This window comes from Pseudomonas sp. NBRC 111124, from assembly GCF_001320245.1.
Taxonomy (GTDB): domain Bacteria; phylum Pseudomonadota; class Gammaproteobacteria; order Pseudomonadales; family Pseudomonadaceae; genus Aquipseudomonas.
This window is the reverse complement of the sequence record NZ_BCBA01000027.1, coordinates 170,794-227,154: the sequence shown is the minus strand read 5'-3', so window position 1 is coordinate 227,154 and position 56,361 is coordinate 170,794. Positions and strand designations below refer to the sequence as shown.

Here is a 56,361-nt window from a genome sequence, read left to right as displayed (position 1 = left end):
TGGCGGCGTCCAGCCCGAGCAGCGCCGGGTAGGTCGGTTTGTCACGGGCGATGTCGGCGCCCTGGCGCTTGCCCAGGGTGGCGGTGTCGCTTTCCACGTCGAGGATATCGTCCTGCACCTGGAACGCCAGGCCGATGGCCTGTGCATAAGTCTGCAGGGCATCCAGCTGCGCCTGCTCGGCGCGAGCACTGGCCAGGGCGCCGAGGCGCACGCTGGCTTCGATCAGCGCACCGGTCTTGTGCCGGTGCATGAATTCCAGAGCGTGCTGGTCCAGCTTCAGGCCGACCGAACCGAGGTCGATGGCCTGGCCACCGACCATGCCCGCTGGGCCTGCAGCCTTGGCCAGGGCCTGGACCATGGCCAGGCGGATGCTGTCGGCCTGCGGGCTCAGGCGCGGATCGAGCAAGGCGCTGAACGCCAGGCTCTGCAAGCCGTCACCGGCGAGTATTGCGCAGGCTTCGTCGAAGGCTTTGTGGGTGGTTGGCTGGCCACGGCGCAAATCGTCGTCGTCCATGGCCGGCAGGTCGTCATGCACCAGCGAATAGGCGTGGATCAGCTCCACCGCACAGGCGGCACCGTTGGCGTGCTCGGCGGGCGCGCCAAGGGCTTCGCAAGCGGCATAGGCGAGCAGCGGGCGCACGCGTTTGCCACCGTTCATCACGCTGTAGCGCATGGCCGCATAAAGGCGTTCCAGCTCTTTGGTCGGGGCGACGAACAAGGGCTCAAGAGCAGCATCGACACGGGCCTGACAGCCGGCCTGGTAACCAGTGATCATGCCTCTGGCTCCGCGTCGAACGGCTGCGCGGCGAGCTCGCCGTCACGCTCCAGCAGGATCTGCACTTTCTGCTCGGCCTGGGCCAGGGCGCCCTGGCAATCGCGGGTCAGGGCGATACCTTGCTCGAACGCGGCCAGCGAGTCTTCCAGCGACAGTTCGCCGTTCTCCAGGCGCTCGACCAGGGCTTGCAGGTCGGCGAGGGATTGTTCGAAATCGATGGAGGCTTTTTTGCGGGCCATGGCGACAGTCTCGGTGGCAAGTCAGAACCGCGCGACGTTAGCAGAGCGGGGCTAGGGGAGCAAACTTCGGCTGGATTTGCCGGCCCATTCGCGAGCTTGCCCGCTCCCACAGGTGCAGCGCATGGTTTGGAACTGTGGGAGCGGGCAAGCCCGCGAATGGGCCGCAAAGCGACCCCGTGCGGTCTATCAGGCAGGCTCGGCTTCCAGCTCCAGCATGGCCTCACGGCACCGCGCCAGTTCCTCGATGGTCAGCACCGGCAAGTTGTACTGCCGCGCATACACCGCCACCTGTTCACCCCGCGCCATGCTGCCATCGGGGTTCATCAGCTCGCACAGCACCGCCGCCGGGCGCAAGCCTGCCAGGCGTGCCAGGTCGACCGAGCCTTCTGTGTGGCCACGGCGGGTCAGCACGCCACCCTCACGCGCACGCAGCGGGAACACATGGCCCGGGCTGACGATGTGGCGTTGTTCGGCGGTCGAACGCAGCGCCGCTTCGATGGTGGTGATGCGGTCCTGCGCGGAAACGCCAGTGCTCACGCCCTCGGCCGCTTCGATGGTGACGGTGAAGCCGGTGCCATGGCGGGCCTGGTTGTTCGGCACCATTGGCGCCAGCTGCAGGGCATCGACCGTGGCTTCGTCCAGGCACAGGCAGACGATGCCGCTGCAGTCGCGGATCATCATGGCCATGGTCTGCAGCGACAGGTTTTCGGCAGCGGCGACGATATCGGCTTCGTCCTCGCGGTCGTCATCGTCGAGCAGCAGCACAGGGCGCCCGGCCTGGAAGGCGGCGATGGCGGCGGACACATTGGGGAATTGTTTTTGCAGCAAAGGGGACATGAAACGCTCCTCGTGATTGATCGATGAACGTCTCGGGGCGAACAAAATGCGCGCGCAGGGGCGCCCGAATGGCCCCTGCCTGACGCCTTCTTTCATCCGGACTATGACCGTCGGCTCTGGAGTCGCACCAGATCTGCTGACCCCCGGCATGGCCGGGGCGCTCGCGGGCTCATCTTTCGATTTACCGCCGGTGGGGACTTTCACCCCGCCCTGAAGACCGGTCAAGCATACCGCAGTGTGCCACCGTGCTGGCAAGCCGCTGTTCTACGACCTTCGGCGAGGTGCTATGTGCAGGTCTGGGGATGTTTGGCGCCTGTGAGATCGAGCGTCGCCCGCGCGGCGCGTCGCGGATAACTCCGCTCCTACAGATCCGAGAAAAATCCTATCGCGACATTTCTTCAATGACCTTAGCCAGCGAAGCCGGCAACATCGGCCCATGACCCAGCCCTTCGAACCGCTCATAACGCACCTGCAGTCCCTGCGCCTTGGCTAGATCCGTTACCAACTGCCGCACCGGCCGCTCCACATTGCCCTTTACCGCCATGCGCGGATTCGCTGGCTCCTCACTCCCGCGCATCAACAACAACCGCGGCCGACTATCGCCAAGCCGCTGCTGCAACCCCTGCGCCTCGCGCACGATCGCCCCGCCGTGCCACCACAGCGAGGGGCTGGCCGCGGCATAATCACTGAACGCCCAAGGCCGGGTGAACAGCGCATGCAGCACCGCCAAGCCGCCGTAGGAATGCCCCCATAACGTCTGCTGCTGCAGGTCGATTGGCGCCACGCCTGCCACCTGCGCTCGCATTTGCTGGGTCAGCAGATCAAGAAATGCATCCACCCCACCGCTGGGCTCGCCCGTCAGTGGATCACGCTGCTCGGCTTGCCCGGGCACTGCCGGGGTGTAATCGAAAGTCCGCCCGGTCCGCTCGATGCGCTGGTCAGTCTGGTAGCCCACGGCCACCAGCAGCGGCGCCTGGCCGGCTGCGAGCTGGCTCAGTTGCTGACTGTTCAGTGCGCCTAGCGCGGCATTGCCGTCGAGCATCCACAGCACCGGATAACCGGCGGCAGGCGCGGGTCGATCCGGCTTGCCGATCCACAAGCGGTAGTGGCGCTGACCATCGGCCGAATCCAGGTCGAACTGGCTGAAACGGTAGGCCAGGTCTTGGCGCTGCAGCAGCGAGGTGTCCATCTTCTGCTCACGCGCTGGCTGCGCCACGGCAACAGGCGCGGCCAGTGCCAGTGCGATGATCAGGGGCAGGGTGATCTTGCTCATCAGGCGTCTCGTCGGGGCCTTGCAAGGCGCAAGGCGGGTATGGCCAGATGATAATCAGTGCTGTTTGGCCGTAAAGCGCATTAACTTTCTAAACAATCCTGGCCGGCCGGCAGCACCACATGCAGGCACAAGCCAGGGTGGCCATTGCTGGCCCACAGCCGGCCGCCTTGCAGTTCGATGGCGCGGCGGGCGATGGCCAGCCCCAGGCCGAAGCCCGCGCCGCTGTCGGGCAAGCGTTGATAGGGCATGAAGATGCGTTCGAGGTCAGCTTGTGGCACGCCGGGGCCCTGGTCGCTCAGGCGCAGGTGCCAGCAGTCGCCCTCACGCCAGCCATCCAGGCTGACCCGGCCGCCGTCGGGCGAATGGCGGATGGCATTGCGCAGCAGGTTTTCCAGCGCCTGGGCCAGGCTGTCCGGATGGACTTGCACCCGGCAATCGGTGCCCAGCGAGCAGGGCAGGCGCGAGGGGGGCCAGCCACTCTCAAAGCAGATGTCCTGGCACAGCGCTTCCCACACGGAAAGCATCAGCACCGGCTCGGTGGGCAATTGCGGCTGTTCGGTGTCCATCCAGGCAAGGTCCAGGGTGTCTTCGAGCAGCTTCTGCATGTCGTTGACCTCGCGCTCCAGGCGCTCGCGCAGTTTTGCTGGCGGCAAGTCGCTGTCATGGGCAATGCGCAGCCGCGCCAGCGGTGTGCGCAATTCGTGGGACAGCGTGCGCAGCAGCAGGCGCTGTTGCTCCAGGCTTTGCCGTAGGCGCCCGGCCATGTGCTCGAAGGCCTGCGCCAGTTCGCCCAGTTCATCGCGGCGTTCTTGCAGGGGCAGGCCCGGGCTGTCCAGGTCGTCCGCGCGCAGGGCGTCGGCACGGTCGCGCAGGCGGTTGAGCGGTACGACCAACTGACGGTAGATCGCCAGGCCCAGCAGCAAGGCGAGTAGCGTGGGCGCGACGCCGTGGGTGAAGACATGGGTCCAGGGCGTCAGGCCCGTCGGCAGCAGACGCTCTGGCAGTTGCATCACCAGGCGGCCGTTCTCGGGGTGCTGCGGGAACTCGATGCTGACGTAGGGCAATTCATCCTGCAGGCGCCGGCTCATCGGCCAGTCGAGCTTGCGCATGAAGGTCAGGTGGCTGGCCTCTTCGGCGTCCAGCGGAGTGCTGCCAAGGCTTTGCAGGTGCGGCCCGAGCAGTACCGCCCAGGTGTCTTCGGCGTGCTCGAGCTGGCGCCGGAAGGCCTCGGCGCCAACCGCACCTGCTTGCTGCCAGGCCTGTTCGGCCTGCTGTGCGTAGCGCGCGAGATAGTCCTGGTCAGCCTGGGAGAGAAAATAGGTGCTGCGCTCCACCGACAGGCCCCAGGTCCAGATCAGCCAGGTCAGCAGCAGGCAGAAGCTGACCTGCAAGGCTGCCAGTTTCCACAGCAAGGGATGGCGGCGCATCAGGCGTTGTCCGTGTCGACCAGGATGTAGCCCTGGCCGCGTACAGCCTGGATCTGCAGGTGCTGGGCGTCGATATCGGCCAGCTTGCGGCGCAGGTTGCACACGTGCACATCCAGGCCGCGGTCGAGGCGGGTGTAGGCCCGGTGCAGCACGGTCTGGTACAGGAACGGCTTGCTCAGGGCTTCGCCGGGGTGGGCGTTCAAGGTGGCCAGCAAGCGGAATTCGGAAGCAGTCAGGCCGGCCGCCTTGCCATGGTGGAGTACATCCTGCAGGTACTGGTCGAAAACCAGCGGGCCGGCCTCGCTGTGCAGCAGCGTGCTGCGGCCGAAGGCCACTCGCCGCAGCAGGGCATCCACCCGTGCGTCCAGCTCCGCGAGGCTGAACGGCTTGGGCAGGTAATCGTCCGCGCCACGGGTAAAGCCGCTGATGCGGTCCTGCTCGGCGCCCAGTGCCGACATCAGCATTACCGGCACTGCCTGCTGGCGGCGCAGCTCGTCGAGCAGGCTGAGGCCGTCGATGCCCGGCAGCATGATGTCCAGCAGCACCAGGTCGAAACGGCCATGCTGCACGGCGCTCAACGCCTGGGTGCCGGTGGCGCAGGCGTTGACCAGGAAACCGCGGTTGAGAAAGTGGCGCTGCAGGTCCTCACGCAGACGTGCGTCATCTTCGGCGAGGAGGAGTGAGGTGGGCATCGTTTGTCTTTAATGAGAATTCATATCAGTTAGCAATCATCCCACTGCCGGCAGGGCAAGGGCAATCGTTGTGTGCTGACGGCGTGTGTTAAGAAGGTTAATCCTGCTGCACCCAGGGTTTTCGTCCGGTATCTTTCGCAAAAAGCAATTTGTTTCATTTGCGACTAGATATCAATTGGGCGAAGGGTGTGTCATGAGCGGTTTCAAAGGTGCGGGGAGCCCGAAACGGGTGCGGGGATGGCTGGTGCTGGGGCTGCTGGCGCCGTTTTCGTTGTCGGCACTGGCTGAAACAGTGGCAGGCCAGGCGGCTGCGGACGATACGTCGCTCGACCTGCCGGCCCTGACCATCGAAGGCAACCGCCTCTACGACATGCTGCCCTCGGAGCAGACCGGTGGCTACAGCGTCGATGCTGCCACGGTAGGCACCAAGACCCCGGCTGCACTCAAGGACATCCCGCAATCGATCACCGTGTATACCCAGGACTACGTCAAGGACCGCCAGTTCGTACACCTGGATGACCTGGCCAAGTACACCGCAGGCCTGCGCACCCTGACCAACGACAGCGGTCGCTCGTCGATCTACGCCCGTGGCTACGAATACAGCGAATTCAACATCGACGGCCTGCCGGCCCCGATGGCCAGCATCTTTGGCACCGTGCCGTCGCTGGCAGCTTTCGACCGGGTCGAGATCATGCGCGGCCCGGCCGGTCTGTTCAGCAGCTCCAGTGAGCTGGGCGGCATCGTCAACATGGTGCGCAAGCGCCCGACCGCTGAGTTCCAGGGCCATGTCGAAGGCAGCTATGGCACCTGGGATACCAACCATGAAGAAATCGACCTGAGCGGGCCGCTGGATGATGCCGGCCGGGTGCGCGGGCGTTTCATCGCCTCGCGCGACGACACCAATGGCGAAGTCGACTACAACGCCAACACCAGCAACAGCTACTACGGTGCGCTGGACATCGACCTGGACGACGACACCCAGCTGTCGTTCGGCCTGATCCACGAGGTGAAGAACATCACCCCGCACAACGGTTACCCGGCGACGTTGTCCGGTGAAGTACCGGACTTCAGCCACTCGCGCTTCCTCGGCGCCGACTGGAACTACTTCGATGGCAAGACCACCGACCTGGTCGCCGAGCTGACCCATCGCTTCGACAACGGTGGCTATGGCCGCGTCGCTGCCCGTGGCTCGCACCGCGACACCAACTACCTGTATGCCTTCACCGCGACCAATGCCACCACCGGGGCCAACTCCGAACGTGCCAGCGCCCGTGACTTCACCCAGGACACTTACTCGCTGGACGCCAGCTACAGCCAGCCGTTCGAAACCTTCGGCCAGGTCAGCGAGTTTGTGGTCGGCACCGACTACAAGAACTACGACACCGAGTACCTCAACGGCACCACCAACCTGGGCAGCATCAACGTCAACACCTACACGCCGACGCGCTTCGCCAAGCCGTCGCCGAACTACAGCACCGAGACCGGCATGCAGGAAGAGGAATACGGCCTGTACTCCAAGGTCACCTTCCGCCCTGTCGAGCGCCTGGCGCTGATTGCCGGTGGACGCTTCAGCTGGTATCGCGGTGATTTCTACACCACCACCCTGAGCAGTGGCTCGACGGTCGACGACAACAAGCGCGTCGATGGCCGCTTCACGCCGTATGGCGGCCTGGTCTACGACCTGACCGAAAACCACGCGCTGTATGCCAGCTACTCGCAGGTGTTCAAGCCGCAGTCGGACACCGACGGCAATGGCCGGGTGCTCAAGCCGCGCCAAGGCGAGCAGTATGAATTCGGCCTCAAGAGCAGCTACTTCGGTGGCGACCTCAACACCCGTTTCTCGGTGTTCCGCCTGACCGACAAGAACCGCGCCAGCACCGAATACGATGCCGATGGCGTGGACACCGGCTTCTCGGTCGCCTCCGGCAAGACTCGGGTCAAGGGTGCGGAAGTGGAAGTCAGCGGCAAGCTCACGCCGAACTGGGAGCTGCTGGCGGGCTACACCTGGATGCAAACCGACACCGTCAAGGGCGATGCCGAAACCACCTTCTTCATCATGCCGCGCAACCAGGCGTCGCTGTGGAGCAAGTACACCATCAGCCAGGGCCCGCTGAACGGGCTGGCCATTGGTGGCGGCGTGTCGGCGATGAGCAACTTCTACGCCGAGAACGGCGGCGTGCGCATCGATGCGCCGGGCTATGCCACAGTGGATGCGATGCTGTCGTACCCGGTGACCTCGAAGCTGACGGCGACCTTCAACGTCAACAACCTGTTCGACCGGGATTACCTGTCGCGGGTGGGCTCGACCTCGACGTTCAACTTCTATGGGCCATCGCGGAGCATGATGGTCGGGGCGCGGTACGACTTCTAAGTTCAGAAAATTCCCGTTGTTTGTAGTCCATTTCTGAATTAGCTTCCTACCGCCCTTGGGCCATTGCGGTGGTGTTTCTGGCGGAATAGTGTGGCCCAGTCGTTGCGAGTGCAGCGACCGGGCCTGCAAGCCCGTACAGACATCAGTACCGCTTTCCGAGTTGCTGCTTGCCAGCAAGTTCGGTCAATGGTGGCTGCGTGCGGGAGATCTTCGGATCTGCCGGTTCTCGTCTGTCCGGTCTTGCAGACCCGCACGTAGCCGCCACCCATCAAATGCAAGTGATGACGTGGTGGTCCCTTCGTATACAGACGAGGTTACACCATGCTTAAGATCGTTCCCGATCCACCCCACGATAGTCATTCCCTCGAAGATACCCTGATCCAGGCCACCGACTACGCGCTGTGCGCGACGACTGTGGTGCATCAGGCGTTGCTGCTGCAGCCCAAGTCACCGGCGTCAATCTTGATGATGGCCTCGATGCATGAGCTGGAGGCGCTGCGGGTTTTGCTCGAATCCGCGTTGATCCAGGTGCAGATGCCCACTGGGCCTCGGACTTTGCACTAAGGCTTGAGTGATGTGCTGGCTGGTTTGGCCCTTTCGCGGGACAAGCCCGCTCCTACAAGTACAGCGATGGCCTCAGGCTTTGTGCTGACCTGTAGGAGCGGGCTTGCCCCGCGAAAGGGCCCGACAGGCAATAGAGATTTCAGGGGAGACTGACCAATGACCACAGACAACACCCAATGCACCGTCGGCAAGACCACCTTCTTCCAAGGTGAAAACCAGACCCATCCACTGTTCCGCATCGAACCCGGCATTCCTTGCCAGGATGCCCGCGAACAGGCCTCTGAATTGATGGGCTATGTGCGCGAACTGACCATCCTCGGTCTGATGGACGAGAAACCGATGATGATCTGGGCCTCGCACTACCTGAGTGCGATGGCCAAGGCGCTGATGGAGGATGCCGAACTGGGCATGACACATTGAGGCTGCGCTGCAGGTTAGAAAGAGGGTTTGATTAATTGGTCTAGACTTTCCAGACCCTCTTATCACATTCGGTTAATAGCCTTATGCCAGCCTCTCTGCATCGGCATACCCCCGCGTTGGACGTGACTGATTCGCGTGGCTTAGTTGTGCGCAACGTTACCTGTCATCGTGGTGGCACTGGAAACAGTGCCGCCCTCGACATACGCATTGATCAACAAGTATTCGACGCCCGTGGTCATCTTGGTCAGCAGTGCGATCCGCGTTTTTTTGAGGCCCGAAAGAACGATCCGCAACAGCTACCTAATCAAGTCATGCATTACGGACTTTCCGGGCAGGTGCTGAAGAGCGAAAGTATCGACGCTGGCGTTCGTACTGTTTTCAGTGACATGGCCGGTCAAGTACTTGATCACTGGGATGGTCGCGGTACTCATCAACAGATTGAGTACGACCAGTCTATGCGCCCCACGGCGCTTTTTGAGCAAGTGTCTGGCGAGATGGATCGGCGCTGCACTGATCGCTTCACTTATGCAGGCGGCGATGCCGAGGAGGCCAGGCGTAACCGTTGCGGCCAGATGATTCGTCACGATGACCCTGCAGGGACTCAGTGGCATGAGCGGTTCAACCTGCAGGGTCAGCCAAGTCAAGAGACACGTCAATTTCTGCAGGCACTGACGCCGCCCGATTGGCCTGAATCGGTGGATGCTTGCGATAAATTACTGGAAAAAAACAAAGCCCAGAATATTGATGTGCGTTACAACACCGGTTGGAAGCACGACGCCTTGGGCGCAATGATCGAAACCCTGGATGCTATGGGTAACGTGCAGCGTTTCGAGATGGACATTGCAGGTCGCTCCAGTCGATCGTTCCTGAATGATCAGGGGCTACTCGAAAAGGTCGAGTACAACGCCTCGGGGCAGGTGACGATGGAACTGGCGGGCAACCATGTCACTACCACGACCCGCTATTCGACAGTGAATGGCCGGCTTGTCGACTTCCAGGCCAGCAAGGCCGATGGCAAGCGGTTGCTGCATCTGCAGTACACGTACGACCCCGTGGGCAATATCAATCGTATCGAAGACTTGGCTCAGCCAGTGAAGTGGGGAGCGGGACGGGTAGCGGCTGTCAGCAACTATACCTACGACACCCTTTATCAACTGATCAGCGCCAGCGGGCGCGAAAACGCAAGCCAGACCATCGGCCCTGCGCTGCCTGGGGTCGAGATCTTCGGCAAGGTAGATGACAGCCGCTGGCGCAACTACACGCAGGACTTCAGCTATGACCGGGGCGGTAATCTGACCGATCTGCTGCACAAGGTGAATGGCGCTGTGGTGAGCCACCGCGTCATGTCTGTCGACCCCGGGAGCAACCGCAGTTTGTTCAAGGAGAGCGAGGGTTCACCGATCGATTTTGGCAAAGGCTTTGATGCCAATGGCAATCAACAGGCCCTGGCGCCGGGGCAGGCCATGCAATGGGATGCGCGAAATCAACTGGGCCTGGTGACCCAAGTCGTCCGTGAAGAGCCCGATGGCCGGGACGACGATGTGGAAGCCTATGTGTACGACGGCAATGGACAACGGGTGCGCAAGGTCCGTAGAACGAAAACCCTGAGGGGCGCGCAAGTCAGTGAAGTGCGCTATTTGCCGGGACTGGAGATCCGCACGCTAGCGTCAGGTGAACAGTTGCAGGTAGTCACCACTCAAGCCGGGCGTAGTGGTGTGCGGCTACTGCATTGGGAGGCCGGCAAGCCAGGTGGGATCGACAACGACCAACTGCGCTACAGCGTAAGCGATCACTTGGGCAGCAGCATGCTGGAACTGGCGCAAAACGCCGAACTGATCAGTCAGGAAAGTTATTACGCCTACGGCGGTACCGCCTGGTGGGCAGCGCGCAGCGCTGTCGAAGCGAAATACAAGACGGTGCGGTATTCGGGTAAGGAGCGCGATGCAACAGGGTTGTATTACTACGGTTACAGGTATTACGCACCGTGGTTGCAGCGCTGGATCAATCCGGACCCGGCGGGGGATGTGGATGGGTTGAATGTGTATCGGATGACGCGGAACAATCCGGTCGTGTTTCACGATCAAGATGGAAGGATGTCAACCGAAGAGCAGCTTGGTTTATACATCGCGGCAGCCGTGCTTTTGATTAGTGTAATTGCGCTTGCTCCCCTGCTGCATCGACGTGTTTTGGACCGCATGGCGATTGAAGAAAGGTTGACTCATGAAGCTGCTGAGCGCGAAACAATTAAAATTATTGAAAGGATGGCCAAAAATGCCGGTAGTAAACATGATCTTCCGGAGCGTGTTGTGAAAAGGCTTAAAGATTTCATGATGCATGAGTTCTCTGAAAAATATAAATACTTGGGTGAAGAGTTTAAGTTTCATCTTTATGAGGAGGATGACGCGCTGCATGCCTACTCTTATTTGGCCAAAGATGAGCGAAGTGTTAGAAGGTTCCTGAGCAAGCGCCATAACGTGGGGCAAAATTTGCAAGCCATCGGCGCGGGTCATGTTGTACTCATGAAGCTAGGTTCGCACACTGACCAGGTTGATAATACACAAAAAGCGGAAACTATTTTTGAGCAACAATCTCATATGCTCGCCAGAGGAAAAAGGACCGAAAATATTGCTGCTGAATCGGCTGAGGATCACACTTCGGGTAGCTCAAATAGCGCTAAAAATTATTTTATATTCACCGTGGAAAATCCTCAGCACTTTGCCGAGCAAGGCATGTCGAGCCAGGACTCAAAAATACTGCATCGAGCCATAGATGGCCTGAGTAACCGGAAGGTCGGTTATAAGTTGATTGGAACCAACGAGTACGTGGTAGACCTTGCTGGGTTTGGAGGGCAGAAACGCAGGGGCGCCTATCGGCTGGCTTTTACGCAAGAAGGTACAAAAAGACGGTTGACCAGGATTGTCAATCCGCACCTCTGAGAACACCTTGCTAGATGAGATCTCAAGAAGCTACTTGAATGAGGCAGGATTATCTTGAGGCATTAAAAAGCCGGCTTGTGGCCGGCTTCTCGGGGACGGTTCCGACTAATTTATGGTAAGTCGCAACCGCCTTAACTGTGTGGCCAGCAAGGGCCTGAAAGAGATGGCAAACGATCGTGTGGAACGTCGCCGAGCCCTCTGGAACGCGGCTTGCGCCGGCCGGGGCTGAATGTGCGGCGTAGCATACAAGGGCCGGCGCAGTATGCCCAGCAAAAAATGGCACAGCGTGTGTCAGCCGGGGCGGCGCTGGCGGTAATGCGACCAATGAAACACCCAGCCCAATACTTCTAGCTTCTGCACTGCGCATTGCAAGGTCGTGTAGCGTTCGACAACCTCACGCCGGTTATGGCTATGCAGGCACAAGGTGCCCCGGTGGCCGAGGCTCAGGCTGTTCACCCTGAGCCTGCCGTTGTGCAACAGAGCATAGATTTCGCCATCAACCACCTGGGTATAGCTGAGGTCGATCGCCAGGATCGCATCGCGTGGAATCCACGGCGCCATATTGTCGGCCGGCATGGTCATGCAGATGGCTTTGCCCACCGGCACAGCCAATGCCTCCAGCGCGGTGGCCGGCATCGCCAGGTGATGACCGTCGAGTGCGATGAGCTCGCCATTGCGCAGCTCGTTGAAAGGCACCTGCACCAAAGAAGCAGGCTGTTGCGATGGCGTTAGCATCGGCGACGCCTGGGGCGCGTACATGCGCAGGAACGAATGCGGGTGCTTGGGGCCTTCGCCGGTCTGCAGCCAGCGGCGCTGCACGCAAAACAATTCAGCCATCTCATCGAGGCGGGCAATCGGGATGCCGCGGGTGAACCAGTTGTTGATGTGCTGCGACGTAACGCGGCGCTGGGCAGCGAAGTCTGAGGGAGTCAGGCCACATTCCCGAAGGAGTGCCTTGAGACGGTCACCGGATCTTTTCATGAGTCCGAGTGTAGCGGCCGGAGGCCAGTAGTGAAATGAACGTGATGTTGACATGAACGCCGTGAAAAAAGCTGGGATGTAGGGCGAAGGTGTAGGGCGGCGTAGGATTTTTTACCGGCCTTTGCCATCACCCATAAAAAAACCCCGCCGAGGCGGGGTTTTTCTGCAAAGCGGTATCAGCCCTTGTAGGCAGCGACCGACTTGGTGATCGCGGCGCGGGCGGCGTCGGCGCCTTCCCAGCCTTCGATCTTGACCCACTTGCCCTTCTCGAGATCCTTGTAGTTCGCGAAGAAGTGCTCGATCTGCTGGATCAGCAGGGCTGGCAGGTCGGTGTATTCCTTTACGTCGACGTACAGCTGGCTCAGCTTGTCGTGAGGAACGGCGATGACCTTGGCGTCGCCGCCGCCGTCGTCGGTCATGTTCAGCACGCCGACTGGACGAGCACGGATGACCGAGCCTGGAGCAACCGGGTACGGCGTCACGACCAGCACATCCAGCGGATCACCGTCGTCGGCCAGGGTGTTCGGGATGAAACCGTAGTTGGCCGGGTAGAACATCGGGGTGGCCATGAAACGGTCGACAAACAGTGTGTCGCTGTCCTTGTCAATTTCGTACTTGATCGGCGCGTGGTTGGCCGGGATCTCGATAGCGACGTAGATGTCGTTCGGCAGGTCTTTGCCAGCCGGAATCTTGCTGTAGCTCATTGGGCGGTGCCCCCGTGTTTGATCAAAAAAGTGGCGGCGATTATAGGCACATTCCACCAGCCCATGCCACGCCTGGCCTGATGTGTGGACAGATGCGCGGCCGCATCAGGCGTGGCTTTCGCGGTATTCCGGGTGCTCGGCTTGCAGCTTCAGCAGGCGTTCGAGAGGGTTCTGCCGGTAAAACATCGACAGCTGCTGGTACACCTGTGGATAAGCTTGCTGCAGCAGGTCGGGGGCGCTGAAGAAGTATTCGCTGGTGACGGCAAAGAACTCCGCCGGGTTTTCCGCAGCGTAAGGGTCGATGGCGGTTTCGGCGTCGGGGTCGGCGTCGAGCTGGCGATTGAGGTCGTCGTAGGCCTGCTGCATGGCCGTGGCCCAGTCTTCCACGCGCATGCCCGGGTGCAGCGGCGGCAGGCCGTTGGCGTCGCCATTGAGCATGTCCAGCTTGTGCGCGAGCTCGTGGATCACCAGGTTGTAGGCCTCCCAGCCGCCACTGGCCAGCACCCCGGCCCAGGCCAGGATGATCGGCCCCTGCTGCCAGGCTTCGCCGCTGTGCTCGGCATCCCACACGTGCTCCACGCCGCTGGCATCACGGTGGCGCTGCGGGCTCTTGAAGTCGTCGGGGTAGAGGATGATCTCGTGGAAGCCTTGGTACCAGTTCAACTCCCCCAGGTGCATCAGCGGCAGTTGCGCCTGGGCGGCGAGAAACAGGCGCTGCTCGTCGTCCAGCTCGACGCCGGGAAGGGTGGTCAGGTGCTTGTCGAGCAGGAACAGGATACTGGCGTCGCGCAGCCACTGGTCTTCGGCATCAGTGATGCCATCAAGCATCGGCAGGCGATCACGGATCGCCTGCCATTGCCGTGGTTCGATCGGGTAGCGCGCGAGGGTGCGCTTGCGCCGCCAGGCGCTCAAGGACCACATGCCTGCTGTCAGTGGGCCTTGGCGGTGCGGCCCAGGCGGCTGCGCAGCAGGCCGAGGATCATCGGTACCAGCGACAACACGATGATGGCGACCACCATCAGCGACAGGTGCTGCTTGATGAACGGTACGTTGCCGAAGAAGTAGCCCAAGGTCACCAGGCCGCCAACCCACAGCAGCGAACCCGCCACGCTGAAACTGAGGAAGCGCGGGTAGTGCATGTGGGCGATACCGGCGACGAACGGCGCGAAGGTGCGCAGGATCGGCAGGAAGCGCGCCATGGTCACGGTCTTGCCGCCATGGCGTTCATAGAACTCGTGGGTGCGCTGCAGGTAGTCGCGGCGGAAGATCTTCGAATTGGGGTTGCTGAACAGTTTTTCGCCCGTCGTGCGGCCAATGATGTAGTTGGTGCTGTCGCCCAGGATGGCCGCAGCCATCAGCAGGCCTGCCAGCAGGACCGGGTCCATGCCGCCACCGGCAGCCACGGCACCGGCGATGAACAACAGCGAATCGCCCGGCAGGAATGGCATCACCACCAGACCGGTTTCGCAGAAGATCACAGCGAACAGGATCGCGTAGATCCAGGGGCCGTAGTTGTTAACCAGCAGATCGAGGTAGGTATCGAGATGCAGAATTAAGTCCAGCGGGTTGAATTCCATGTACAGCACCTGTGTTCTTGACCCGCCTATACGGGCACGCGATGACGGGCTATGCCCTGGTTGTCGGCATCATTTCCTGACAGTGGGTAACTTTTCACACACGACAGAGGGGCATTATACGGCGAAGTGGGAAACCTGCCCGGGGAGTTTGTAGCGGGGGATTACCGCGTCTACAGCCGCACCGCTGCTCCTACAGGCGTTATGCAATCACAGGGACTGTGAAAAACCTGTAGGAGCGGCGTGCAGGTCAGTCCTGGCTGATCGGCAGGATGTAGTTTTCGAACTCGGTGTCCTTGCGAAAGCCGATCGACTCATAAGTCTTGCGCGCTACCTCATTGTTGGCACTGGTCGATACCCGCATGCGCACGGCCTGGGTGTCCTTGGCCATTTTCTTGGCTTCGCGCATCAGATGGTCGGCCACCAGCATACGCCGCGAGTCCTCGGCGACGAAGATGTCGTTGAGGATCCATACGCGTTTCAGCGAGAGCGACGAAAAGCTTGGGTACAGCTGGCAAAAACCGAGCAACTTGCCGTCATCATCATCCGCCAAGGCCAGGTAGATAACCGACTCGTCGCGCTTGAGTCGCTTTTGCAGAAAGGCCCGGGAGCTGTCCGGGTACGGGAGCTGCCCATAGAACTCGCGGTATCTGACGAACAGCGGGGTAAGCAGATCGAGGTGTTCCAGGGTTGCCTTGATGATGCGCATGTGCGGCCCTCAGAGTCCATTTGGGGAAATAGCGAAATGCCTGCAGCGTTCATGGGCATGCTGCCCCAATGCTAGCTACAAGTGCAATCCGCCTTCCGTGACATGTTCTTTAACTGTCGCCGAGCAGGAAATTGCCTCGCTGGTTGTGGGCATTTTCGCTGTCGATGCTATGGACCTCGGCTTCATCCTTCAGATTCACTCCGGAAAGCTGCCGGCGGCAGGCTTCGCGCATCAGGTACAGCAGGCGATGGGCAGCCATGCCATAACTCAGCCCTTCCAGGCGGACGTTGGAGATGCAGTTGCGGTAGGCATCGGTCAGTCCGACCTTGGGCGCATAGGTGAAATACAGGCCCAGGCTGTCGGGCGAGCTCAACCCTGGCCGTTCGCCGATCAGCATCACGGTCATGCGTGCACCGAGCAACTGGCCGACTTCGTCCGCCACTGCCACCCGGCCTTGCTCCACCAGCACCACCGGGGCGCTGGTCCAGCCATCGGCGGCGGCCTGTTCCTCGAAACGGGCCAGGAAAGGCAAGGTATGGCGGTGCACCGCCAGGGCCGAGAGGCCGTCGGCGACCACGATGGCCAGGTCGACGCCATCGGGGTTGGCTTGGGCATGCTGGCGCAAGCGCTCGGCCGAGTCGTCGTTCAGCCGCCGGCCCAGGTCAGGGCGTTGCAGGTACTGGTGGCGGTCGCTGGCCGCGCTGTGCAGTACCAGGCTGTCGCGGCCACGGTCCTTGAGCTGTTCACTCAAGGCGGCGTGGTCGAAGGCCAGATGCACGGCGTCGCGGGCCTGGGCGTGGGCGAACTGGAAATCCAGTTGCGCGCCGGTGGGCAGGCTGGTGCCGCTACGGCCCAGGGCGATGCGCGCCGGGGTCAGGTTGCGCAGGGCCAGCCATGGGCTTTCCTGGGTAGAGAGCGGGGGTGGGGATCGGTCTGCCATATTCACCTCTAAGCCAGCTGTGCCAAGGCCTGGCGGAATGCCGGCGGCAGGTTGTCACCAAAACGCACGCGGCCATCGGCCTGGGTGAAGATGCCGGTGCGTTGCAGCCACGCTTCGAACTCCGGCCCGGGCTTCAGGCCCAGGGTCTGGCGCGCATACAGCGCGTCGTGGAAGGACGTGGTCTGGTAGTTGAGCATGATGTCGTCGGAACCGGGGATGCCCATGATGAAGTTGATCCCGGCCACGCCTAGCAGGGTCAGCAGGGTGTCCATGTCGTCCTGGTCGGCTTCGGCGTGGTTGGTGTAACAGATGTCGCAGCCCATCGGCACGCCGAGCAGCTTGCCGCAGAAGTGGTCTTCGAGGCCGGCGCGGATGATTTGCTTGCCGTTGTACAGGTATTCGGGGCCGATGAAACCGACCACGGTGTTGACCAGAAACGGCTTGAAGTGGCGGGCCACGGCGTAGGCGCGGGTCTCGCAGGTTTGTTGGTCGACGCCGTGGTGGGCGTTGGCCGACAGCGCACTCCCCTGGCCGGTCTCGAAGTACATCAGGTTCTGCCCGAGGGTGCCGCGCTTGAGCGACAGGCCAGCCTCGTAGCCTTCCTGCAGCACGTTGAGGTTGATGCCGAAGCCGGCGTTGGCCGCCTCGGTGCCGGCGATCGACTGGAACACCAGGTCCAGCGGCACGCCGCGGTTGATTGCTTCGATCGAGGTGGTGACGTGCGTCAGCACGCAAGCCTGGGTGGGGATGTCGTAGCGTTGGATGATGGCGTCGAGCATTTCCAGCAGGGCGCAGATCGAGGCGATGCTGTCGGTGGCCGGGTTGATGCCGATCATGGCGTCGCCGTTGCCGTAGAGCAGGCCGTCGAGGATGCTGGCGGCGATGCCGGCCGGCTCATCCGTCGGGTGGTTGGGCTGCAACCGGGTCGACAGGCGCCCGCGCAGGCCCATGGTGCCGCGGAACTGGGTGACCACGCGGATCTTCTGCGCCACCAGCACCAGGTCCTGCACGCGCATGATCTTCGACACGGCGGCGGCCATTTCCGGGGTCAGCCCTGGGGCAAGGGCGCGCAGGCTGTGTTCGTTGGCCTCATCGCCGAGCAGCCAGTCGCGCAGGCCGCCAACGGTCAGGTGGCTGACCGGGGCAAAGGCCTGGGCGTCGTGGGTGTCGACGATCAGGCGGGTGATTTCGTCCTGTTCGTAGGGGATCAGTGCTTCATTCAGAAAATGCGTCAGCGGGATGTTGGCCAAGGCCATCTGCGCAGCCACTCGCTCGCCGTCGTTGGCGGCGGCGACGCCCGCCAGAAAGTCCCCGGAACGGGCCGGGCTGGCCTTGGCCATCACCTCTTTGAGGCTGTCGAAGCGGTAAACCAGATGGCCCACCGTGTGTACGAAACTTGCCATACAGAATCTCCAGAGCCGCGGGCTGGCCCGCGGCAGGTGGCGTTGATCAGTGCAGAGCCTCTTCGGCCTTCTGGATCGCGGCGAATTCCTCTTCCGGTGTGCCTGCGACCAGGTGGTGGCGGCTGTAGAACGCAAAGTAGGCAATGAATACCGCATAGATCACGGCAGCGCCAATTACCACCCGTGGGTCGACCAGGAAGCCCGCGACCACGGCGATACAGGCCAGCACCAACGCCAGGCCCGAGGTGAAGATGCCGCCCGGGGTGCGGTAGGGGCGCTCCATTTTCGGCCGGCGGATGCGCAGGGTGATGTGCGCGGCCATCATCAGTACATACGACAGTGTGGCACCGAATACCGCCACCAGGATCAGCAGGTCGCCCTGGCCGGTCAGCGACAGCGCGAAGCCGATGATCCCGGGGATCACCAATGCCATGACCGGGGCCTTGCTCTTGTTGGTTTCCGACAGCTTGCGCGGCAGGTAGCCGGCGCGGGAAAGGGCGAAGATCTGCCGCGAATAGGCGTAGATGATCGAAAAGAAGCTGGCAATCAGGCCGGCCAGGCCCACCAGGTTGACGAAACTGCCCATCCAGGTGGAGCCGCCGTAGGCCTTGGCGAGTGCCTCGACCAGTGGATTACCGGAGGCTTTGAGTGCTTCGGAGCCCGCACCGCCGGGGCCGACCACCAGGATCAGCAGGGCGAAGGCCAGCAGCACCAGCATCGCACCGATCAGGCCGCGTGGCAGGTCACGCTTGGGGTTCTTGGTTTCTTCGGCGGCCAGTGGCACGCCTTCGACGGCAAGGAAGAACCAGATGGCATAGGGGATCGCTGCCCACACGCCGACGTAGCCGAACGGCAGGAAGCTGCTGGCGCCTGCGGCGTCCGTTTTGGCGATGTCGAACAGGTTGGCTGCATCAAAATGGGGCACCATGGCCACCAGGAATACGGCCAGGGCGATGGCCGCGATGGCGGTGATGATGAACATCAGCTTCAGGGCTTCCCCCACACCGAAGATGTGAATACCGATGAAGACCACGTAGAACGCCAGGTAGATCATCCAGCCGCCGATGCCGAATAGTGACTGGCAGTAGGCACCGATGAACGTGGCGATGGCGGCGGGGGCGATGGCGTACTCGATGAGGATCGCCGTGCCGGTCAAAAAGCCGCCCCATGGGCCGAAGGCACTGCGGGCAAAGCCATAGCCGCCACCAGCGGTAGGGATCATCGAGGACAGCTCGGCCAGCGAGAAGCACATGCACAGGTACATGGTGGCCATCAGCAAGGTGGCGAGGAACATGCCGCCCCAGCCACCCTGGGCCAGGCCGAAGTTCCAGCCGGCATAGTCGCCGGAAATCACATAGGCAACGCCCAGGCCCACCAGCAGTACCCAGCCGGCGGCGCCTTTTTTCAGTTCACGTTGCTGGAAATAGTCCGACCCGACTTTTTCGAAGTCGACGGAAGACCCTGCCGGCACGCCGGCGGATTGATCGCTTGGCATAGTTTCACCTGTTCTTTTTCTTGGTGGCCTGAAGGGGTCCGGGCCGATGGTGATGGGTACTGCAGGAAGCGAGCCAGAGCGGTTGAGGCTCTGGGTTCTGTGGCAGCAGGCCTGGCCTCTTCGCGGGGCGAGCCCGCTCCTACAGGGGTATGCGATCTCCTGTAGGAGCGGGCTTGTCCCGCGAAGGGCACGACGCGGTCTTAGAAGAAGCCCAGCGGGTTGATGTCGTAGCTGACCAGCAGGTTCTTGGTCTGCTGGTAGTGGTCGAGCATCATCTTGTGGGTTTCACGGCCAACACCGGACTTCTTGTAGCCACCGAACGCGGCATGCGCCGGGTACAGGTGGTAGCAGTTGGTCCACACGCGACCGGCCTTGATGCCGCGGCCCATGCGGTAGGCGCGGTTGATGTCGCGGGTCCACACGCCGGCACCGAGGCCGAACTCGGTGTCGTTGGCAATCGCCAGGGCTTCGGCTTCGTCCTTGAAGGTGGTGACGCTGACCACCGGGCCGAAGATTTCTTCCTGGAACACGCGCATGCGGTTGTTGCCCTTGAGCAGGGTCGGCTGGATGTAATAACCGGTGGCCAGCGAGCCTTCAAGTTTTTCTACCTTGCCGCCGGTCAGCAGCTCGGCGCCTTCCTTCTGGGCGATGTCGAGGTACGAGAGGATCTTCTCGAACTGCTGCTGCGAGGCCTGGGCGCCGACCATGGTGTCGGTGTCGAGCGGGTCGCCGCGCTTGATCTGCAGCACCTTCTTCATTACCACTTCCATGAACTGCGGGTAGATCGACTCCTGCACCAGGGCGCGCGATGGGCAGGTGCACACTTCGCCTTGGTTGAAGAACGCCAGCACCATGCCTTCGGCGGCCTTGTCGATGAAGCTCGGCTCGGCCTGCATGATGTCTTCGAAGTACACGTTCGGCGACTTGCCGCCCAGCTCGACGGTGGACGGGATGATGTTTTCGGCCGCGCATTTCATGATGTGCGAGCCGACCGGGGTGGAGCCGGTGAAGGCGATCTTGGCGATGCGCTTGCTGGTGGCCAGCGCTTCACCGGCTTCGCGGCCATAGCCCTGGACGATGTTGAGCACGCCTTTAGGCAGCAGGTCGCCAATCAGCTCGACCAGCACGGTGATGCCCAGCGGGGTCTGTTCGGCCGGCTTGAGCACCACGCAGTTGCCAGCGGCCAGGGCTGGCGCGAGCTTCCAGGCGGCCATCAGGATCGGGAAGTTCCACGGGATGATCTGCCCGACCACGCCCAGCGGTTCGTGGATGTGGTAGGCCACGGTGTTTTCGTTGATTTCGGCGGCGCCGCCTTCCTGGGCGCGGATGCAGCCGGCGAAGTAGCGGAAGTGGTCGGCGGCCAGCGGGATGTCGGCGTTGAGGGTTTCGCGGATCGGCTTGCCGTTGTCCCAGGTTTCGGTGATGGCCAGGATTTCCAGGTTCTGTTCGATACGGTCGGCAATCTTCAGCAGGACGTTGGAGCGGTCCTGTACCGAGGTGCGGCCCCAGGCGTCGGCAGCGGCGTGGGCGGCATCCAGGGCTTTATCGATGTCTTCGGCAGTGGAGCGAGGGAACTCGGCGATCAGCTGGCCGTTCACCGGGGAAGTGTTCTCGAAATACTGGCCTTTGACGGGGGCCACGAACTCACCGCCGATGAAGTTGCCGTAGCGGCTCTTGAAGGAAACCTTCGCGCCCTCGGTACCGGGATGTGCGTAACGCATGGTGTGTCTCCTGGCTGTTATGTTTGTTGAGGAGTTGAAAAGCGTAGAGCAAAGGTTGGGCCAGCGTGGCGCACGCCTGTGGAATCAATGACTTGGATCAGTGTACGGTGACCGTCGAGGGCGCTGTGTGCCACGGTTGGCACGGCTTGGGTGACACTTTGTACCGTTTGCGACACGTTGCCGGCGGGCACGTTGCAAAGGCTGCGCGGGTGGAGGATGCTGGGGTAAATCTCTATCTGCGGAGAACAACAACAAATGCAGAACCATTCATTCATCCGCCATGCCCAGCAGGTGCATACCGTTGCCCGTGGTGAAGCTGGCAGTGATCCTTCCATTGCCCGCTCGTGGCTGCGCTGCCTCGACGATTACCACCTCGACCCGTCGGTGATCGAGGCACCGGTGGTGCTCGAGCACGGCCGCCTGCTGGAGAGCCGCGAGCGCCTGCGCCAGGTGCTGAAAATCGCCGACAACGAGATGAACAGCCTGCACCAGCAGCTGTCCGGTGCCGGCCACGCGGTGCTGCTGACCGATGCCCGCGGGGTGATCCTCAACTGTGTCACCGCACCCAATGAACGGCGCAACTTCGAGCGTGCCGGGCTGTGGCTGGGGGCGGACTGGAGTGAGGCTCGCGAGGGCACCAATGGCATCGGCACCTGCCTGGTCGAGCGCCAGGCCCTGACCATTCACCAGAACGAGCATTTTCGCGGCCGCCATACCGGGCTGACCTGCTCGGCGAGCCCGGTGTTCGACCCGCACGGCGAGTTACTGGCGGTGCTCGATGTGTCGTCGGCGCGGCCAGACGTATCGCGCCAGAGCCAGTTCCACACCATGGCACTGGTCAACCTCTCGGCGAAGATGATCGAGAGCTGTTATTTCCTGCGTCATTTCGAGCAGCAATGGCTGCTGCGTTTTCACGTGCAGGCCGAGTCGGTCGGGCAGTTCAGCGAGGGTTTGCTGGCGTTCGACGGCGATGGCCGCATCTGCGCCGCCAACCAGAGTGCGCTGAATCTACTAGGCACCATTCGCGGCGGTGTGCTGGGAAAACCGCTGGAGATGTTCTTCGCCTGCAGCCATGACGAGCTGTTCAGCCGTGCCACGCCAGGCGGCAGCACGGTCTGGCCGTTGCGCACCCGCGATGGCCGGCAAGTGTTCGCCAGCCTGCGCGGCCAGGCGCAGACGCCGCTCTGGACGGTGCCGGCCAGCCTGCCCCAGTTCAGGCCCTCCGCTGAGCCGGGCATCTGCTTGCTGGACCCGGCTTTGCAACACGACTTCCAGCGTGCCGTGCGCGTGTTCGAGCGCGACGTACCGCTATTGCTGTGCGGCGAAACCGGCTGCGGCAAAGAGGCCTTCGCGCAGGCGGTGCACCAGGCCAGCCAGCGCCGCGGCAAGCCTTTCGTGGCGGTGAACTGTGCATCGATCCCCGAGAGCCTGATCGAGAGCGAGCTGTTCGGCTATCGCGGCGGTAGCTTTACCGGTGCGCGCAAGGAGGGCATGCGCGGCAAGCTGTTGCAGGCCGATGGCGGTACCTTGCTGCTGGATGAGATTGGCGACATGCCACTGGCGTTGCAGACCCGCCTGCTGCGGGTGCTTGAAGAGCGCCAGGTGGTGCCGATTGGCGGTGAGCCGCAGGCGGTGGATGTGCGGATCGTCAGTGCGACCCACCGTGATTTGCTCGAGCGGGTGGAGCAGGGGAGTTTCCGCGAAGACTTGTACTACCGGTTAAATGGCTTGGAAGTGGCGCTGCCAGCACTGCGCGAGCGAAGTGACAAGGAGGCGTTGCTGGACTTACTGTTGCGCCAGGAGGCGCAGGGGCAGGTTGTACATTTGGCGCCCGAGGCACGGCAGGCGCTGCTGAGCTTTGCCTGGCCTGGGAACGTGCGGCAGATGCGCAATGTGCTGCGGACACTGGTCGCGCTGTGTGAGGGCTCCATCATCCGGTTTCTGGACCTTCCCACCATCATCAGGACATACGCGCCCTCTGTGGGAGCGGGCATGCCCGCGAACGAGGGCAACGCCCTCGCCTTGGATTGCCAGGTCGGGCCTCTACGCGGGCATGCCCGCTCCCACAGGTCCGGTGTCGAGGCTGAATTCTTGGTGGGGGCCGACGTATTGCAGAGCGCTGAGCGCCAGGCACTGATGGATATCCTGGAGGCAAAACACTGGCACCTGACCCGGGTCGCCGAGCACTTGGGCATCAGCCGCAATACCTTGTATCGAAAACTGCGCAAACACGGTATCGCCAGGGGCGTCTGAGCAAAACACCGGGTGCGATTTCCCGCGCCCTGGGCTACCCTGCCTCGAAGTTTTGCGAGGTTGACCATGCATATTCATATTCTCGGTATTTGCGGCACTTTCATGGGTTCGCTGGCCGTGCTGGCCAAAGAACTCGGCCACCGTGTCACCGGCTCCGACGCCAACGTCTACCCACCCATGAGCACCCAGCTCGAAGCCCAGGGCATCGAGCTGACCCAAGGCTACGACCCGGCTCAGCTGGACCCTGCACCGGACCTGGTGGTCATCGGCAATGCCATGTCGCGCGGCAACCCGGCAGTGGAGTACGTGCTGAACAAGGGCCTGCCTTATGTGTCCGGCCCGCAGTGGCTGGCCGACCATGTGTTGCAGGGCCGCTGGGTGCTGGCCGTCGCGGGTACCCACGGCAAGACCACCACCAGCAGCATGCTGGCCTGGGTGCTGGAGCACGCTGGTATGAGCCCGGGCTTCCTGATCGGCGGCGTGCCGCAGAACTTCTCGGTGTCGGCGCGCCTGGGCGGCACGCCGTTCTTCGTGGTCGAGGCCGACGAATATGACAGCGCCTTCTTCGACAAGCGTTCGAAGTTTGTGCATTACCACCCGCGCACCGCGATCCTCAATAATCTTGAGTTCGATCACGCAGACATCTTCCCTGATCTGGCATCTATCGAGCGGCAATTCCACCATCTGGTGCGGACCATTCCAAGCGAGGGCCTGGTCATTCATCCGACCCGCGAGCAAGCGCTGGAGCGCGTGATCGGCATGGGCTGCTGGACCCCCGTACAGACCACCGGCGAAGGTGGCCAGTGGCAGGCACGTCTGCTCAGCGCCGACGGTTCGCGTTTCGAGGTGTTGTTCGAAGGTGAAGTGCAGGGTGTGGTGGACTGGGCCCTGACCGGCCAGCACAACGTCGCCAACGCACTCGCCACGCTGGCCGCTGCCCGTCATGTGGGCGTGGTGCCGGCCATGGGTATCGACGGTCTGAGCGCGTTCAAGAGCGTCAAACGGCGCATGGAGAAGGTCGCTGAAGTTCAGGGCGTGACCATCTACGACGATTTCGCCCACCACCCGACCGCCATCGCCACCACCCTCGACGGCCTGCGCAAGCGTGTCGGCGAAGCCCCGGTCATCGCCATCATCGAGCCGCGCTCCAATTCCATGAAGCTCGGTGCCCACCGTGACGGCTTGCCGGAAAGCGTCAACGACGCCGACCAGGTGATCTGGTACGCGCCCGCCAACCTGGGTTGGGACCTGGCTGCCACTGCGGCGCAATGCAAGGTGCCAAGCGTGGTTGCCGACAGCCTCGATGCGATCATCGAGCGGGTCAAGGGCCAGGCGCGCCCAGGCACCCATATTGTGATCATGAGCAACGGCGGCTTCGGTGGGCTGCACGGCAAACTGGCCGAGGCCTTGAAGTGAGCGGACCGGAGCGTATCACCCTGGCCATGACCGGCGCCTCCGGGGCGCAGTATGGCCTGCGCCTGCTCGATTGCCTGGTGCGCGAGGACCGTGAAGTTCACTTCCTCATCTCCAAGGCCGCGCAGCTGGTGATGGCCACCGAGACCGACGTGGTGCTGCCAGCCAAGCCGCAGGCCATGCAGGCGTTTCTGACCGAATACACCGGTGCTGCCGACGGGCAGATCCGCGTATACGGCAAGGAAGACTGGATGTCGCCGGTGGCTTCGGGCTCTGGCGCGCCAGCGGCGATGGTGGTGGTGCCGTGCTCTACCGGTACCTTGTCAGCTATTGCCACCGGTGCCTGCAACAACCTGATCGAGCGTGCCGCCGATGTTACCCTCAAGGAGCGTCGGCAGCTGATCCTGGTGCCCCGTGAGGCGCCATTCTCGACCATTCACCTGGAGAACATGCTCAAGCTGTCGCAGATGGGCGCGGTGATCCTGCCTGCGGCGCCGGGGTTCTATCACCAGCCGCAGACCATTGATGACCTGGTCGACTTCGTCGTGGCACGCATTCTCAACCTGCTGAACATTCCGCAGGACATGTTGCCGCGCTGGGGTGAGCATCATTTCGGGGCGGATGATTGAGCCGTTTGCTGGCCGGCTTGCTGGCGGCAAGCCTGCTTGGCGGCTGCGCCACGGTGCGCACGCTGGATGCCAACAAGCCTGGCGCGCCAGTGGTGTATGCCGGGACCCGGCTGGACATGTATGTGATCAATGGTGGGTGCTGCCCCAAGGACCGCTTCGGGGCCGAGGCGCCGGCTTATCCACACCTGGACCTGCCGGGCAGCATGCTTTTGGATACGCTGTTCCTGCCGCTCTCATTGCTGACCGCGGCAGGCATAGGGTTTCAGGCTACCGGTGGCCTGTAGAGGTTATTACTTGCCGAGCTTACGCAGCTCATCGGACTCGATAATCCGGATTCCGTCCTCTTCTTCCAGCGCCAAGCGCCACAAGGCCCGGGCCAGGGTGCAGGCCTCAATCCCCCGATATTTACCGGGTATCAACTTCGAAAACGGCATCGCCAGTTTCTCGCCCAAGCGTGGTTCTACCCGCTCTCCGATCAACAGCGACGGCCGCACGATGGTCAGTTGTGGCCAGTCCTGAGCTTTGAGCGCTTCTTCCATCTCGCCCTTGACCCGGTTGTAGAAGATCGACGAGTTGGGGTCGGCACCCAGGGCGCTGACCACTAGCAGATGGCGCGCACCCATTTCCCGTGCGCGTTTGCTGAAGGCCACGACCATGTCCAGGTCCACGGCACGGAATGCTTGCTCCGAGCCCGCCTGCTTGAGGGTGGTGCCCAGGCAGCAATAGGCGATATCGACGCGACCGGCCAGTTGCGGGAGAAACACTGCCGGGTCGCCCACCGGGTTTTCCAGGTGAGGGTGCTCGGCCAGTGGCCGGCGCGTCGGTGCCAGCACGCGACTGATGGTGGGTTCGTTGAGCAGGCGGTCGAGCAGGTGCTCACCGGTAAGGCCGGTAGCACCGGCAAGCAGGACATGCTGAGGCGTCAAATACATGATGTCTCTCCCTTGTTACACATAAGCTTAGCGGCTGGCAGGCGATTTTGCCTGTTCCTCCGCCTTGGCCTGTGCCGCATTACGCAAGGCTTCTTCGGCCTGGTGCTTACGCAGTTGCTGCCAGTGTGCCAGTACTGCGGGCGGCGCCCAGAATTGCGGTTCAGAGGCCTCGAAGCCTTCCCTTTGTTCTCTTTCGGCAACACTGGTACGCGCCAGTTCAAACGCTTGTTTCAGGTCGTCGGTCTGGTTCAGGGCTTCGGCGAACAGGGCGTCGCCGAAGTAGGTGAAGTCAGCTTCTTCCGAACAACCGAACGACACCCGGTCTGCACGTGCCGCGGTCATGATCACCGTGCGGTCATCCTTGAGCGGGGCGATGTAGCCACCTGAATAGCAGGCGGAGATGACAATGATCTTGTCGCGGTCCTTGAGCGGAGCCAGGGCGCTGGCCAGTTCGTCGGCGGACAGGTCGGCCAGTTGCAGGCGCGGCTGGTCCAGCACCAACTGGTGGTCCTGGCTGCCGTGGCTGGTCAGGTAAATGAAGATCAGATCTTCCGGGCCGCTGCGTTCGGCCAGGGTGCGGGCGGCGCGGGTGAGGTTCTCGCGGGTTGCCATGGGGCGGGTGGTCATTTGGTCGCGGTGGTTGACCAGGGTGATTTGGCCACGAGCACCGAAACGCACCTTGAGCAGGTTGCTGACATAGTCGGCCTCGCGCAGGAACACGCTCTGCTGGCCATCGCCGGCCAGGACCAGGCTGTACAGCTGGACAGGCGGCGCCGAGCGCGGTACCCGGGCCAAGGCTTCGTCGAGCAGGCGGCCCTGGTTGAGCAGGGCCAGGTCCAGCGGGTCGGGCAGTAGCTTGCCCTTCTGGTCACGCACGCGCACGCCGTTGGCCCAGAAGCCGCTTTCGACTTGGCCGCTGGCCAGGGTGAGCTTGCCGTGGCCCTGGTAGGCATCGCTGTCGAAACCGCCTACGTAGTTGCTGCCATCAGGCAATTGCAGGGTGCCTTGGCCAGACAGGCGCCAATCGACGAATGTACCTTTGTAGTGGCTGCCGTCGCTGCCGAGCAATTCGCCTTCGCCGATCAGCGAGCCATCCTTGAAGTTGCCGATCCACACGTCGCCGTCGGCATTTTCATAGCGGCCACGGCCTTCCAGGCGGTTGTCCTTGAATTCACCGATGTATTGCTCGCCATCGACGCTCTCGTAGGTGCCGCTGCCTTGCAACTGGCCATCGACGAAGCGACCGCTGAACTGGTTGCCGCTGGCATCGCTACGCACACCCGCGCCGTTTGGCTTGCCCTTGGCAAACAGGCCCTGGTAACGGCTGCCGTCGGCCATCTCGAGTTCGCCTGCGCCGTCATACTGGTCGTCCTTGAATTGGCCGCGGTAGCTCTGGTCGGCCTGCTTGAGGCTGCCTTCGCCGTCACGCCGGCCGTGGCTGAAGGTGCCGGCGTAGTGGCTGCCCGGGGTGGTCAGGTCGCCCAGGCCATGGAACAGGCCTTTGTCGAACTGCCCACGGTAAACCTCGCCATTGCTGCCATGCCATTCACCCTGGCCATGCCACTGGCCGTCCTTGAAGTCGCCCGCGTACCAGCTGCCGTTGGGGTAGTCGATGCGCCCCTCGCCCTGCAGCAGCCCATCGACCACCTGGCCCCGGTAACGCCCGCCATCGGGCAGGCGCGCATCGGGCGGGGACAACGACTCACCATCGCCACAGGCAGCGAGCATCAGGGTCAGCGCGAGGGGGAGCAGTGGACGCATGGCGGAATCCGGGCAAAAAGTCTGCCGAGTATGCCGCAGAATGTGGGGCGGAGGTATCTGTGATCCAATCGAAATCGGTGTGCGCCTCTTCGCAGGCTGGCCCGCGAAGAGGCGGGATGGTCAGACGAAACAGAGCGAGAGGGGTTCGGCGATGTAGGCCGGTTTTTCTTCGCCTTCGATCTCCATAGTAACGGTGGCCTTGAGCAGCCATTGCCCCGGTTTCTTCTCGGTCACTTCACTCAGGTCGACCTTCAGCCGCACCTGGCTGTCGACCTTCACCGGCTGAATGAAGCGCACGCTGTCCAGCCCGTAATTGACCACCATCTTCACGCCCTCAGGCAGCACCAGGATATCCAGCATCAGCATGGGGATCAGCGACAAGGTCAGGAAGCCGTGGGCAATGGTGGTGCCGAACGGGGTCTGCGCCGCCTTTTCCGGGTCGACATGGATGAATTGGAAATCGCCGGTGGCTTCGGCGAACAGGTTGATGCGCTGCTGGTCGATCTTTAGCCAGTCGGAGCGTCCCAGCTCCTTTCCAACGTACTGCGACAGCTCGTTAACCGGTACATGGGGCATGCGACTCTCCAAGATTGTCATCTGGTGCGAGCGTACAAGATCAGCACGGCGAACCGTTTCAGTCAAGATGCCCGCTTTTCGGCGAATATCGGCTTATAGGTCGCGCGTGTTTATAATGGCCGGCATGCCTGAAGGAGATCCTTATGCTGTTGCGTGGTTTGACCTGGCTGGTGCTGTTTCAGCTGCTGGGTACAGCGCTCAATCACTTGTGCGTGCCGATTCTCCCGGGGCCGATCATCGGCCTGTTGCTGCTGCTGTTCTTCCTCATGGCCCGTGGCGAGGTCGGCAAGCCCCTGAACGAGGCAGCCGGTAGCTTGCTGCGTTACCTGCCACTGCTGCTGGTGCCACCGGCGGTGGGCGTGATGGTCTACGCCAAGGACATTGCCGCAGATTTCTGGGCGATTGCTGGCGCCTTGCTGATTTCCTGCCTGGTGACCCTGGTGTTCGTCGGTTTGCTGATGCAGAAGCTCATCAACCGCCAGCACGGCAAGCGCGAGGAGCAGCCATGATGGTTGACTGGCAAGGCGCGCTCGATGCCGTCATCCACCATCCCTTGTTCGGCATCGGCATCACCCTGGGCGCGTACCAGATCGTGCTGGCAGCCTATGAGAAGACCCGCTGGATTTTCCTGCAACCGGTGCTGGTGTCGATGCTGCTGGTGATCGGCGTACTGCTGACGTGCGGCATCAGCTACGTCGAATACCGCAAGAGCACCGAGATCATGAACATCCTTCTCGGCCCCGCCACCGTGGCCCTGGCGGTGCCGCTCTACCTCAACCTGCGGCGTATCCGGCAGCTGTTCTGGCCGACATTTACTACGCTGGTAGTCGGAGGGCTGTTCGCTACGGTCTGCTGCCTGCTGCTGGGCTGGTGGTTCGGTGCCGAGCACATGATCCTGATGACCATGGCGCCCAAATCTGTCACTTCGCCGATCGCCATGCTGGTGGCCGAACAGATTGGTGGTGTGGCGGCGTTGGCGGCCGTGTTCGTCTTGATTACCGGGGTGATCGGAGCGATCTTCGGCCCGGCGCTGTTGACCCGGTTGGGTGTACATAGCCCCGAGGCGCGTGGTATGTCGCTGGGGGTAACGGCACATGCCGTGGGCACCTCGGTGGCCTTGCAGGAAAGTGACGAATGCGGCGCCTTTGCCGCGCTGGCGATGAGCCTGATGGGGGTGGCCACGGCGGTGTTCCTGCCGTTGGCGGTCAGCCTGGTGGCTTGAGGAGTTGTGATGACGCTACCGCTGTTTCCCCTCAATACCGTGTTGTTTCCTGGTTGCCTGCTCGATTTGCAGATCTTCGAGGCGCGCTACCTGGACATGATTGGCCGCTGCATGAAACAGGGTACCGGCTTTGGCGTGGTGTGCATCGTCGAAGGCGAGCAGGTCGGCAAGGCGCCACCGGTAGTGGCATCGATCGGCTGCGAGGCGATGATTCGTGACTTCGTCCAGCAGGACAACGGCTTGCTGGGCATTCGGGTGGAAGGTGTCCGGCGCTTCGAGCTGAGCCAGACCGAAGTCCAGAAGGACCAGTTACTGGTGGGCGAGGTGCATTGGCTGGCGGAGCAGCCGGACAGTCCTCTGGCAGAGCAGGATGATGATTTGCTGGCGCTGCTGGTGGCGCTGGGCGAGCACCCGATGGTCGAGGCACTGGACATGCCGCGGGATGTCGACGGGCGCCAGGCGCTGGCCAACCAGCTGGCATACCTGTTGCCGTTCATGGAAGAGGACAAGCTGGATCTGCTGGCGATCGACTCGCCAGCGCAGCGGCTGGAAGAGATCCAGAAGCTGCTGGAGCGGATTCAGGGTGAGTTGTTTGCCTGATTGATCTCAGTCATCTGTGCCGGCCCTTTCGCGGGCAAGCCCGCTCCCAACCCTGTGGGAGCGGGCTTGCCCGCGAAGAGGCCGGTGCAGGCTTATCTCAATACTGGTAACGCAGCAGGGCGTGGGGCAGCGCATGCATGGCGAAGAACGCCAGCAAGGCGATACACGCCGGCAACACCAGCCACCACACCTTCTGCGGCAGTGCAGTCAGCGGCTGTCGATACTGCACCAGTGTCAGGCTCAGTGCGCACACGCAACAGGCCAGCAAGGCCCCGGCCATGATGTCGGTTGGCCAATGCGCCCCCAGGTACACCCTCGACAAGGCAATCGCCAGTGCCGGAATGCAGCCCAGCATGACCCAAGTCAGGCGCATGCGCGGTGGCATGCCGCGCCCCGCCAGCACGGCCACTGTCAGGAAGAACGCGAACGACGCCGAACTGTGCCCGCTGGGCATGCTGTAGCTGGTCAGCGGGTCGCTCAGGACCTCCGGGCGGGCGCGGGCGAATAGCCATTTCAACGTGCCATTGGCCAATGCCGTGCCGATCAGCGTACCGCCCGCGAACAAGGCGTGACGCCACTGCCGCGCCAACAGCAGCAAGCCGGTCAGCAAACCACCCAGGAAAAACTGAGTCTTGAAGTCGCCCAGCCGAGTCACGATGACCACGCTGCCGTCGATCAGCTTGCTGCGGTGCTCCTGCACCAAGGTCATCACCCCTTGGTCGAACGCCTGCAGGTAGGGCCAGCCCAGAAACACTGCCGCCAAGGCGATGAAACTGAGGCCGGCAATCAACCGGGTGCCATGACGCTGATCGCGCAGGCTGCTGTTCAGGCTGAGGCCGATCAGCACCGCCAAGGTGCCGGCGATGATGCCCGCATCCAGCCAGAAGCCTTCCGGCAACGGCAGGCGCATGGCCGCACCGGTGGCCCAGCCTGGCAGCAGGTAGGCGACCGACCAACCCGCACCTGCCACCAGGCTGACCGCGATGAAGCGCGGTAGCGGCATGTCGAACATCCCGGCGACCATCGGCAGCATCGGCCGCAGGGGGCCGATGAAGCGGCCGACCAGCAGGCTGGCGATGCCGTAGCGCTGGAAGTAGGCCTCGGCGCTGCCAATCCATTCCGGGTGGTGGCGCAATAAAGGCAGGCGGCGGATGTTCTGGTGGAAATACTTGCCGATGGTGTACGACAGCGCGTCACCGAGCAGGCCGCCGAGGAACCCCAGCAGCAAGGTTTCGCCCAGGCTGAATGTACCACTGCCGGCCAGCACGGCAACGGCGAACAGCAGTACCGTACCAGGCACGATGATGCCGGCGATCGCCAGGCATTCCACGCAGGCCACCAGGAAAATCGCCACGCCAAGCCACTGCGGGTTGGCGCTGAGCCAGCCGGTCAGGCTGTCGAGCCATTGGCCCATGTTTCAGCTTCCTTGTTCAAGTATGAAAAAATCTTGCCCTTCGACTTGGCCCCGGCGCAGCGGGTTCCGGGTGCAGAAACGGGCAAATTCGGCATCGACGAAGCGGTACGGCAGGTGCTCGTCACGGCCGTGAGGAATGCCCAGGCGCGCGGCCTGGACCACCCGTGGTACGGCGATGCCGCAGTCCTCGACGTACAGGCGTTCAGGGTCGAAGCGTTGCGCGTCCCAGTGGGGCACTTTCAGGCCCATGGCCTTGCACAGCAGGGTCTGCCCGGCGCACAGGCGCTCGGGCGGGCGCAGGTTGCCACTGGCATCGGGATTGTTCAGCTGCATCTGCGCCAGGCTGTTGGCGTCGGAGATGGCGTCGACCCATGGGTAGGCGGACTTGATCAGCACGGCGTTGCCTGGGCCCTGGGCGCTGAAGTTGAGCGAGTCGCCGCCGCGGGCGTAATACATGTAGATGTGCCCGCCATCGAGGAATAGCGCCTTGCGTTTCTCGGTATAGCCCAGCGACGCGTGGCTGCCCTTGTCGGTCAGGTAGTAAGCCTCGGTTTCGATGATCCGTGCGGCCAGCCACAGGTTGCCGTGGCGATGCCGGATGACCTTGCCCAGTAGCGCTTTGGCCAACGTCTGGGCGTCGCGGTCGAAGAAACTGTCGGGGAGGGCGCGTGCAGGGCAGGGAGCTGAGGCTGGCATGCTGGCGGTTCGTGGCAACTAAAGGCGGGATGATAGCAATGAATGGCTTAATCGAGGCTGAACCGAGACAGTTCGATAAGCGCGGTTACATCTTTCCTATGGAATCTTGTCAGCCATTTTCTACCATCCGCCACCCGCCGCTGGGCGTATACCTGCGCGACAGTTATAATCAGCCGATTTCCCCTTCGCCAAGACACCGAACCCATGACTGAGTCCGTTCTTGACTACATGGCCCGCCTGGGTCACGCCGCTCGCCAGGCCTCGCGGGTGATTGCCCGTGCCAGCACCGCGCAGAAAAACCGCGCCCTGCAGGCGGCTGCCGACGCGCTGGACGCGGCCCGTGCCGAGCTCGCCGCCGCCAACGAACTGGACCTGGCTGCTGGCCGTGCCAATGGCCTTGAACCGGCCCTGCTCGACCGCCTGGCGCTGACCCCGGCGCGCATCGACGGCATGATTACCGGCCTGCGCCAGGTGGCCAGCCTGCCGGACCCGGTTGGCGCGGTGCGTGACATGAGCTACCGCCCGTCGGGCATCCAGGTTGGCAAGATGCGCGTGCCGCTGGGGGTGATTGGGATCATCTACGAATCGCGCCCGAACGTGACCATTGATGCCGCCAGTTTGTGCCTGAAGTCGGGTAACGCCACCATCCTGCGTGGTGGCTCCGAAGCTATCCACTCCAACCGTGCCATCGCCATCTGCATCCAGCGTGGCCTGGCGGCGGCGGGCCTGCCGGCTGCAGTGGTACAGGTTGTCGAGACGACTGACCGTGAAGCGGTTGGCGCGCTGATCAGCATGCCCGAGTTCGTCGACGTCATCGTGCCGCGCGGCGGCCGTGGCCTGATCGAGCGAATCAGCCGCGATGCCCGCGTGCCGGTCATCAAGCACCTGGACGGCATCTGCCACGTCTACGTCGCCGAGCACGCCGACCTGGACAAGGCCTGGCGCGTGGCATTCAACGCCAAGACCTACCGCTACGGTATCTGCGGCGCGATGGAAACCCTGCTGGTCGACCAGCGCGTGGCTGAAGGCTTCCTGCCGGAAATGGCCCGCCGCTTCCAGGAGAAGGGCGTCGAGCTGCGAGGCTGCGAGCGTACCCGCGCGCTGATCGATGCCAAGCCGGCCACCGAAGAGGACTGGCACACCGAGTACCTCGACGCGATCCTGTCGATCCGCGTCGTCGAGGGCCTGGACCAGGCCATCGAGCACATCAACCAGTACGGCTCGCACCATACCGACTCGATCATCACCGAACACCAGGGCCAGGCTCGTCAGTTCATCGCCGAGGTCGATTCGGCATCGGTGATGCTCAACACCCCGACCTGCTTCGCCGACGGCTTCGAGTATGGCCTGGGCGCGGAAATCGGCATTTCCACCGACAAGCTGCATGCCCGCGGCCCGGTCGGCCTGGAAGGCCTGACCTGCGAGAAGTACGTGGTGATCGGTGACGGCCAGCTGCGTGGCCAGGAGTCCTGCTGAGTTGAGCAAGGCCCAGGCAGTCCGGCGCATCGGCATTCTTGGCGGTACCTTCGACCCCGTGCACATCGGCCACCTGCGCAGCGCGCTTGAAGTGGCAGAGTTCATGGCGCTCGATGAGCTGCGCCTGTTGCCCAACGCCCGCCCGCCACACCGGGATACGCCACAGGTGGCGGCGCAGGACCGGCTGGCCATGGTGCGCCAGGCGGTACAGGGCGTCGCCTGCCTGAGCGTCGATGCCCGCGAGCTCGAACGCGACAAGCCGTCGTACACCATCGACACGCTGGAGTCGATCCGCGCCGAACTGGGCGTCGACGATCAGCTGTTCCTGGTGCTGGGCTGGGATGCCTTCTGCGGCCTGCCCACCTGGCACCGCTGGGAAGAATTGCTGCAACACTGTCACATCCTGGTGCTGCAACGCCCGGATGCCGACGTTGAACCCCCTGACGAGCTGCGCAACCTGCTGGCTGCGCGCTCGGAGAGCGATCCCACCGCCATGTCCGGCCCGGCGGGGAATATTTCGTTCGTCTGGCAGACACCGCTCGCGGTGTCGGCTACACAGATCCGACAGCTGCTGGCCAGCGGCAAATCGGTGAGGTTCCTGGTGCCGGACGCCGTACTGGCCTACATCGAGGCGCATGAACTGTATCGTGCCCCTAACTGACGGTGCCTCAAGGCGCCTCATTCAAACGAGTTGAAGAGTTTTATATGAGCAAGCAGAAAATCAATGGCGAAGCACTGGTCAAACTGACCGTCAGCGCCCTGGAAGACGTCAAGGCCCAGGACATTCAGGTCATCGACGTGCGCGACAAGCACAGCCTGACCGACTACATGATCATTGCCACCGGTACCTCCAACCGCCAGATCAACGCGATGCTGGAAAAGGTCCGTGAAGCGGTCAAGAAAGAAGGCGCGCAGCCTCTGGGTGAAGAAGGCAAGGGCGACAGCGACTGGGTACTGCTGGACCTGAACGACGTCATCGTGCACATGATGACCGCCGCTGCCCGCCAGTTCTACGACCTGGAGCGTCTGTGGATGGGTGCCGAGCAGAGCCGTGCCGCTGATGCCAAGCACCACAGCCCGGAAAACGCCAGCGACTACTTCACCGACAAGCTCAAAGACCGGGATTAAGGAAGCGTCGTGCGTCTTCGCCTGATCGCGGTCGGCTCGCGCATGCCCAAGTGGGTCGAGGAAGGCTGGCATGAATATGCCAAGCGCCTGCCCCAGGAACTGTCGCTCGAGCTGGTGGAAATCCCGCTGAACACCCGTGGCAAGAATGCCGACGTCGCCCGCCTGATCCGTCAGGAGGGCGAAGCCATGCTGAGCAAGGTTCAGCCTGGGGAACGCATCGTCACGCTTGAGGTCCATGGCAAGCCCTGGAGTACCGAGCAGCTGGCGACCGAGCTGGACCGCTGGCGGCTGGACTCGCGCACGGTGAATTTGATGGTGGGCGGCCCGGAAGGGCTGGCGCCTGAGGTCTGTGCGCGCGCCGAGCAACGTTGGTCGCTGTCGCCGCTGACCTTGCCGCACCCGTTGGTAAGGATACTCATCGGCGAGCAGATCTACCGCGCCTGGACGGTTTTGTCCGGGCACCCTTACCACAAATGAGCCTGTAAGCAGTCCGATGTCGCAGCCGATCCGTCTCAAGGACCACGAGAAAGACGCCCGCCTGGTGCGTAACCGCGTCGTGGTCGGCGCGGTGGCGGTCATCCTGCTCATCTGCGTACTGGTTGCGCGGCTGTACTACCTGCAGATCATCCAGTACGACTATCACTCGACGCTGTCGGAGAACAACCGGGTGCATGTGCAGCCGATTCCTCCAACCCGCGGGCTGATCTTCGACCGCAACGGGGTGATCATTGCCGACAACCGGCCCAGCTTCAGCCTGTCGATGACCCGCGAGCGTGCGGGTAACTGGCAGGAAGTGCTGGATACCATCGTCGAGGTGCTGGAGCTCACGCCCGATGATCGGGCGCTGTTCGAAAAACGCATGAAGCAGGGGCGCCGGCCGTTCGAGCCGGTACCGATCCTGTTCGAGCTGAACGAAGAGCAGATCGCCCGCGTGGCGGTCAACCAGTTCCGCATGCCGGGGGTGGAGGTGGTCGCCCAGCTGGTGCGCCACTACCCGCAAGGCGCGCATTTCGCCCATTCGGTCGGCTATGTCGGGCGGATCAACGAAAAAGAGCTGAAAACCCTCGACCCGGTCAACTACAGCGGTACCCACCACATCGGCAAGACCGGCATCGAGCGCTTCTACGAGCCCGAGCTGCACGGCCAGGTGGGTTACGAAGAGGTCGAGACCAACGCCCGGGGCCGCGTGCTGCGGGTGCTCAAGCGCACCGACCCGAAACCTGGCAAGGACATCATCCTGAGCCTCGACATCAAGCTGCAGGAGGCCGCCGAGGCCGCCCTGGGCGGGCGTCGTGGCGCGGTGGTGGCGCTCGACCCGCGTACCGGTGAGGTACTGGCGATGGTCAGCCAGCCAAGCTTCGACCCCAACCTGTTCGTTACCGGCATCAGCTTCAAGGCCTATGCCGAGCTGCGCGACTCGATCGACCGGCCCCTGTTCAACCGCGTGCTACGCGGCCTTTACCCACCGGGCTCGACCATCAAGCCGGCGGTGGCCATTGCCGGCCTCGACAGCGGGGTGGTCAACGCCGGCAGCCGGGTATTCGACCCGGGCTACTACCAGTTGCCCAACTACGATCACAAATACCGTAACTGGAACCGCACCGGGGACGGCTGGGTCGATCTGGACACCGCGATCATGCGCTCCAATGACACCTACTTCTACGACCTTGCCCACAAGATGGGTATCGATCGGCTGTCCAGCTACATGAACAAGTTCGGCATCGGCCAGAAAGTCGCCCTCGACATGTTCGAGGAGTCGCCCGGGCTGATGCCGTCGCGCGAGTGGAAGCGCGCCACCCGCCGCCAGGCCTGGTTCCCGGGTGAAACGCTGATCCTCGGTATTGGTCAGGGCTACATGCAGGCCACGCCGTTGCAGCTGGCCCAGGCCACCGCGCTGATCGCCAACAAGGGTGTGTGGAACCGCCCGCACCTGGCCAAGACCATCGAAGGCCAGCCGCCGGTGGACCCTAACCCGATGGAAGACATCGTTCTTCGCGACAAGTCTGATTGGGCCAAGGTCACCCACGGCATGGAGCAGGTGATGCACAACGCCCGTGGTACCGCGCGCAAGGCTGCGGCCGGCGCCCAGTACCGCATCGCCGGCAAGAGCGGTACCGCCCAGGTGGTGGCGATCAAGCAGGGCGAGAAGTACGACCGCAACAAACTCCAGGAACGCCACCGCGACCACGCGCTGTTCGTCGCCTTCGCCCCGGCCGACGATCCGAAGATCGTGGTCTCGGTGATGGTCGAGAACGGTGAGTCCGGCTCCGGCGTTGCCGCGCCTGTCGTGCGACAGATCATGGATGCCTGGCTGCTCGACGAGAGCGGCCGGCTCAAGACTGAATTCGCGCCTACTACCGTTGCCCAGGAAACGGCCCCGTGAAGAACAATTTCGATCGCATGCTCTCCAGCGAGGACGTGATGCGTCGACGCGCCAGCTTCCTGCAGCGCATCCACATCGACGGCCCCTTGCTGATCATCCTGCTGACCCTTGCGGCCGGCAGCCTGTTCGTTCTCTATTCGGCCAGTGGCAAGAACTGGGACCTGCTGCTCAAGCAGGCCACCTCGTTCGGCATCGGCCTGGTCTCGATGTTCGTCATCGCCCAGCTGGAGCCACGCTTCATGGCGCGCTGGGTGCCGTTGGCGTATCTGGTGGGGGTATTCCTGTTGGTGGTGGTGGACGTCATGGGCCACAACGCCATGGGTGCCACGCGCTGGATCAACATCCCCGGGGTGATCCGCTTCCAGCCCTCGGAATTCCTCAAGATCATCATGCCGGCGACCATCGCTTGGTACCTCTCCAAGCGCACCTTGCCGCCGCACCTGAAACACGTGGCAATAAGCCTGGTGTTGATTGGCGTGCCGTTCATTCTTATCGTCCGCCAACCTGACTTGGGTACGGCGTTGCTGATTCTCGCTTCCGGCGCATTCGTGCTGTTCATGGGTGGCCTGCGCTGGCGCTGGATTCTCAGCGTGCTCGCGGCGACGGTGCCCGTGGCGGTGGCGATGTGGTTCTTCGTGATGCACGACTACCAGAAGCAGCGGGTGTTGACCTTCCTAGACCCGGAAAGCGACCCGCTGGGCACCGGCTGGAACATCATCCAGTCGAAGGCCGCGATCGGCTCCGGCGGCGTGTTCGGCAAAGGCTGGCTGCTCGGTACCCAGTCGCACCTGGACTTCCTGCCGGAAAGCCACACCGACTTCATCATCGCGGTGCTTGGCGAGGAGTTCGGCCTGGTCGGTATCTGCCTGCTGCTGATCGTCTACCTGCTGCTGATCGGCCGCGGCCTGATGATCACCGCGCAGGCGCAGACCCTGTTCGGCAAGCTGCTGGCCGGCAGCCTGACCATGACTTTCTTTGTGTACGTGTTCGTCAATATCGGTATGGTCAGCGGCCTTCTGCCCGTGGTGGGTGTGCCGCTGCCCTTTATCAGTTATGGCGGAACATCGTTGGTGACGCTGCTGTCAGCGTTTGGCGTTCTAATGTCGATCCATACGCACCGCAAATGGATTGCACAGGTTTGAATAAGGTGAAGAATTTCATGCAAGCAGTGCGTAACTGGGCTGCCCGTTGTGCGCCGTGGGTTGGCGCGGTGGGCCTGTTCGGCGCTGTACAGCTGGCTCGTGCCGGCGATTACGACGGCTCGCCGAAAGTGACCGAGTTCGTTGTCCAGATGAGCCGCGACTACGGGTTTGCCCCTGAGCAATTGAACGGTGTATTCCGCGAGGTACAGCGCAAGCAGTCGATCCTCGACGCGATTTCGCGCCCGGCCGAACGGGTCAAACCGTGGAAGGAATACCGGCCGATGTTCATCACCGACGCGCGCATTGCCCGTGGTGTGGACTTCTGGCGCCAGCACGAGGCGGTACTGGCCCGTGCCGAGCACGAATATGGCGTGCCTGCGCAGTACATCGTCGCGATCATCGGTGTGGAGACTTTCTTCGGCCGTAATACCGGCAACTATCGGGTCATCGATGCCTTGTCGACCCTGGCCTTCGACTACCCGCCGCGCGCCGAATTCTTCCGCAAGGAGCTGCGCGAGTTCCTGTTGCTGGCCCGTGACGAGCAGGTCGACCCGCTCACCCTCAAGGGGTCCTACGCCGGTGCCATGGGCCTGCCGCAGTTCATGCCGAGCAGCTTCCGCAACTACGCCGTGGACTTCGACGGCGATGGCCACATCAATATCTGGAACAACCCTGACGATGCCATCGGCAGCGTGGCCAGCTACTTCAAGCGCCATGGCTGGGTGGCCGGTGAGGGTGTGGTCAGTCGTGCCCAGGTCGCAGGCCCGCAGGCCGATCAGGGCCTGACCACCGGCATTGAGCCGGTGAAAACGGTCGGGGAGTTGCGGGCGCTGGGCTGGTCGAGCCATGATGCGTTGCGCGATGATCTGCCGGTTACCGCTTTCCGCCTGGAAGGCGACAACGGCCCCGAGTACTGGATGGGCCTGAAGAACTTCTACGCGATCACTCGCTACAACCGCAGCGTGATGTATGCCATGGCGGTGCATCAGCTTGCGCAACAGCTGGTCCAAGTACGGGGCGTCAAGTAATGCGCGCGATCTTCTCTGCCAATACCTTCAAGCTGCTGACCTGCATGACTGTCGGCATGCTGCTGGTCAGCTGTTCCTCCAGCCGTCCGCCCTCCCAGGCCAGTGGCAACGTCGTCCGTTCGCAGCCCGGCCTGGACATCAACCGTGCCCACAAGGACGGTGCGCCGTGGTGGGATGTGGACGTCAACAAGATCCCCGATGCCACGCCGACCCTGCATACCGGCGCCTACAAGGCCAACCCGTACACCGTGCTGGGCAAGACCTACTACCCGATGCAGGACGCGCGCAACTATCGCGCCGAGGGCACCGCGTCGTGGTACGGCACCAAGTTCCACGGCCAGAACACTGCCAACGGCGAGCTCTACGACCTGTATGGCATGAGCGCGGCGCACAAGACCCTGCCGCTGCCGGCTTACGTCAAGGTGACGAACCTGGCCAACGGCCGCAGTGTGATCCTGCGGGTCAATGACCGTGGGCCGTTCTACTCCGACCGCATCATCGACCTGTCCTACGCTGCGGCGAAAAAGCTCGGCTACGCCGAGATCGGCACTGCGCACGTGCGGGTCGAGGGCATCGACCCGCAGCAATGGTGGGCACAGAAGGGCCAACAGCCGCCGCTGATGCTCAAAGAGCCCCAGGTCGCGCAGACCCAGGCGATTCCAGCCAGCACCGGGCGGGTCGAGCAATGGACCCCGCCGCCACAGCAGCACGCGGCGCCGGTGGTACCGGTGCAGGTGGGCGGCAACAGTGTGGCAGCCGCCAGCGGGGGCAACGTGCTGCAGGTTGGCGCTTTTGCCAACCCGGATGCCGCCGAACTGCTGCGCTCCAAGCTGAGCACCATGGTCAGCGCGCCGGTATTCATCAGCTCCATCGTGCGTAACCAGCAAACCCTGCACCGCGTGCGCCTGGGGCCGTTCAGCAGCCAGGGCGAGATCCAGCAGGCACAAAACAGCATTCGCCTGGCGAACCTTGGGCAGGCCAAGCTGGTCACAGCTGATTGACCGTTGCTGTGGGGGCTTTGACCCCCACAAACTGTCGGTTTTGTCATGAATTGCCAGCCCCGGCCATGTACAATGTCGGCTTTTGCCCGCAGCGTCATAACGACGCACTTTGTGGGCCGTCCATGGCCACCAAAACTAGACTGACTGGCGCTGGGCACACGATGTGGCCCACGGAACATCAGACCATTAGCGATTTTCGAGAGACGGATGAACATCACCAACCTTGCCAAACGACTTTGCCTGCCCGTACTGCTGATGCTCACGCCTGCTGCCTTTGCAGCAGAGCAGATGATGCCGGCGCCACCGCAACTGGCAGCCAAGTCCTACGTACTCATGGACGCGTCCAGCGGCAACGTGCTGGTCGAGAACAACGGTGACGAGCGTCTGCCGCCAGCCAGCCTGACCAAGCTGATGACCGCCTACATCGCCACTGTCGACATCCGTCGTGGCCAGATCGGCGAGAACGACCCGGTCACCGTCAGCGAAAACGCCTGGCGTACCGGCGGTTCGCGCATGTTCATCAAGGTCGGTAGCCAGGTCACCGTGAGCGACCTGCTGCACGGCATCATCATCCAGTCGGGCAACGATGCCTCGGTTGCCCTGTCTGAGCACATCGCCGGCAGCGAAGACGCCTTCGCCGACATGATGAACAAGACCGCTGCCGAGCTGGGCATGTCCAACAGCCACTTCATGAACCCGACCGGCCTGCCGAACCCGGAGCACTACTCCTCGGCTCACGATATGGCGCTGCTGGCCCGCGCGATCATCACCATCGACCCGGCCCACTACGCCATCTACTCGCAGAAAGAGTTCTTCTGGAACAACATCAAGCAGCCGAACCGCAACCTGCTGCTGTGGCGTGACAAGACCGTCGACGGTCTGAAAACCGGCCACACCGAAGAAGCCGGTTACTGCATGGTGGCTTCGGCCGTACGTGACGGCCAGCGCCTGATCGCCGTGGTGTTCGGCACCAACAGCGAACAAGCCCGCGCTGCCGAGACCCAGAAGCTGCTGACTTACGGCTTCCGCTTCTTCGAAACCCAGACCTTCTACCAGAAGGGCACCGAACTCACCCAGGCGCCGGTCTGGAAGGGCGCTACCAGCCAAGTCAAGGCTGGCCTGGCTGACGACCTGACCATGACTATGCCTAAAGGCCAATTGAAGCGTCTGCAGGCTTCGATGACCATGAACCCGCAGCTCACCGCACCGATCGCCAAAGGTGACGTGATCGGCAAAGTGGAAGTCAAACTGGACGAGAACGTGGTTCACAGCGCCGACCTGATCGCCCTTGATGGCGTCGAGGAAGGTGGTTTCTTCCGCCGTATGTGGGATAGCATCCGTCTATTCTTCTACGGGTTGTTCAACTGATACGTGACCTGCAAGCCCCCGCGCATCCTGCGGGGGCGTTGTTGTTGCCACGGCTTACGAGGCCGTTTCCGCCATGAGCGAACCAGACGTCAAGTCGCACAAGATCGAATTCCCCTGCGACGATTACCCGATCAAGGTAATCGGCGATACCGTTGTCGGCTTCAGGGACACGGTGATCGAGATCCTCAGCAAGCATGCCAAGGTCGACCTTGCCACGCTGGCCGAGCGCCAGAGCAAGGAAGGCAAGTACACCACCGTGCAGTTGCATATCATCGCTGAAAGCGAAGACCAACTGCACGACATCAACAGTGCCTTGCGTGCCACCGGCATCGTGAAAATGGTGCTCTGATGTCGCGTTGCCTCGGTATTCGCGAGCTTGGCCTGCAGCCCTATGAACCGGTGCTGGAGGCCATGCGTCGCTTCACCGAGCAGCGTAGCCCGGACAGCCAGGACGAAATCTGGCTGGTCGAGCACCCCGCGGTCTTCACCCAAGGCCAGGCCGGCAAGGCCGAGCACCTGTTGGTACCGGGCGAGATCCCGGTGGTGCAGACCGACCGCGGTGGCCAGGTGACCTACCATGGCCCCGGGCAGTTGGTGGCCTACCTGCTGCTGGATGTGCGCCGCCTGGGCTATGGCGTGCGCGAGCTGGTGAGCCGAATCGAGCAGACCCTGATCGACCTGCTTGCCAGCTATGACGTAACCGCCGTGGCCAAACCCGATGCGCCGGGTGTCTATGTCGACGGAGCGAAAATCGCCTCCCTCGGCCTGCGAATCCGCAACGGCCGTTCCTTCCACGGCCTTGCTCTGAACGTGGACATGGACCTCGCGCCATTCCGCCGAATCAACCCCTGCGGGTATGCGGGGCTGGCCATGACCCAGCTGCGCGACCTGGCAGGCCCGATCGAACTCGACGAGGTCAGGACAAGGCTGCGCGGACAGCTGGTCAAGCACCTCGACTATGCTGAGCAGACGACCCTCACGGGCGGAATCGACTGAATATGACAACTGTGCAAGAAGCCGTGCCGAACCTGATACCTACCCAGGATGCCACCGCGCGCCCAGCGCCGAAGAAAGTGGAAGCTGGGGTAAAACTGCGTGGCGCCGAAAAGGTTGCGCGCATCCCGGTGAAGATCATCCCCACCGACGAGCTGCCGAAAAAGCCAGACTGGATTCGCGTGCGCATCCCGGTATCGCCGGAAGTCGACCGCATCAAGCAGCTGCTGCGCAAGCACAAGCTGCACAGTGTGTGCGAAGAGGCGTCCTGCCCGAACCTGGGCGAGTGCTTCTCCGGTGGCACCGCAACCTTCATGATCATGGGTGACATCTGTACCCGTCGCTGCCCGTTCTGCGACGTCGGCCATGGTCGGCCGAAGCCGCTGGACCTGGACGAGCCAAAAAACCTGGCCGTGGCCATCGCCGACCTGCGCCTGAAATACGTGGTGATCACCTCGGTGGACCGCGACGACCTGCGTGATGGCGGTGCCCAGCACTTCGCCGACTGCATTCGCGAAATCCGCGCATTGTCGCCGGGCGTGCAGCTGGAAACCCTGGTGCCGGACTACCGTGGCCGCATGGACGTCGCCCTGGAAATCACCGCGCAAACGCCGCCGGACGTGTTCAACCACAACCTCGAGACCGTACCGCGCCTGTACAAGGCCGCGCGCCCGGGTTCGGACTATGACTGGTCGCTGGATCTGCTGCAGAAGTTCAAGCAGATGGTTCCGCACGTGCCGACCAAGTCGGGCCTGATGCTGGGCCTGGGCGAAACCGACGAGGAAGTGATCGAGGTCATGCACCGCATGCGCGAGCATGACATCGACATGCTGACCCTCGGCCAGTACCTGCAGCCATCGCGTAGCCACTTGCCGGTGCAGCGTTTCGTCCACCCGGACACCTTCGCCTGGTTCGCCGAGGAAGGTTACAAGATGGGCTTCAAGAACGTCGCGTCCGGCCCGTTGGTACGTTCGTCGTACCACGCCGACCAGCAGGCTCACGAAGCCAAGATCAAGCTCTGATCCGGGCTTGAGCTGAACATGCCGATGCACGCTGAAAGGCGGCATCGGCATTTTTGTTTTTGCGGTACAGAAAGGAGCTGCGATGAACTGCGCTGAAACCATGGAATCCCGTTTGCCCAGGGCGCTGGCGAACAATGCCTGCTTCGCCATTGTTGCCCCGGCAGGGCCGGCGCGCCTGGATGCACAGAAGGCCGGCCAGTGGTTCGCCGAGCGTGGCTACCGCTGCCGGATCTACCCGGGTGTTCATCAGGCCGAGGGTTACCTGGCCGGTAGCGATGAGCAGCGCTTGCAGGACCTGCATGCGGCCTTTGCCGACCCGGAGGTCGACGCGATCCTTTGTATGCGCGGGGGTTATGGCAGCATGCGGTTGCTCGACCGGTTGGATTTCGAGTTGATCCGCCGCAACCCCAAGCCGCTGGTCGGCTACAGCGACATCACCGCACTGCACACGGCCATCTACCAGCGTACCGGGCTGATCACCTTCCACGGCCCGATGCTCAATGCCGACTTGTTGGGCGCCAAGTTGCAGCCGACCGAGTCGTCGCTGCTGGCCCAATTGGGCGGGCTTCTGAGGGGCGGGGATGAAATTGTCCATCCGTCCGAATTCGCCTTGAATTGCGTTGTACCCGGTGCCGCCAGTGGGCGCTTGCTTGGTGGCAACCTGTCGATGCTGAGCGCAACCCTGGGGACGTTAGCGGAGATTGATACCCAGGGCTGCATCCTGTTCATCGAGGACGTCAACGAGCCGCTTTATCGGGTGGACCGGTTGCTGACCCACTTGCGCCTGGCAGGCAAGCTGGAGGGCATCAAGGGCGTGCTGGTAGGGGATTTTGCCGGGATTACCGTGGCGGCATTGACGCCGCTGTTGGAGGAGACATTCGGGCGGCTGGGCGTGCCGGTGCTGGCCGGGTGGCGCAGTGGGCATTGTGACCCGAATGTGTGCTTGCCGTTGGGGGCCTGGGTGAGGCTGGACAGTGGGAAGCAGAAATTGGTGCTGGGTCACGATCTGTTCAAGGGCTGAGATCGCCGGGGCTGCTTCGCAGCCCAGTCGCGACACAAGGCCGCTCCTACAAGAGAATGCGATTCCTTGTAGGAGCGGCCTTGTGTCGCGATGGGCCGCATGCGGCCCCAGGGGCTTCAGCGCTGGCGCAGGCTGTCGAGCAGCTTGTGGGTCGGATAGCCATCCGCCGGCCACCCCAGTTGCTGCTGGGCATTGCGAATGGCCTTGCGAGTGTTGGCCCCGATGATGCCATCCGGGTTCCCTGCTTCATGGCCGCTGGCATTCAGCAGATTCTGCAGTTCCATCCGTTCGCTGCGGCTCAACGGCAGGTCTTCCTTCGGCCAACTGCCGCTGATGAAGCCCCAACCCGAGAAGCGATCACCCAGCAAGCTCACCGCCAGCGCGTAGGACGACGAGTTGTTGTACTTGAGGATCGCGCGGAAGTTGTCCAGGACCAGGAACGCCGGCCCACGGGCGCCGGCTGGCAACAGCAGGGCAGCCGACAGCTGGTTGCTGCCGGCTGGCAGCTGGGTGCCTGCCGGTAGCTTTACACCCATCTGCAGCCATTCATACACCGGCTTGCGCAGCGCGCCGTCGGCCTGCCAGTAGTCGAAACCTGCCGGTATCTGCACTTCGAAGCCCCACGGTTGGCCATGCTTCCAGCCCGAGCTCTGCAGGTAATTGGCTGTTGAGGCCAGGGCGTCGGGTGTGCTGTTCCAGATGTCGCGGCGGCCGTCACCGTCGAAGTCCACCGCGTAACTGTTGTAGGTGGTCGGGATGAACTGGGTCTGGCCCATGGCCCCGGCCCACGATCCGCGCATGGCCTCAGGCTGGATATCGCCATGCTGGATGATCTGCAGGGCGGCGATCAGCTGGTCCTGGGCGAATTGTGGCCGACGACCTTCATAGGCCAGGGTCGCCAGTGAGCGGATCACAGACTTGCTGCCCTGGAACTGGCCGAAGTTGCTCTCCATGCCCCAAACAGCGACGAGTGCCTGGCGGTCGACGCCATAGCGTTGCTCGATGCGGGTCAGCAGTTCGGCGTTCTGCTCCAGCAGTTTCTTACCGTTGCGCACGCGAAGGGGCGATAGCGCGCCATCAAGGTATTCCCACACCGGGCGGGTGAATTCGGGCTGGCTGCGGTCGGCCTTGATCACGTCCATGTCTGGCGTGACGCCGAGGAACGCGCGGTCGAAGGTGTTCGGCGCGATGCCGGCCTGCAATGCCTGCTGGCGGAAACCGGCTTGCCATTGGGCGAAGGTTTGCAGGGGCTGGATTTCAGTGCTGACGTCGGGCGTGGTACCGGGCAGGGTAACGACCGGCGCAGGCTGGGCGGGGGCCAGCGGCAGGGCGTCGGCGGCGGTGGGTTTTTCCGCGCAGGCGACGAGCAGGATGAAGCTGGAGGCCGCGAACAACTGGCGGGAATTCCAACGGGGAAGAAGACTCAAGAGCATGCACAGATCCAGAATTGCAGGTCAGGTGCCGACCATACCATGCCTGCGCTTGCGATGCTTTCATGCGGCCAAAAAGTAAGAAGCCTCCCAATCTCTCGATTGGAAGGCTTCGCGGCGGTAGCTGCCTTTGCCCTTGTTCGGTTGTTCCTGACGGCAGCGGAACAGCGGTTGGGCGATGATCGACTTGGCCTTGTTGGGGCCGTGTTTTTTCGGCTTCTTGCTCATGGCGAGGTTCCCGGCTTGGGTGGATTACCGGGCGGACTTTAGGGCTTGGGGCAGGGTGGGGCCAATTGATTGTGTATATGGCCGGGCAGGAGCCTGCATAAGCTCCGGTTACTCCGGTGGTAGTACCAGCCGCTGGCCTGCCATCAACAGCGCCAACCGCGATAGCCCAGTCCAGGGCGAGCCTTCGGCCTGGCCCTTGATCTGCGCATCGATACGCTGGGCATCCTGCAGCAGCTGAGCCCAACGCTGCGCCGAGAGACGTTGAAGGGCTTTGCTGACCAGCGGTCGGCGTTTATCCCAAACGGGTGGGCGTGCCTGGCTGAAGGCTTTGTCCAGTGGCACGCCTTGGCTGAACTGCTGGGCCAGCCCGGCCAGCAGGCGCAGTTCACGGGCCAGTGCCCAGAGAATCACTGGCGGTTCCACGCCCTCGCCACGCAAGCCTTCGAGCATACGCAGTGCATGCGCGGCTTCACCATTGAGGATGGCATCAACCAGCCCGAAGACATCGAAGCGCGCACTGTCGGCAACGGCAGCCTGAACCGTCTCGACGGTGATCTGGTTGCCGTCTGCCAGCAGCTTGAGCTTTTCGATCTCCTGGGCTGCGGCCAGCAAGTTGCCTTCGACCCGCGCGGCGATCAGGTCAACGGCATCGCGCTGGGCCGACAGCCCGGCCTGGGCCAGGCGCTGGTTGATCCACTGAGGCAATTGCTGAGCATCCACTGGCCAGATCTGGATGAACTGGCAGTGGGTGCCTTCGATGAGTGCCTTGCCCCACTTGGTCTTTTGCGCACTGCCATCGAGCTTGGGCAGGCTGATCAGCAGCAGGGTGTCTTCGGCGGGCTTTGCACAATACTCCATGAGCGCAGCGGCGCCCTTGTCACCGGGCTTGCCTGAGGGTAGGCGCAGCTCCAGCAGGCGCCGTTGGGCGAACAGCGACAGGCTGGCACCCGCTTGCAGCAGGGTGCCCCAGTCGAAGTTGGCATCGGCGCTGAACACCTGGCGCTCGTCGAAGCCTTGCTGACGCGCCGCGTTGCGGATGGCGTCGGCGGCTTCCTGGCACAGCAGCGGGTCGTCGCCGCTGACCACGTAGACCGGGGCCAGGCTACCTTGCAGGTGCTTGTTGAGTTGGGCGGGGGCGAGCTTCATGGGAGCAGGCGGGGCACCGAAGTGCCCCGCTCGGGCTTAGTTGCCCGGGATTTCCAGAGGCGACTGCTGCGGCGTTTCCGCCTGCTGGCGGCGCGCGGCCTCCAGTGCGTCGGCTTCGGCCTTGGCACGTGCGTCGGCCTTGCGCTGCAGTTCGTCGAGTTGCGACGGGCTCAGCAGTTGCAGGCGTGAGACCATCGACTGCACCAGGTCGCGGCGCATTTCTTCGCGAGCCCGCTGGGCTTCCTGATCGGAGCCGGTGATGTTGCCGCCGTCACGCACATACGTCTTGCGCACTTCTACCTTGTCGCTCATCAGCTCCAGGTTGTTCAGGCCCAGGATGCTGTAATTGAGCGTGGTGGTGAGCTCATACTCGGCCGTGCTGTTGCCGCCGGCATAGCTCGCCGAGCGCGAGTTTTCCTGCTCGTTGGTCAGCACCAGGCGATAAGGCGCGCCGGCATGCACGTTGACGCCACTGCGCTCAAGTACCTGGCGCAGTTGCACCAGGGTAGGGCCGTAGGCATTGCGTGCACTGACGTCCATCTCCTTGACCTGCAGATCGTTGGTGCCGGTGCCGCGCAGCTGGAAACCGCAGGCGCTGAGCAGAACAGCCAGGCCCATTACCAGCAGATTGCGTTTGATCATGTTGTTGCTCCCTTGTGGGCCGATACCGCCCACCCGCACGGGGTGCAGGTGGGCGTTGCCATCAGTTGGCGACGATGTTGACCAGTTTGCCCGGTACCACGATGACCTTGCGGATAGTCAGGCCGTCGATGAAGCGCAGGACGTTTTCGTTACTGCGTGCAGCGGCTTCGACTTCCTCACGGCTGGCGGCGGCAGGCATTTCAACCTGGCCACGCAGCTTGCCGTTGACCTGCACCACCAGGGTGATGCTGTCCTGCACCAGGGCGCTCTCGTCGACCGCAGGCCAGCCAGCGTCAATGACGGCCTGGTCGTGGCCCAACTGCTTCCACAGCTCGTGGGAAATGTGTGGGGTGATCGGCGCCAGCAGCAGGGTCACAGCCTCCAGGCCTTCCTGCAGCAGGGCACGGTCCTGTTCGGTGGCCTGAGGGGCTTTCTCCAGCACGTTCATCACGGTCATCACCTGGGCGATGGCGGTGTTGAACTTGTGGTACTGGCCGACGTCGGTACTGGCCTGCTTGATTGCAGCGTGGATGGCGCGGCGGATGACCTTCTGTGCGTCGTCCAGTGCGGCGACATCCAGCTTGCCGGGCAGGCCCTGGGCGACGTGAGCCTGGGCCAGGCGCCAGACGCGGCGCAGGAAGCGGCTTGCACCTTCGACGCCGGAGTCGGACCACTCCAGGCTCGCGTCGGGCGGCGAGGCGAACATCATGAACAGGCGGCAGGTGTCGGCGCCGTACTGGTCGATCATCGACTGCGGGTCGACGCCGTTGTTCTTCGACTTCGACATCTTCTCGGTGCCGCCGATTTCCACCGGCAGGCCGTCGGTCTTCAGGCGGGCGCCAATGATCTTGGCCTTGGCATCGCGTTCGATTTCGACGTCGGCCGGGTTGAACCAGTCCTTGCCGCCGTTGCTGGCCACGCGGTAGTAGGTCTCGGCGACTACCATGCCCTGGGTCAGCAGGTTCTTGAATGGCTCGTTGGAGGTGACCAGGCCCTCGTCACGCATCAGCTTGTGGAAGAAGCGCGCGTACAGCAGGTGCAGGATCGCGTGCTCGATACCACCGATGTACTGATCGACCGGCAGCCAGTGGTTGGCCGCTTTCGGGTCGACCATGCCACCTTCGTAGTTCGGCGAAGCGTAGCGGGCGAAGTACCAGGACGATTCCACGAAGGTGTCCATGGTGTCGGTTTCGCGCTTGGCCGCAGCGCCGCATTTCGGGCAGCTGCATTCGTAGAACTCAGGCATGCGCGCCAGCGGCGAACCGGCGCCGTCCGGCACCACGTTCTCCGGCAGGGTAACTGGCAGCTGGTCTTCCGGCACAGGTACGTCGCCGCACGACGGGCAGTGGATGATGGGTATCGGGCAGCCCCAGTAGCGCTGGCGGCTGATGCCCCAGTCGCGCAAGCGGAACTGGGTGCGCGATTTGCCCAGTTCCTTGCGGATCAGGGCCGCTTCGATGGCGTCGAAGGCGCCGGCGAAGTCCAGGCCGTCAAACTCGGCGGAATTGATCAGCTGGCCATGCTCGCCATAGGCGGCCAGCCACTCGCTGCCGACGTCGTCGCCTGCACTAGTACGCACCACGGCCTTGACCGGCAGGTTGTACTTGTGGGCGAACTCGAAGTCGCGCTCATCGTGGGCCGGTACGGCCATCACGGCGCCATCGCCGTAGTGCATCAGCACGTAGTTGGCGACCCACACCGGCAGCTTCTCGCCGGTCAGCGGGTGCTCGACGAACAGGGAAGTGGGCATGCCCTTCTTCTCCTGGGTGGCCATGTCGGCCTCGGCGACGCTGCCGCTCTTGCATTCGTCGATGAACGCCTGCAGTGCCGGGTTGCCCTGGGCGGCCTGGGTGGCCAACGGGTGCTCGGCGGCAACGGCGACGTAGGTAGCGCCCATCAGGGTGTCCGGACGGGTGGTGAAGACCTTCAGGGTGCCTTCGTGGCCGATGCTGGCCTGGTCGAACGGGAACTGCACTTCCATGCCGCGCGACTTGCCGATCCAGTTGCGCTGCATGGTCTTGACCTGCTCAGGCCAGCCCGGCAGCTCGTCGAGGCTTTCCAGCAGCTCGTCGGCGTAGTCGGTGATGCGGAAGTAGTACATCGGGATTTCGCGCTTCTCGATCAGCGCGCCCGAACGCCAGCCACGGCCGTCGATGACCTGCTCGTTGGCCAGTACGGTCTGGTCGGCCGGGTCCCAGTTCACGGTCCCGTTCTTGCGGTAGATGATGCCTTTCTCGAACAGGCGGGTGAACAGCCACTGCTCCCAACGGTAGTAGTCGGGCTTGCAGGTGGTGACTTCACGTGCCCAGTCGATGGCCAGGCCCAGGCTCTTGAGCTGGGTCTTCATGTAGTCGATGTTTTCGTACGTCCACTTGGCCGGGGCAACGTTGTTCTTCATTGCCGCGTTTTCCGCAGGCATGCCGAAGGCGTCCCAGCCCATCGGTTGCAGGACGTTCTTGCCCAGCATGCGCTGGTAGCGGGCGATCACGTCACCGATTGTGTAGTTGCGCACGTGGCCCATGTGTAGCTTGCCGCTCGGGTACGGGAACATCGACAGGCAGTAGTACGTGTCCTTGCCTGGCTGTTCGGTAACAGCGAACGATTGTTGCTCGTCCCAGAAGTTCTGGGCGGCGGCTTCGATATCACGGGGCGTGTATTGTTCGTGCATGGCTACTTTTTGCTGAGAGGGAAGAGACCTTGTTCCAGGCAGCGGAACCTCGCTGCGTCCGGCACTCCGGTGTCGTTTAGAGTGAACGCCGTAGCATACAGCAGCGCCGCGCATCGTGGGAAACCTTGATTGCGAATGCCCGCTGGTCGCGGCATCTGGCTGCTTTTTACGGCGACGCTAAGCTCAGGTGTGGGGGGAGATAATCTTTATCTTCAATGAGGTGAACGGATGGGAGAGACGCAGCTACCCGCAATCAAACCGGAGCTTTACGAACGCCTGATCGACCGTCTTGGCCTGGCACTGGAAGTCGCCAGAACCTCGGTAAGATTACGCGACGAGATGCCAGCCGAGCTGGAGTTGCGTGGTTTGAGCCATGCAGAGTTCGAAGTGATCAAGGCTTACCTGGAGTCCCTCCCGGAACGCCGCAATGCCTGCGCCGGTACATTCCCGCAAGCGGAACCGACAACGGCCAAGATCATCTGGCTCAAGGACAAGAAACGCCCCGCCAACTCGGCGAGATCCAGGACGCTGCCGCATCGCTAGCCGTTCAGGACGCCAGGCGCGGGCAATCGCGCGCCGGTTCTACAACACACTTCCCATGATCGACGCCGGCCCGGGCTTGTTGACCGGCGTCGATCCTCTATAGGCTGCACGCCTTCCATGGAGGTGTGTCGATGCCGATTCGTTTTTTCATCAAGCAATGGCTCATGCCACCTGGCGTCCTGTTTGTGCTGCTGCTCGCGGCATGGTGGTTGCGCAAGCGGCGGCCACGACTGGCGGCGCTGTGCTTTGTCGTGGGGCTGGGCGGCTTGTGGCTGATGAGCTTGCCGCTGGTGGTGCAGGAATCAGCCCGCCTGCTGGAGTCCGAGCCGCCTTTGTCGACAGGTGACTGGGCTGGCCTGGCAGGCAGGGCAGATGCCATCGTCGTCCTCGGTGCAGGGCGTGAGCGTGGTGACCCGGCCTGGGGTGGCGCTGATCAGCCAACGGCAACAGCCCTCGAGCGCATGCGTTTTGCCGCGCGCCTGGCGAAGGCTTCGGGCTTGCCAGTGCTGACCAGCGGTGGCCTGCATTACGGTACCCCGCCGAGCGAAGCGCAGTTGATGGCGGAGCGCCTGCGGGAGGATTTCGCTGTCGAGGTGAAATGGAAGGAAGAGGCCAGCCGCACCACTTGGGAGAACGCCCAGCTGAGCGCCAGGGTGTTGCAGCCGCTGGGGATACACCGGGTGGTGGTGGTGACCCAGGCGTGGCATATGCAGCGCTCGCGCTGGAGTTTCGAGCAGGCCGGGTTCGAGGTGGTGTCGGCGCCGGTGGGGTTCCTTGGGCGCGATCATGCACGGCCGTTCGCTGGGTTGCTGCCGGAGAGCCGGGCCATGTGGCAGAGCGGGCAGCTGCTCAATGAAGCGGTGGGGTTGGTGGGGTATCGGTTGTTCTATCGGTAACCTGCACTGGCCTCTTCGCGGGGCAAGCCCGCTCCTACAAGGGCGCGCAATCCGCTTGTAGGAGCGGGCTTGCCCCGCGAAGAGGCCAGTGCAGGACGACTCAGACGGTCTTGGCGATGCGCCCAGCCAGCAACGCCCAGCCCAGCAACAGCACACACAGAATCGCCAACGGCCACGACCGCCACTGCAGGTACGGTGTCAGCTGCTGCATCGGCACCACTTCGCCATACAGCACCGCCCGCTGGAATTGCGGCACTTCTGCGGTGATTTTGCCAAACGGGTCGATCAGCGCGGTCACGCCGTTGTTGGTGGCGCGGATCATCCAGCGGCCGGCCTCCAGTGCACGCATCTGCGCCATCTGCAGGTGCTGCAGCGGGCCGATCGAGGTGCCAAACCAGGTGTCGTTGCTGATGGTCAGCAGCAGGTCGCTGCGCGCTGCCAGGCCCGCAGCGAACTCGGGGTAGACCACTTCGTAGCAGATGAACGGCGCAATCTGGTAGCCCTTGGCCTGCAGCAGTGGCTGGTCGGCGGGGCCGCGAGCGAAGTCCGACATCGGCAGGTTGAAGAACTCGATCGCACCGCGAAGCATGTCCTGCAAGGGCACATATTCGCCGAAGGGCACCAGCTTCTGCTTGAGGTAGGTACCGTCGCCTTCGCCGGTCACAGTGACACCGTTGAAGAAACGCCGCTGGCGATGCACGATTTCACGCACCGGCACGCCGGTAATCAGTGCCGAATGCCGGTCGGCGGCAAAGCGGCCCATCACGTCGATGTAGCCCTGGGCCTGGTCCTTGAGGATCGGCACTGCGGTTTCCGGCCACACCAGCAGGTCAACGGGCTTGGAGCTGAAGCTCATGTCACGGTAGAGCGCCAGTTGCGCATCGATATGCGCCGGGTCCCATTTCAATTCCTGTTCGACGTTGCCTTGCAAGGCTGCAACCTTGAGCGGGTCGCCGGCAGGCTTGGTCCAGGCGTGGCCCTTGAGGGCCATGCCGATCACCCACGGCGCCAGCAGCACCACCACACCTGCGGCGAGGAATGACGGGCGTTGGCGCAGGCGGTGCAGGTTGCACAGCAGCGCGGCGCTCAGCGCCAAGGTGAAGGAAATCAGCCACACACCACCCAGCGGTGCCAGGCCTGCGAGCGGGCCCTCCAGCTGGCTGTAACCGGCGTACAGCCAGGGGAAGCCCGTGAGGAACCAGCCACGGAAGGCTTCCTGCAGCAGCCATAGCGCGGCAAAGCACAGGGCGTCGGCCAGCGGCGCTTCATTGCGCCTGAACCAGCGCGCCCACAGCCACGTGGGCAAGGCGAAGAACCAGGCAAGGGCGGCAAAGAACGCCAGCAGCAAGGCGATCGCCAACAGCGGCGAGGCGCCGCCGTAGGTGTTCATGCTGACGTAGATCCACCAGGTGCCAGCGCCGTAGAGGCCGAAGCCGAACCACCAGCCACGCCACATGGCCTGGCGCGGGCTGAGCTCGCGCAGGCCAAGGTAGAGCAGGGCGATGGACAGCAGGGCCAGCGGCCAGATGTCGAACGGCGCCAAGGCCAGGAGTGTCGATGCGCCGGCCGCCAGGGCCAGCAGGTTACCGGGCCAGCCGGGGCGGGTGATCCAACGCATGTTTGTCCTTAGCGGGTGATCGGGGTCAGGCGCAGCAAGTGTATCCGCCGGCTGTCGGCATTGAGAATACGGAACTTGTAGGCGCCGATCTCGGTGGTCTCGTTGCGCTTGGGCAGGTGGCCGAAGGCGCTCATCACAAGGCCGCCGACGGTGTCGAACTCGTCATCCGAGAACTCGCTGTCGAAGAACTCGTTGAAGTTGTCGATCGGGGTCAATGCCTTGACCAGGAAGTCGCCGCTGGGGAGCGGCTTGATGTAGCTGTCTTCCTCGACGTCATGCTCGTCCTCGATGTCGCCGACGATCTGTTCCAGCACGTCCTCGATGGTTACCAGGCCTGCTACGCCACCGTATTCGTCGATGACGACGGCCATGTGGTTGTGGTTGGCGCGAAACTCGCGCAGCAGCACGTTAAGCCGCTTGGACTCTGGCACGAAGGTGGCCGGGCGCAGCAGGTCCTTGATGTTGAAGCTGTCGCCGTTCTCCTTGAGGATCAGCGGCAACAGGTCCTTGGCCAGCAGGATCCCGAGCACATCGTCATGGCTCTCGCCGATCACCGGATAGCGCGAGTGGGCGGCGTCGATGATGGCCGGAAGGAACTCGCGCGGCGATTGGGTCGCCTTGATGCTGATCATCTGCGAGCGCGGGACCATGATGTCGCGTACCTGCAGGTCAGCGACCTGGATGGCACCTTCGACGATGGTCAGCGCTTCGCTGTCGAGCAGCTTGTTCTGATGGGCTTCGCGCAGCAGCTCAAGGAGCTCCTGGCGGTTTTTCGGCTCATGGGCAAAAGCCTGGGTCAGTTTACCCAGCCAGGACTTCTGCCCGTTGCTCGATCGATCTTCGCTCATGGCGGTTCTCGTGATCCTTCGTGTATCAGTGTGTGAGAGGTTCGTTTTCATCGTCGGCGTACGGGTCAGGGTGACCCAGTTCTGCCAGCAATTCCCGTTCCAGTGCTTCCATCTCTTCGGCCTCATCGTCGTCGATGTGGTCGTAGCCGAGCAGGTGCAGGCAGCCGTGAATGACCAGGTGTGCCCAGTGCGCTTCCAGGGCCTTGCCCTGTTCGGCGGCCTCGCGCTCGACCACCGGCACGCAGATCACCAGGTCGCCCAGCAGCGGTATGTCGAGCAGATCGTCGGGCACGTCGGCCGGGAACGACAGCACATTGGTCGCATAGTCCTTGTGCCGGTAGGTGTGGTTGAGTTCGCGGCCTTCGGTTTCGTCGACCAGACGAATGGTCATTTCCGAGTCGGCGGTGCGCTGGCGCAAGGCCAGTTCGCACCAGCGGCGGAAGGCGGCGTCATCCGGGGCGTCAGCATCCGTGGCCCGTTGCAGGTCGAGTTCAAGCATCTTTGCCGGGGACCTCGGGCTTGACCTGGCGCGCTTCGAAGCGGTCGTAGGCCTCGACGATACGCTGCACCAGTGGGTGACGAACCACATCTTTGGGTTGGAAATGGGTGAAACTGATCCCCGGTACGTCCTTGAGCACTTCGATCACATGGGCCAGGCCCGACTTGGTGCCACGGGGCAGGTCGACCTGGGTGATGTCGCCGGTGATCACCGCGGTCGAGCCGAAGCCGATACGGGTGAGGAACATCTTCATCTGCTCGAGCGTGGTGTTCTGGCTCTCGTCGAGGATGATGAAGCTGTTGTTCAAGGTGCGGCCACGCATGTAGGCCAGCGGGGCGATTTCAATCACCTGGCGCTCGATCAGCTTGGCCACGTGCTCGAAGCCGAGCATTTCGTACAGCGCGTCGTACAGTGGGCGCAGGTACGGGTCGATCTTCTGGGCCAGGTCGCCAGGCAGGAAGCCGAGCTTTTCGCCCGCTTCGACCGCCGGGCGCACCAGCAGGATGCGCCGCACCTGCTCACGCTCCAGGGCGTCGACGGCGCAAGCGACGGCAAGGTAGGTCTTGCCGGTACCGGCCGGGCCGATGCCGAAGTTGATGTCGTTGGCCAGGATTTCCTTGACGTAGCGTTGCTGATTGACGCCACGCGGGCGGATGTTGCCCTTGCGCGTGCGCAGCGAGACGCTGACTTCATTGACCGCCGGGTTATCGATGTTTTCCACCGT

At 62.9% G+C, this 56,361-nt stretch carries 55 protein-coding genes and 1 riboswitch (2 of these 56 cut by a window edge); of the genes, 26 read left to right on the top strand and 29 right to left on the bottom strand.

Translation table 11 applies throughout. The features are described from left to right. The 6 genes from ispA to APH28_RS12000 form a co-directional block, all read right to left on the bottom strand. A protein-coding gene (ispA, locus tag APH28_RS12025; protein ID WP_060509582.1) for a (2E,6E)-farnesyl diphosphate synthase crosses the window boundary here: on the bottom strand, positions 1-775 show its 5' portion. 113 nt of this gene lie to the left of the window's left edge; 775 of the gene's 888 nt are visible here — the first part of the coding sequence; its start codon is at positions 773-775; its stop codon lies off the left edge, out of view. Further along, positions 772-1,014 (bottom strand): exodeoxyribonuclease VII small subunit, encoded by a 243-nt coding sequence (locus APH28_RS12020; protein ID WP_008092375.1) that lies wholly within the window; start codon positions 1,012-1,014, stop codon positions 772-774. Before APH28_RS12020 ends, ispA begins: the two co-directional genes overlap by 4 nt. A gap of 186 nt (positions 1,015-1,200) precedes the next feature. After that, complete coding sequence (gene ribB, locus APH28_RS12015; RefSeq protein ID WP_060509581.1) at positions 1,201-1,851, bottom strand: 3,4-dihydroxy-2-butanone-4-phosphate synthase; 651 nt, start codon at positions 1,849-1,851, stop codon at positions 1,201-1,203. 80 nt (positions 1,852-1,931) lie between these two features. Further along, a riboswitch (FMN riboswitch) is annotated at positions 1,932-2,073 on the bottom strand. A gap of 160 nt (positions 2,074-2,233) precedes the next feature. Continuing rightward, positions 2,234-3,124, bottom strand: a complete 891-nt coding sequence (locus APH28_RS12010; protein WP_060509580.1) for an alpha/beta hydrolase — start codon at positions 3,122-3,124, stop codon at positions 2,234-2,236. An 80-nt stretch (positions 3,125-3,204) separates the two neighbouring features. Then, the gene (locus tag APH28_RS12005; RefSeq protein WP_060509579.1) at positions 3,205-4,551 is read right to left on the bottom strand and encodes a sensor histidine kinase; all 1,347 of its coding nucleotides are present in this window, start codon (positions 4,549-4,551) and stop codon (positions 3,205-3,207) included. Next, a complete protein-coding gene (locus APH28_RS12000) occupies positions 4,551-5,243 on the bottom strand; it encodes a response regulator transcription factor (RefSeq protein ID WP_060509578.1) in 693 nt (230 codons plus the stop codon). The genes APH28_RS12005 and APH28_RS12000 overlap by 1 nt, the downstream gene beginning before the upstream one ends. A gap of 193 nt (positions 5,244-5,436) precedes the next feature. Here APH28_RS12000 and APH28_RS11995 point away from each other — a divergent pair, with 193 nt between their 5' ends. The 4 genes from APH28_RS11995 (at position 5,437) to APH28_RS11980 (ending at position 11,534) form a co-directional block, all read left to right on the top strand. Next, positions 5,437-7,614, top strand: a complete 2,178-nt coding sequence (locus APH28_RS11995; protein WP_060509577.1) for a TonB-dependent siderophore receptor — start codon at positions 5,437-5,439, stop codon at positions 7,612-7,614. Positions 7,615-7,935: 321 nt separating this feature from the next. Then, positions 7,936-8,178, top strand: a complete 243-nt coding sequence (locus APH28_RS11990) for a hypothetical protein (RefSeq protein ID WP_060509576.1) — start codon at positions 7,936-7,938, stop codon at positions 8,176-8,178. Between the two features lie 156 nt (positions 8,179-8,334). Further along, positions 8,335-8,598: a DUF3077 domain-containing protein gene (locus APH28_RS11985; protein WP_060509574.1), complete on the top strand. Its 264-nt coding sequence runs from the start codon at positions 8,335-8,337 to the stop codon at positions 8,596-8,598. A gap of 122 nt (positions 8,599-8,720) precedes the next feature. Beyond that, positions 8,721-11,534: an RHS repeat domain-containing protein gene (locus APH28_RS11980; protein ID WP_177334259.1), complete on the top strand. Its 2,814-nt coding sequence runs from the start codon at positions 8,721-8,723 to the stop codon at positions 11,532-11,534. A gap of 291 nt (positions 11,535-11,825) precedes the next feature. Here APH28_RS11980 and APH28_RS11975 read toward each other — a convergent pair whose 3' ends face one another. The 9 genes from APH28_RS11975 to APH28_RS11935 all read right to left on the bottom strand — a co-directional run bounded on the left by APH28_RS11975 (position 11,826) and on the right by APH28_RS11935 (position 21,061). After that, positions 11,826-12,515, bottom strand: coding sequence for an XRE family transcriptional regulator (locus APH28_RS11975; RefSeq protein WP_060509570.1), 690 nt, complete (start codon positions 12,513-12,515; stop codon positions 11,826-11,828). 176 nt (positions 12,516-12,691) lie between these two features. After that, positions 12,692-13,219 (bottom strand): inorganic diphosphatase, encoded by a 528-nt coding sequence (ppa, locus tag APH28_RS11970; RefSeq protein ID WP_003255365.1) that lies wholly within the window; start codon positions 13,217-13,219, stop codon positions 12,692-12,694. 105 nt (positions 13,220-13,324) lie between these two features. Beyond that, the gene (locus APH28_RS11965; RefSeq protein WP_060509569.1) at positions 13,325-14,140 is read right to left on the bottom strand and encodes a zinc-dependent peptidase; all 816 of its coding nucleotides are present in this window, start codon (positions 14,138-14,140) and stop codon (positions 13,325-13,327) included. Between the two features lie 8 nt (positions 14,141-14,148). Further along, positions 14,149-14,796, bottom strand: coding sequence for a DedA family protein (locus APH28_RS11960; protein WP_060509567.1), 648 nt, complete (start codon positions 14,794-14,796; stop codon positions 14,149-14,151). A 247-nt stretch (positions 14,797-15,043) separates the two neighbouring features. Beyond that, complete coding sequence (locus APH28_RS11955; protein ID WP_060509565.1) at positions 15,044-15,502, bottom strand: GNAT family N-acetyltransferase; 459 nt, start codon at positions 15,500-15,502, stop codon at positions 15,044-15,046. 109 nt (positions 15,503-15,611) lie between these two features. Next, positions 15,612-16,442 carry an ethanolamine ammonia-lyase subunit EutC gene (gene eutC, locus APH28_RS11950; protein WP_060509562.1) on the bottom strand — a complete coding sequence of 277 codons (831 nt, stop codon included), beginning with the start codon at positions 16,440-16,442 and terminating at the stop codon, positions 15,612-15,614. An 8-nt stretch (positions 16,443-16,450) separates the two neighbouring features. Further along, positions 16,451-17,845, bottom strand: coding sequence for an ethanolamine ammonia-lyase subunit EutB (locus tag APH28_RS11945; RefSeq protein WP_060509560.1), 1,395 nt, complete (start codon positions 17,843-17,845; stop codon positions 16,451-16,453). A gap of 46 nt (positions 17,846-17,891) precedes the next feature. Beyond that, positions 17,892-19,340 carry an ethanolamine permease gene (eat, locus tag APH28_RS11940; protein ID WP_060509559.1) on the bottom strand — a complete coding sequence of 483 codons (1,449 nt, stop codon included), beginning with the start codon at positions 19,338-19,340 and terminating at the stop codon, positions 17,892-17,894. Positions 19,341-19,540: 200 nt separating this feature from the next. Next, complete coding sequence (locus APH28_RS11935; protein WP_060509557.1) at positions 19,541-21,061, bottom strand: aldehyde dehydrogenase family protein; 1,521 nt, start codon at positions 21,059-21,061, stop codon at positions 19,541-19,543. A 255-nt stretch (positions 21,062-21,316) separates the two neighbouring features. On the opposite strand from APH28_RS11935, the gene APH28_RS11930 reads away from it, so the two are divergent. The 4 genes from APH28_RS11930 to APH28_RS11915 all read left to right on the top strand — a co-directional run bounded on the left by APH28_RS11930 (position 21,317) and on the right by APH28_RS11915 (position 25,640). Next, on the top strand, positions 21,317-23,314 hold the full coding sequence (locus APH28_RS11930) for a sigma-54-dependent Fis family transcriptional regulator (RefSeq protein WP_060509554.1): 1,998 nt from the start codon (positions 21,317-21,319) through the stop codon (positions 23,312-23,314). A 66-nt stretch (positions 23,315-23,380) separates the two neighbouring features. Next, positions 23,381-24,730: a UDP-N-acetylmuramate:L-alanyl-gamma-D-glutamyl-meso-diaminopimelate ligase gene (mpl, locus tag APH28_RS11925; RefSeq protein WP_060509552.1), complete on the top strand. Its 1,350-nt coding sequence runs from the start codon at positions 23,381-23,383 to the stop codon at positions 24,728-24,730. Continuing rightward, on the top strand, positions 24,727-25,356 hold the full coding sequence (ubiX, locus tag APH28_RS11920; protein WP_060509549.1) for a flavin prenyltransferase UbiX: 630 nt from the start codon (positions 24,727-24,729) through the stop codon (positions 25,354-25,356). Before mpl ends, ubiX begins: the two co-directional genes overlap by 4 nt. Next, the gene (locus APH28_RS11915; RefSeq protein ID WP_060509547.1) at positions 25,353-25,640 is read left to right on the top strand and encodes a YceK/YidQ family lipoprotein; all 288 of its coding nucleotides are present in this window, start codon (positions 25,353-25,355) and stop codon (positions 25,638-25,640) included. The genes ubiX and APH28_RS11915 overlap by 4 nt, the downstream gene beginning before the upstream one ends. Before the next feature lie 6 nt (positions 25,641-25,646). Here APH28_RS11915 and APH28_RS11910 read toward each other — a convergent pair whose 3' ends face one another. The 3 genes from APH28_RS11910 to APH28_RS11900 all read right to left on the bottom strand — a co-directional run bounded on the left by APH28_RS11910 (position 25,647) and on the right by APH28_RS11900 (position 28,625). Next, positions 25,647-26,288, bottom strand: a complete 642-nt coding sequence (locus APH28_RS11910; protein ID WP_060509545.1) for an oxidoreductase — start codon at positions 26,286-26,288, stop codon at positions 25,647-25,649. A gap of 27 nt (positions 26,289-26,315) precedes the next feature. After that, positions 26,316-28,049, bottom strand: a complete 1,734-nt coding sequence (locus APH28_RS11905; RefSeq protein ID WP_060509543.1) for a C13 family peptidase — start codon at positions 28,047-28,049, stop codon at positions 26,316-26,318. A 120-nt stretch (positions 28,050-28,169) separates the two neighbouring features. Further along, the gene (locus APH28_RS11900) at positions 28,170-28,625 is read right to left on the bottom strand and encodes a MaoC family dehydratase (protein WP_060509541.1); all 456 of its coding nucleotides are present in this window, start codon (positions 28,623-28,625) and stop codon (positions 28,170-28,172) included. 143 nt (positions 28,626-28,768) lie between these two features. Here APH28_RS11900 and APH28_RS11895 point away from each other — a divergent pair, with 143 nt between their 5' ends. From APH28_RS11895 to APH28_RS11885, 3 genes are read left to right on the top strand one after another with little or no spacing between them, the layout of a single operon-like run. Continuing rightward, entirely contained in the window at positions 28,769-29,134 is a 366-nt protein-coding gene (locus APH28_RS11895; protein ID WP_060509539.1) for a CidA/LrgA family protein, read from the top strand. Continuing rightward, positions 29,131-29,847 (top strand): LrgB family protein, encoded by a 717-nt coding sequence (locus APH28_RS11890; RefSeq protein WP_060509538.1) that lies wholly within the window; start codon positions 29,131-29,133, stop codon positions 29,845-29,847. Before APH28_RS11895 ends, APH28_RS11890 begins: the two co-directional genes overlap by 4 nt. A 9-nt stretch (positions 29,848-29,856) precedes the next feature. After that, positions 29,857-30,447, top strand: coding sequence for an LON peptidase substrate-binding domain-containing protein (locus APH28_RS11885; RefSeq protein WP_060509535.1), 591 nt, complete (start codon positions 29,857-29,859; stop codon positions 30,445-30,447). A 97-nt stretch (positions 30,448-30,544) separates the two neighbouring features. Here the strand turns inward: APH28_RS11885 and APH28_RS11880 are convergent, their stop codons facing one another. Both APH28_RS11880 and APH28_RS11875 read right to left on the bottom strand, forming a co-directional pair. Further along, positions 30,545-31,861, bottom strand: coding sequence for a bifunctional DedA family/phosphatase PAP2 family protein (locus tag APH28_RS11880; RefSeq protein WP_060509534.1), 1,317 nt, complete (start codon positions 31,859-31,861; stop codon positions 30,545-30,547). 3 nt (positions 31,862-31,864) lie between these two features. After that, entirely contained in the window at positions 31,865-32,557 is a 693-nt protein-coding gene (locus APH28_RS11875; protein ID WP_060509532.1) for a DNA-3-methyladenine glycosylase, read from the bottom strand. Positions 32,558-32,761: 204 nt separating this feature from the next. On the opposite strand from APH28_RS11875, the gene APH28_RS11870 reads away from it, so the two are divergent. From APH28_RS11870 to APH28_RS11810, 13 genes are all read left to right on the top strand, one after another. Then, positions 32,762-34,033, top strand: coding sequence for a glutamate-5-semialdehyde dehydrogenase (locus tag APH28_RS11870; protein WP_060509530.1), 1,272 nt, complete (start codon positions 32,762-32,764; stop codon positions 34,031-34,033). Between the two features lies 1 nt (position 34,034). Continuing rightward, complete coding sequence (nadD, locus tag APH28_RS11865; protein WP_060509528.1) at positions 34,035-34,694, top strand: nicotinate-nucleotide adenylyltransferase; 660 nt, start codon at positions 34,035-34,037, stop codon at positions 34,692-34,694. Positions 34,695-34,738: 44 nt separating this feature from the next. Next, positions 34,739-35,161, top strand: a complete 423-nt coding sequence (rsfS, locus tag APH28_RS11860; protein ID WP_060509526.1) for a ribosome silencing factor — start codon at positions 34,739-34,741, stop codon at positions 35,159-35,161. 9 nt (positions 35,162-35,170) lie between these two features. Beyond that, positions 35,171-35,638 carry a 23S rRNA (pseudouridine(1915)-N(3))-methyltransferase RlmH gene (gene rlmH / locus APH28_RS11855; RefSeq protein ID WP_008090421.1) on the top strand — a complete coding sequence of 156 codons (468 nt, stop codon included), beginning with the start codon at positions 35,171-35,173 and terminating at the stop codon, positions 35,636-35,638. Positions 35,639-35,654: 16 nt separating this feature from the next. Continuing rightward, positions 35,655-37,544, top strand: a complete 1,890-nt coding sequence (mrdA, locus tag APH28_RS11850; protein ID WP_060509525.1) for a penicillin-binding protein 2 — start codon at positions 35,655-35,657, stop codon at positions 37,542-37,544. A gap of 38 nt (positions 37,545-37,582) precedes the next feature. After that, positions 37,583-38,686 (top strand): rod shape-determining protein RodA, encoded by a 1,104-nt coding sequence (gene rodA / locus APH28_RS11845; protein WP_050437190.1) that lies wholly within the window; start codon positions 37,583-37,585, stop codon positions 38,684-38,686. Between the two features lie 17 nt (positions 38,687-38,703). Beyond that, positions 38,704-39,714, top strand: a complete 1,011-nt coding sequence (gene mltB / locus APH28_RS11840) for a lytic murein transglycosylase B (protein WP_060509608.1) — start codon at positions 38,704-38,706, stop codon at positions 39,712-39,714. After that, on the top strand, positions 39,714-40,715 hold the full coding sequence (locus APH28_RS11835) for a septal ring lytic transglycosylase RlpA family protein (RefSeq protein ID WP_060509523.1): 1,002 nt from the start codon (positions 39,714-39,716) through the stop codon (positions 40,713-40,715). The genes mltB and APH28_RS11835 overlap by 1 nt, the downstream gene beginning before the upstream one ends. A gap of 207 nt (positions 40,716-40,922) precedes the next feature. Beyond that, positions 40,923-42,083: a D-alanyl-D-alanine carboxypeptidase family protein gene (locus APH28_RS11830; protein ID WP_060509521.1), complete on the top strand. Its 1,161-nt coding sequence runs from the start codon at positions 40,923-40,925 to the stop codon at positions 42,081-42,083. A 73-nt stretch (positions 42,084-42,156) separates the two neighbouring features. After that, positions 42,157-42,432, top strand: coding sequence for a DUF493 domain-containing protein (locus tag APH28_RS11825; protein ID WP_060509519.1), 276 nt, complete (start codon positions 42,157-42,159; stop codon positions 42,430-42,432). Further along, positions 42,432-43,079, top strand: coding sequence for a lipoyl(octanoyl) transferase LipB (gene lipB, locus APH28_RS11820; protein WP_060509517.1), 648 nt, complete (start codon positions 42,432-42,434; stop codon positions 43,077-43,079). Before APH28_RS11825 ends, lipB begins: the two co-directional genes overlap by 1 nt. Before the next feature lie 2 nt (positions 43,080-43,081). Further along, complete coding sequence (gene lipA, locus APH28_RS11815; protein WP_060509515.1) at positions 43,082-44,098, top strand: lipoyl synthase; 1,017 nt, start codon at positions 43,082-43,084, stop codon at positions 44,096-44,098. Positions 44,099-44,180: 82 nt separating this feature from the next. Next, the gene (locus APH28_RS11810; protein WP_060509513.1) at positions 44,181-45,119 is read left to right on the top strand and encodes an LD-carboxypeptidase; all 939 of its coding nucleotides are present in this window, start codon (positions 44,181-44,183) and stop codon (positions 45,117-45,119) included. 116 nt (positions 45,120-45,235) lie between these two features. On the opposite strand, the gene APH28_RS11805 is transcribed toward APH28_RS11810, so the two are convergent. The 5 genes from APH28_RS11805 to leuS form a co-directional block, all read right to left on the bottom strand. After that, the gene (locus APH28_RS11805; protein WP_060509511.1) at positions 45,236-46,552 is read right to left on the bottom strand and encodes a lytic murein transglycosylase; all 1,317 of its coding nucleotides are present in this window, start codon (positions 46,550-46,552) and stop codon (positions 45,236-45,238) included. A 60-nt stretch (positions 46,553-46,612) separates the two neighbouring features. Further along, on the bottom strand, positions 46,613-46,777 hold the full coding sequence (arfA, locus tag APH28_RS11800) for an alternative ribosome rescue factor ArfA (protein ID WP_003257578.1): 165 nt from the start codon (positions 46,775-46,777) through the stop codon (positions 46,613-46,615). Between the two features lie 108 nt (positions 46,778-46,885). Continuing rightward, the gene (gene holA / locus APH28_RS11795) at positions 46,886-47,923 is read right to left on the bottom strand and encodes a DNA polymerase III subunit delta (protein ID WP_060509509.1); all 1,038 of its coding nucleotides are present in this window, start codon (positions 47,921-47,923) and stop codon (positions 46,886-46,888) included. 36 nt (positions 47,924-47,959) lie between these two features. Then, positions 47,960-48,565, bottom strand: a complete 606-nt coding sequence (lptE, locus tag APH28_RS11790; RefSeq protein WP_060509507.1) for an LPS assembly lipoprotein LptE — start codon at positions 48,563-48,565, stop codon at positions 47,960-47,962. Positions 48,566-48,626: 61 nt separating this feature from the next. Continuing rightward, positions 48,627-51,233: a leucine--tRNA ligase gene (gene leuS / locus APH28_RS11785; protein WP_060509505.1), complete on the bottom strand. Its 2,607-nt coding sequence runs from the start codon at positions 51,231-51,233 to the stop codon at positions 48,627-48,629. Between the two features lie 228 nt (positions 51,234-51,461). On the opposite strand from leuS, the gene APH28_RS11780 reads away from it, so the two are divergent. Together APH28_RS11780 and APH28_RS11775 are read left to right on the top strand one after the other, a co-directional pair. Further along, positions 51,462-51,776: a hypothetical protein gene (locus APH28_RS11780; protein WP_060509503.1), complete on the top strand. Its 315-nt coding sequence runs from the start codon at positions 51,462-51,464 to the stop codon at positions 51,774-51,776. Positions 51,777-51,907: 131 nt separating this feature from the next. Further along, positions 51,908-52,672, top strand: a complete 765-nt coding sequence (locus tag APH28_RS11775; protein WP_060509497.1) for a YdcF family protein — start codon at positions 51,908-51,910, stop codon at positions 52,670-52,672. 100 nt (positions 52,673-52,772) lie between these two features. Here the strand turns inward: APH28_RS11775 and lnt are convergent, their stop codons facing one another. The 4 genes in view from lnt to APH28_RS11755 are tightly spaced (at most 25 nt apart) and all read right to left on the bottom strand, a layout consistent with a single transcriptional unit that may run on beyond the window. Then, the gene (gene lnt, locus APH28_RS11770) at positions 52,773-54,290 is read right to left on the bottom strand and encodes an apolipoprotein N-acyltransferase (protein ID WP_060509495.1); all 1,518 of its coding nucleotides are present in this window, start codon (positions 54,288-54,290) and stop codon (positions 52,773-52,775) included. An 8-nt stretch (positions 54,291-54,298) separates the two neighbouring features. Beyond that, on the bottom strand, positions 54,299-55,138 hold the full coding sequence (locus APH28_RS11765) for an HlyC/CorC family transporter (RefSeq protein ID WP_060509493.1): 840 nt from the start codon (positions 55,136-55,138) through the stop codon (positions 54,299-54,301). A gap of 25 nt (positions 55,139-55,163) precedes the next feature. Further along, complete coding sequence (gene ybeY / locus APH28_RS11760; protein WP_060509491.1) at positions 55,164-55,637, bottom strand: rRNA maturation RNase YbeY; 474 nt, start codon at positions 55,635-55,637, stop codon at positions 55,164-55,166. Then, a protein-coding gene (locus APH28_RS11755; RefSeq protein ID WP_060509489.1) for a PhoH family protein crosses the window boundary here: on the bottom strand, positions 55,630-56,361 show its 3' portion. It continues 267 nt past the right edge of the window; only the last 732 of its 999 coding nucleotides appear in the window; its start codon lies off the right edge, out of view; it ends in the stop codon at positions 55,630-55,632. Before APH28_RS11755 ends, ybeY begins: the two co-directional genes overlap by 8 nt.

Coding starts and splice junctions, on each gene's coding strand:
- APH28_RS11955 (WP_060509565.1), bottom strand. CDS start 15,502: ATGCGCATCATCAAGGCAACCCTGGAACACCTCGATCTGCTTACCCCG.
- APH28_RS11990 (WP_060509576.1), top strand. CDS start 7,936: ATGCTTAAGATCGTTCCCGATCCACCCCACGATAGTCATTCCCTCGAA.
- APH28_RS11775 (WP_060509497.1), top strand. CDS start 51,908: ATGCCGATTCGTTTTTTCATCAAGCAATGGCTCATGCCACCTGGCGTC.
- lipB (WP_060509517.1), top strand. CDS start 42,432: ATGTCGCGTTGCCTCGGTATTCGCGAGCTTGGCCTGCAGCCCTATGAA.
- APH28_RS11930 (WP_060509554.1), top strand. CDS start 21,317: ATGCAGAACCATTCATTCATCCGCCATGCCCAGCAGGTGCATACCGTT.
- APH28_RS12000 (WP_060509578.1), bottom strand. CDS start 5,243: ATGCCCACCTCACTCCTCCTCGCCGAAGATGACGCACGTCTGCGTGAG.
- mltB (WP_060509608.1), top strand. CDS start 38,704: ATGCAAGCAGTGCGTAACTGGGCTGCCCGTTGTGCGCCGTGGGTTGGC.
- APH28_RS11885 (WP_060509535.1), top strand. CDS start 29,857: ATGACGCTACCGCTGTTTCCCCTCAATACCGTGTTGTTTCCTGGTTGC.
- APH28_RS12020 (WP_008092375.1), bottom strand. CDS start 1,014: ATGGCCCGCAAAAAAGCCTCCATCGATTTCGAACAATCCCTCGCCGAC.
- APH28_RS11880 (WP_060509534.1), bottom strand. CDS start 31,861: ATGGGCCAATGGCTCGACAGCCTGACCGGCTGGCTCAGCGCCAACCCG.
- APH28_RS11825 (WP_060509519.1), top strand. CDS start 42,157: ATGAGCGAACCAGACGTCAAGTCGCACAAGATCGAATTCCCCTGCGAC.
- ppa (WP_003255365.1), bottom strand. CDS start 13,219: ATGAGCTACAGCAAGATTCCGGCTGGCAAAGACCTGCCGAACGACATC.
- APH28_RS11895 (WP_060509539.1), top strand. CDS start 28,769: ATGCTGTTGCGTGGTTTGACCTGGCTGGTGCTGTTTCAGCTGCTGGGT.
- APH28_RS11965 (WP_060509569.1), bottom strand. CDS start 14,140: ATGTGGTCCTTGAGCGCCTGGCGGCGCAAGCGCACCCTCGCGCGCTAC.
- APH28_RS11945 (WP_060509560.1), bottom strand. CDS start 17,845: ATGGCAAGTTTCGTACACACGGTGGGCCATCTGGTTTACCGCTTCGAC.
- APH28_RS11835 (WP_060509523.1), top strand. CDS start 39,714: ATGCGCGCGATCTTCTCTGCCAATACCTTCAAGCTGCTGACCTGCATG.
- ribB (WP_060509581.1), bottom strand. CDS start 1,851: ATGTCCCCTTTGCTGCAAAAACAATTCCCCAATGTGTCCGCCGCCATC.
- APH28_RS11805 (WP_060509511.1), bottom strand. CDS start 46,552: ATGCTCTTGAGTCTTCTTCCCCGTTGGAATTCCCGCCAGTTGTTCGCG.
- ybeY (WP_060509491.1), bottom strand. CDS start 55,637: ATGCTTGAACTCGACCTGCAACGGGCCACGGATGCTGACGCCCCGGAT.
- APH28_RS11960 (WP_060509567.1), bottom strand. CDS start 14,796: ATGGAATTCAACCCGCTGGACTTAATTCTGCATCTCGATACCTACCTC.
- APH28_RS11910 (WP_060509545.1), bottom strand. CDS start 26,288: ATGTATTTGACGCCTCAGCATGTCCTGCTTGCCGGTGCTACCGGCCTT.
- APH28_RS11765 (WP_060509493.1), bottom strand. CDS start 55,138: ATGAGCGAAGATCGATCGAGCAACGGGCAGAAGTCCTGGCTGGGTAAA.
- rodA (WP_050437190.1), top strand. CDS start 37,583: ATGCGTCGACGCGCCAGCTTCCTGCAGCGCATCCACATCGACGGCCCC.
- eutC (WP_060509562.1), bottom strand. CDS start 16,442: ATGGCAGACCGATCCCCACCCCCGCTCTCTACCCAGGAAAGCCCATGG.
- APH28_RS12010 (WP_060509580.1), bottom strand. CDS start 3,124: ATGAGCAAGATCACCCTGCCCCTGATCATCGCACTGGCACTGGCCGCG.
- APH28_RS11995 (WP_060509577.1), top strand. CDS start 5,437: ATGAGCGGTTTCAAAGGTGCGGGGAGCCCGAAACGGGTGCGGGGATGG.
- mrdA (WP_060509525.1), top strand. CDS start 35,655: ATGTCGCAGCCGATCCGTCTCAAGGACCACGAGAAAGACGCCCGCCTG.
- APH28_RS11985 (WP_060509574.1), top strand. CDS start 8,335: ATGACCACAGACAACACCCAATGCACCGTCGGCAAGACCACCTTCTTC.
- lptE (WP_060509507.1), bottom strand. CDS start 48,565: ATGATCAAACGCAATCTGCTGGTAATGGGCCTGGCTGTTCTGCTCAGC.
- mpl (WP_060509552.1), top strand. CDS start 23,381: ATGCATATTCATATTCTCGGTATTTGCGGCACTTTCATGGGTTCGCTG.
- APH28_RS11935 (WP_060509557.1), bottom strand. CDS start 21,061: ATGCGTTACGCACATCCCGGTACCGAGGGCGCGAAGGTTTCCTTCAAG.
- lipA (WP_060509515.1), top strand. CDS start 43,082: ATGACAACTGTGCAAGAAGCCGTGCCGAACCTGATACCTACCCAGGAT.
- APH28_RS12005 (WP_060509579.1), bottom strand. CDS start 4,551: ATGCGCCGCCATCCCTTGCTGTGGAAACTGGCAGCCTTGCAGGTCAGC.
- APH28_RS11830 (WP_060509521.1), top strand. CDS start 40,923: ATGAACATCACCAACCTTGCCAAACGACTTTGCCTGCCCGTACTGCTG.
- APH28_RS11905 (WP_060509543.1), bottom strand. CDS start 28,049: ATGCGTCCACTGCTCCCCCTCGCGCTGACCCTGATGCTCGCTGCCTGT.
- eat (WP_060509559.1), bottom strand. CDS start 19,340: ATGCCAAGCGATCAATCCGCCGGCGTGCCGGCAGGGTCTTCCGTCGAC.
- leuS (WP_060509505.1), bottom strand. CDS start 51,233: ATGCACGAACAATACACGCCCCGTGATATCGAAGCCGCCGCCCAGAAC.
- APH28_RS11975 (WP_060509570.1), bottom strand. CDS start 12,515: ATGAAAAGATCCGGTGACCGTCTCAAGGCACTCCTTCGGGAATGTGGC.
- APH28_RS11875 (WP_060509532.1), bottom strand. CDS start 32,557: ATGCCAGCCTCAGCTCCCTGCCCTGCACGCGCCCTCCCCGACAGTTTC.
- APH28_RS11810 (WP_060509513.1), top strand. CDS start 44,181: ATGAACTGCGCTGAAACCATGGAATCCCGTTTGCCCAGGGCGCTGGCG.
- APH28_RS11890 (WP_060509538.1), top strand. CDS start 29,131: ATGATGGTTGACTGGCAAGGCGCGCTCGATGCCGTCATCCACCATCCC.
- rsfS (WP_060509526.1), top strand. CDS start 34,739: ATGAGCAAGCAGAAAATCAATGGCGAAGCACTGGTCAAACTGACCGTC.
- APH28_RS11780 (WP_060509503.1), top strand. CDS start 51,462: ATGGGAGAGACGCAGCTACCCGCAATCAAACCGGAGCTTTACGAACGC.
- arfA (WP_003257578.1), bottom strand. CDS start 46,777: ATGAGCAAGAAGCCGAAAAAACACGGCCCCAACAAGGCCAAGTCGATC.
- APH28_RS11870 (WP_060509530.1), top strand. CDS start 32,762: ATGACTGAGTCCGTTCTTGACTACATGGCCCGCCTGGGTCACGCCGCT.
- lnt (WP_060509495.1), bottom strand. CDS start 54,290: ATGCGTTGGATCACCCGCCCCGGCTGGCCCGGTAACCTGCTGGCCCTG.
- holA (WP_060509509.1), bottom strand. CDS start 47,923: ATGAAGCTCGCCCCCGCCCAACTCAACAAGCACCTGCAAGGTAGCCTG.
- APH28_RS11900 (WP_060509541.1), bottom strand. CDS start 28,625: ATGCCCCATGTACCGGTTAACGAGCTGTCGCAGTACGTTGGAAAGGAG.